Consider the following 56,649-nt stretch of genomic DNA (forward strand, 5'->3'; position numbering starts at 1 on the left):
AACCACTTGCGCTTTCGATCTCTCGTCAGCGGGAGGCGAATTCTACAGCGTTACACGCTGCTGTCAACACCTCTTTTTCAACTTCCTTTTGGCTTCGATGAACTGAAGCAACCTGCTGCCGAAAACTTCGTAACTCATTGTTTACCAAGGAGTTTTCCGTTTCGACTGCGCCGGAAGTGGGGCGAATTATAGACTTCCAGAATCTGCCGTCAACCCCTTATTTTGCTTTTCTATCAATTACTTAGAATCGATTAAAAAACACCCAGCCTTTCATATGCCAGCCCGCCAAAAACCCTCTATATAGAAGAAGCACCTCAAATGACGCCTGCCTCTTTCAAAGCAGCCACATTGGTCGCACTCAATCCCAGCACCTGCCGGAGCACCTGATCCGTATGCTCGCCTAATAGAGGAGGCGCACTGCGATACTCCACCGGTGTCTTGGACAATCGTATGGGGCTCCCCACCTGAGGCACCTTGCCTGCCAGCGGGTGAGGCAACTCTATAGCCAGCCCACGCGCCTGCACCTGAGGATCGGCAAACACCTGCGCCAAATCATTGATCGGCCCACAGGGCACACCGACCTGCTCAAGCTGGGCCACCCACTCGGCAGTGGTCTTGAAGACCGTTGCCTGGCGAATCAATGGAATAAGCACCGCCCGGTTGGCCACCCGTAACTTATTGGTGGAAAACCGCGAGTCATCAGCCCACTGCGGCTGCCCGGCGACTTGGGCAAACTTGCGAAACTGGCTGTCATTGCCCACGGTGAGGATGAAGTCGCCATCAGCCGTGGGGAAATCCTGATACGGCACGATATTCGGATGCGCATTACCCAACCGCTTGGGAGATACCCCAGTCGTCAGGTAATTCATCGCCTGATTGGCCAGGCAGGCAACCTGCACGTCCAGCAACGCCATATCGATGTGCTGGCCACCACCGTCATGGTCGCGGTGCGCCATAGCCGCCAGAATCGCCACCGTAGAGTAAAGCCCGGTCAGAATATCGGTGAGCGCCACACCCACCTTGACCGGACCTTCCCCCTCATCACCCTCGGGCCGCCCCGTCAGGCTCATCAACCCGCCCAATCCCTGGATCATGAAGTCGTAGCCCGCTCGCGCCGCATAAGGCCCCGTCTGGCCAAACCCGGTGATAGAGCAATAAATCAGCTCAGGGTTGAGCTCCTTGAGCGACTCATAGTCCAGGCCATATGCCGCCAAGCCGCCCACCTTGAAATTCTCGATCAAGATATCCGACTTCGCCGCCAGGTCCCGGACCAGCTTCTGCCCCTCCGGCCGGGTGAAGTCGATCGTCACCGACTCCTTATTACGATTGGCCGATAAGTAGTAGGACGCTTCGCTGGTGTTCTCACCATACGCATCCTTCAGGAAGGGCGGCCCCCAGGCGCGAGTATCGTCACCACTGCCGGGCCGCTCGACCTTGATCACCTCAGCGCCAAGGTCGGCAAGAATCTGCCCGGCCCAAGGCCCCGCCAGCACCCGTGACAAATCCAGTACCCGCAGATGCGATAGCGCGCCCATGGTCACACTCCTATTAATAGAACGCCTGGATACCGGTCTGGGCGCGCCCGAGGATGAGCGCATGAACGTCATGCGTGCCTTCGTAGGTATTCACCACTTCCAGGTTGACCAGGTGCCGGGCGATTCCGAACTCATCGGAGATGCCGTTGCCACCGAGCATGTCGCGAGCCATGCGGGCAATATCCAGGGACTTGCCGCAGGAATTGCGCTTCATGATCGAGGTGATCTCGACCGCCGCCGTGCCTTCATCTTTCATGCGCCCCAGACGCAAGCAACCTTGCAGGGCGAGGGTGATCTCGGTCTGCATATCGGCCAACTTTTTCTGGATAAGTTGGGTAGCCGCCAATGGGCGCCCGAACTGCTGGCGATCAAGGGTGTACTGGCGCGCGGTGTGCCAGCAGAACTCCGCCGCCCCCAAAGCGCCCCAAGAGATGCCGTAGCGCGCTGAGTTCAAGCAGGTGAACGGACCTTTCAAGCCGCGCACATCCGGGAAGATGTTCTCTTCGGGAACAAACACGTTATCCATGACGATTTCGCCGGTAATCGAAGCTCGCAGGCCGACCTTGCCGTGAATCGCCGGCGCACTCAGCCCCTTCCAACCTTTCTCCAGGACAAAACCACGAATGTCGCCGGCGTCGTCCTTGCCCCAGACCACAAACACATCGGCAATCGGGCTGTTGGTGATCCACATCTTGCTGCCGGTCAGGCTGTAGCCACCATCCACCTTGCGCGCACGGGTAATCATCGCGCCCGGGTCCGAACCGTGGTTGGGCTCGGTCAAGCCGAAGCAACCAATCCACTCACCCGAGGCCAACTTGGGCAAATACTTCTGTTTTTGCGCTTCAGTACCAAATTCATTGATGGGCACCATCACCAGGGAGGACTGCACGCTCATCATCGAACGGTAGCCGGAGTCGACGCGCTCCACTTCACGGGCAATCAAGCCGTAGCTGACGTAATTCAAGCCACTGCCGCCGTACTGCTCGGGAATCATCGCACCCAGCAGGCCGGTCTCGCCCATCTCACGAAAAATCGCGGGGTCGGTCTTTTCATGGCGGAAGGCTTCAAGCACACGTGGTGCCAGCTTGTCCTGGGCAAATTGCTCAGCACTGTCGCGCACCATGCGCTCTTCTTCGGTGAGCTGTTGATCCAGCAGCAGGGGATCGATCCAGTTGAAGCTTGCCTTACCGCCCATGAGTGAGCCCTCGCGAAGTAAATCAAAAGTCGTGCATGGAGCCTAGGCCGAGCAGGCGAGGAGGGCAAACGAGGTTTTTGCATAGGCTTGTGCTAATTTCTCACTCCGTAACGATTGAGAAGGGCAAAACTGCCTTTTATTTGTGAGGGTACGGTACATGCGCAGGAAAATCCCCAGCACCACAGCCCTCGTCAGTTTTGAAGCGGCTGCCCGCCACGAGAGCTTTACCAAGGCTGCGCACGAGCTTTCCATCACTCAGGGCGCGATATGCCGGCAGATCGCCGGCCTTGAGGAGTTTTTGAGTGTCGAACTGTTTCGTCGCTCACGACGTGGGGTAAAGCTCACGGAAGCGGGGCTTTCCTACAGTCGGCGGGTGGCCATGCAACTGGACGCCGTGGAGCGCGACACCCTGTCGGTGATGGGCCAGCAAGGCGCCAATGTAATCGAACTGGCGGTGGTGCCCACGTTCGGCACCCAGTGGCTGATCCCGCGCCTCAAGGACTTCCAGCAGCAACACCCTGAAGTCACAGTCAACCTGACTAACCGTACCCGTCCATTCCTGTTCGCCGACACGGACTTCGACGCCGCGATCTATTTCGGCGATGCCGACTGGTCCGGCACCGAATCCCACCGCCTGATGGGCGAAAACCCGGTCCCCGTATGCAGCCCACGCTTGCTGGAAAACCGCTCGTACTTCAGCGCAGAGGAGATCGCCGAACTGGCGCTGCTGCAGCAAACCACTCGCCCCTATGCCTGGCGCCAGTGGTTCAACGCCCAGCAGTTGAACATCCCTCGGGACATGACAGGCCCACGCTACGAGCTATTCTCCATGCTGTCCCAGGCAGCCATGCATGACATGGGGATTGCGCTGATCCCGCCTTTCCTTATTCAACGGGAGCTGAGCGAGAAACAATTGGTGATTGCCAACCCACAGGCGCTGACCAGCACCAAGGCTTATTACCTGATGATTCCGGAGAAAAAGGTAGAGTCTGCGTCATTACACGCCTTTCGAGACTGGCTGATTGACCAGGCGCAGCGCTACAGCCACCAGTTTTAAACGCTTTCGCACTTTGTTGACCTTGTAGTCAAATAATTATCAGCCCTACAGATATAAGTATATGTCGCCTTTTGACAGACTGTACCGATGGCATCTTAAACCGCCTGCAAGCCAATGACTGTCAGCTCTTCAGCGGTTATTCAGCACCCATGACCCACTATTCATGTTGGCGATTGCAAAAATCGACTTTTCCCGCCACAACCCTTTAAACACTTGTATTTAAAGAGGTTATTCCGGCACATTGCGACAATCAGTCACAGGGTGACTTGTAGTTAATTTTTCGTCACCCGTCATAATCCCTTGAAGGCCGTAAAGTTCGCCTGCAAAATGCCGCGCCCTGCTGTCATTTCAGCGGGGTCGTGCTGATCGGCCGCCCCAGTTGTGCCACTCGCGGTGCACTGGCCTTTTTACAAAAATCAAAAGCAAAAAGATCATGCAGGAGATTTGACGTGCACATTGGTGTTCCTCTCGAAACCCAGACCGGTGAAACGCGGGTTGCTGCAACCCCGGAAACCATCAAGAAGCTGATCGGCCAGGGCCATAAGGTCACTGTACAAAGCGGTGCAGGCATCAAAGCCAGTGTCGTGGACAGTGCCTATGAAACGGCAGGCGCAACCATTGGCAGTGCCAGCGACGCGTTTGGCGCCGAGCTGATTCTCAAGGTGGTCGCCCCCAGCGACAGCGAACTGACGCTGATTAAAAGCGGCACCGTGTTGGTGGGCATGCTCAATCCGTTCAGCAACGAAACCATCACCCGACTGGCCGAACATGGCATCACCGCCTTCGCCCTGGAGGCCGCCCCGCGTACCTCCCGTGCGCAGAGCCTGGATGTGCTGTCGTCCCAGGCCAACATTGCCGGCTACAAGGCCGTGTTGCTGGCGGCTCATCACTACCCGCGCTTCATGCCCATGCTGATGACCGCCGCCGGTACGGTAAAAGCCGCTCGCGTGCTGATCCTCGGCGCCGGCGTGGCTGGCCTGCAGGCTATCGCTACAGCGAAACGCCTGGGTGCCGTCATCGAAGCGTCCGACGTACGACCGGCCGTGAAGGAGCAGATCGAGTCCCTCGGCGCCAAGTTCGTCGACGTGCCCTACGAGACCGATGAAGAGCGCGAATGCGCTGTTGGCGTCGGCGGCTACGCACGCCCCATGCCCACCAGCTGGATGCAGCGCCAGGCCCTGGCCGTGCATGAGCGCGCCAAGCAAGCCGATATCGTCATCACCACCGCCCTGATTCCGGGTCGCAAGGCCCCGACTTTGCTGAGCGCCGAAACCGTCGCCCAGATGAAGCCAGGCTCTGTGGTGATCGACCTGGCCGCCGCCCAAGGTGGCAACTGCCCGCTGACCGTCGCCGACCAGGTGGTGGTGGAAAACGGCGTGACCATTTGCGGCCCGACCAACCTTGCCGGTGCCGTCGCTGCCGATGCGTCGGCCCTGTATGCGCGCAACCTGCTGGACTTCCTGAAGCTGGTCTTCACCAAGGAAGGGCAGTTTGAAATCAACCTCGAAGACGACATTGTCGCCGCGTGCCTGATGTGCCGCGACGGCCAAGTCATCCGCAAAAACGCCTAAGCAGGGATTCAGACGATGGAAGAGCTTATCTCCCCCGGTATCTACAACCTGATCATCTTCGTGCTGGCGATTTATGTCGGTTATCACGTGGTCTGGAACGTCACCCCCGCGCTGCACACGCCACTGATGGCGGTGACCAACGCAATCTCGGCGATCGTGATCGTTGGCGCCATGCTTGCGGCCGCGCTCACCGTCACGCCGCTGGGCAAGACCATGGGCACCCTGGCCGTGGCTCTGGCAGCGGTAAACGTGTTCGGCGGCTTCCTGGTTACCCGTAGGATGCTTGAGATGTTCAAGAAGAAAGCGCCCAAGGCTAAAGAAGAGGTGCAAAAGTAATGAGCATGAATCTGGTAACGACGCTCTACCTGATCGCGTCGATCTGTTTCATCCAGGCCCTCAAAGGCCTGTCGCACCCGACCACGTCACGCCGCGGCAACCTGTTCGGCATGCTCGGCATGGCGCTGGCGGTGCTCACCACCGTTGGCCTCATCTATAAGCTCGGTGCAGAGCTTGCCACTGCCGGCATCGGCTACGTGATTGTCGGCCTGCTGATCGGCGGCACCGCCGGCTCGATCATGGCCAAGCGCGTAGAAATGACCAAGATGCCTGAACTGGTCGCCTTCATGCACAGCATGATCGGCCTGGCCGCGGTGTTTATTGCCATTGCCGCAGTGGTCGAGCCTCAATCGCTGGGCATCGTCAAGCAACTGGGCGATGCGATTCCTGCGGGCAACCGTCTGGAACTGTTCCTCGGTGCTGCCATCGGTGCCATTACCTTTTCCGGTTCGGTCATCGCCTTCGGCAAGCTGTCGGGCAAGTACAAGTTCCGCCTGTTCCAGGGCGCACCGGTACAGTTCGGCGGCCAGCACAAGCTGAACCTGGTGCTGGGCCTGGCCACGCTGGGCCTGGGCCTGGTGTTCATGTTCACCGGCAACCTCAGCGCCTTCGCCGTGATGCTGGCCCTGGCCTTTGTGCTGGGTGTGCTGATCATCATCCCGATTGGCGGCGCCGACATGCCGGTAGTCGTGTCGATGCTCAACAGCTACTCCGGCTGGGCTGCGGCAGGTATCGGCTTCTCGCTGAACAACTCGATGCTGATCATCGCCGGCTCCCTGGTCGGTTCGAGCGGCGCGATCCTCTCGTACATCATGTGCAAGGCGATGAACCGCTCCTTCTTCAACGTACTGCTCGGCGGTTTCGGCAACGCGCCGGATGCGGCAGGGCCAGCGGGCTCGAAAGAAGCGCGCCCGGTGAAGTCCGGTTCAGCCGACGACGCCACCTTCCTGCTGACCAACGCCGACACCGTGATCATCGTCCCAGGCTATGGCCTGGCGGTAGCACGGGCGCAGCATGCACTTAAAGAGCTGACCGAGAAGCTGACCCATCGCGGTGTCACCGTGAAGTATGCGATCCACCCGGTCGCCGGTCGTATGCCTGGCCACATGAACGTACTGCTGGCCGAGGCCGAAGTGCCTTACGACCAGGTGTTCGAGATGGAAGACATCAACTCCGAGTTCGGCCAGGCCGACGTGGTGCTGGTGCTCGGCGCCAACGACGTGGTCAACCCGGCCGCCAAGAACGATCCGAAATCGCCGATCGCTGGCATGCCGATTCTCGAAGCCTTCAAGGCCAAGACGATCATCGTCAACAAGCGCTCGATGGCCAGCGGTTACGCCGGCCTGGATAACGAGTTGTTCTACCTGGACAAGACCATGATGGTCTTCGGCGATGCCAAGAAGGTCATCGAAGACATGGTCAAGGCCGTCGAATAAACACTGCTCCAGCGCAATACCCGAAACCCCGGCCTCCCGTAGGCTGGGGTTTTTTATTAACGGGAAAAACCCGACCAAAGGCTCTAAATCGCGACCTGGCATTCGACCATGGTAGCGGGACGAACGCCTTTGAAATCACTAGACTGCCCACCTTGCCTCCGTTGCCCGAGATAACAATCCATGTACCGTGATCGTATCCGCTTGCCTTCGCTGTTGAACAAGGTCATGAGCGCCGCTGATGCTGCCGCCCTGATCGAGGACGGCATGACCGTCGGCATGAGCGGCTTTACCCGCGCCGGTGAAGCCAAGGCTGTGCCCCACGCCCTGGCCGAACGTGCCAAGACCTCGCCCCTGAAAATCACCTTGATGACCGGCGCCAGCCTGGGCAACGACCTGGACAAGCAACTGACCGAAGCCGGCGTGTTGTCGCGCCGCATGCCATTCCAGGTCGATAGCACCCTGCGCAAGGCCATCAACGCCGGCGAAGTGATGTTTATCGACCAACACCTGTCGGAAACCGTCGAACAGCTGCGCAACAACCAGCTCAAGCTGCCGGACATTGCCGTGATCGAAGCGGTGGCCATCACCGAACAAGGCCATATCGTGCCGACCACGTCCGTGGGTAACTCGGCCAGCTTCGCGATTTTTGCCAAACAGGTGATCATCGAGATCAACCTGGCGCACAACCCGAACCTGGAAGGCCTGCACGACATCTATATCCCGACCTACCGCCCGACTCGCACACCGATCCCGCTGGTCAAGGTGGATGATCGCATCGGCAGCAGCGCGATCCCGATCCCGCCAGAGAAGATCGTCGCCATCGTCATCACCAACCAGGCTGATTCCGCCTCCACGGTGACGCCGCCTGACAGCGACACCCAGTGGATCGCCAATCACCTGATCAACTTCCTCAAGCAGGAAGTCGACGCCGGCCGCATGACCAACAAGCTCGGCCCGCTACAAGCCGGGATCGGCAACATTGCCAACGCGGTGATGTGCGGCCTGATCGAGTCGCCGTTCGAAGACCTGACCATGTACTCCGAAGTGCTGCAGGATTCGACCTTCGACCTGATCGATGCCGGCAAGCTGAGCTTTGCCTCCGGCAGCTCGATCACCTTGTCGCAGCGGCGCAATGCCGACGTGTTCGGTAACCTGGAGCACTACAAGGACAAGTTGGTGCTGCGCCCGCAGGAAATCTCCAACCACCCGGAAGTGGTGCGCCGCCTGGGCATCATCGGCATTAACACCGCGCTGGAGTTCGACATCTACGGCAACGTCAACTCCACTCACGTCTGCGGCACGCGGATGATGAACGGCATTGGCGGTTCGGGGGACTTCGCCCGTAACGCGCACCTGGCGATCTTCGTCACCAAGTCCATTGCCAAGGGCGGGGCGATTTCCAGCGTGGTGCCGATGGTCAGCCATGTCGACCATACCGAGCATGACGTCGACATCCTGGTGACCGAGATCGGCCTCGCCGACCTGCGCGGTCTGGCGCCACGGGAGCGCGCACGGGTGATCATCGACAATTGTGTGCACCCTGACTACCGCGAGGCGCTGAACAACTACTTCACCGCCGCCTGCGCCATCGGTGGACACACGCCACATATCCTGCGGGATGCCCTGAGCTGGCACATCAATCTGGAAGAAACCGGGCATATGCTCAAAGGCTGATTGATACAGATCCGGGCTGATGCAAATACAGTTTCATTCGCCCGGATCTGATTACCGCACTTTTGAAAAAAACTGTACTGCTGTACCGGTCATTTCCTACCGTAAAACCCTACATCTCTTCTCAAAAACACCTAAAACGCACCAATAAAGTGCCGACAGGTACAGTTGCCCCATTTCCGTACAGTACAGCCGCTATAAACAGTTAACTGGCCCCTCACAATACAGGTGAACTGTATCTAGAGAGTCTTGCGCCGGAGGAGGATCATTGGCATCAGTTAAACCACTACCTAATCCCGCCACAAGCGGAAGGATGTCATCATGGAACGTACACTCAGTTCCGAACTGTTCTTCGAAGATAAAGCTGTAAACACCCAGGCTTCCCTGCCTCTGCGCGTTATCGCCAACCTGATGTTGTGGCAGCGCCGCATCTCCAGCCGCCATCAACTGGCTCGTCTGGACTCGCGTTTGCTGGCCGATGCCGGGATCAGCGAAGCTCAACGCTACGAAGAGCTGAGCAAGCCGTTCTGGCGCTGATTTAGCGCCCGCTGGCCCCGACCTGTAGGGTCCACCGCCAGCACCCCGAATTGTTGTAGCAGAGCCCGCCCCGGGTAACCGGAGGCGGGTTTTGTTGTTTCTGGGCGACTGAAAAATCGGCTTGGCAGCCTTCCTTGTCACGCAAACCAGTACAGTTTAAAAAACATAACAGTTAATAGGTACAATCTAGACACTCCCAATTTGTACCGGTTAAATTGCCCTGCCGGGCAACGACTTCCCATCACGCACTACCCGAACAGATGGGCGCCAGCTACTATCGCGTCATCAGTCGTGCGTCACCTTCTTCGTTTCATACACAGGAGTCACCCTATGTCCCGTCTTCGTTTGTTGAGCGCTGCCGCTTTGCTTGCCGTCGCTGCCAACGCCAGCGCTACCAGCTTGATCGTGACCACCGACTCGATTGTCGGCGCGCTGAAAGCCACTTCCGACGCCACCTCCGATGCCACATCGTCCCTGCGCGACAACAAGGTCGTGCGCGCCGCCCGTGATGACGCCGCCAGCTTTGTCGCCAGCGAAGGCGCCATCCGTGGCGTGAAGCTGGAAAGCGCCCTGGCGCAGATCCGCCAGCAAGCCCCACAACTCAACACCGCCACCGACGCGCAACTGGCCCAGGCGATCCTGGCCATCTGACCTTGACTCACTGTAGGAGCGAGCTTGCTCGCGAAGAACCTGAGCGCGCAGCGTTTCAGCAGTAAACCCCGCGTTATCGTTCGCGATCTTCGCGAGCAAGCTCGCTCCTACAGTACTGCTCGCTGGCTCTCGCCCGGGCATTGCGCTAGCCTTGGCGCTCGTTTTCAGTTGTCGAGTCCCATGGTTTTTTCATACCGTTTGTTGATTGTTCCCACTGTGCTGGCCATGTGCGGGGCCAACTCGGCCCAGGCCTTTGATCTGTCCACCCAAGGCCTCGTAGCTAGCGCCTATGCCACCAGTAAAGTGACGTCGGCACCGTTCGACCAGAAACTGATACTGGCAGCCCAGGATGACGCTGCCGCGTTCATTGCCACAGATGGCCAATGGCGGGGCGCCCGGTTGGAGAGCGCACTGGATTACCTGCGTCGCGCCCAGCCAAAACTTAAGTCCAGTGACCTTGAACTGGCCCAGGCAATTCTCGTCCAATAACCATCTTTACCTTTTGGAGTCATTCCATGCGTCGCCCGTTGATCGCAGCTGCTCTCGGCCTGTTCTTGCTGGCAGATATCGCCCAGGCACAAACCCTGGTGGCTACCAGTAACATCATTGTTCGTGCCTTCGGCCGCACCATTGATTTCACTTCGGATACCACTACCTCCATCCGTGACTCCAAAGTCGTGCGCGAAGCCCACGATGACGCCGCCAGCTTTGTCGCCAGCAATGGCGATATCCGTGGCGCGCAACTGGAAGCCGCCTTCGATACCCTGCGCACCCGCGTGCCAGAAGCCCGCGACGCCAGCGACCAGGTCCTCGCCGAAGCCATCCTCGCATTGTGAGGCGCTTCACCGCCTGGCTCTTGGCTGCGACGGTACTGCTGGCTAGCAGCGCCGCCCAGGCCAGCCTGCAGCTACGGCTCAAGACCGACGGTTTGAGCCCCGCCCAACAGCAGGCCAGCCAGGCATTGCTGGATGAAGCCATGCAGGCACTGCCGCCGCGCTTCATCGAGCAACTGGATCGGCGCATCGACGTCGGCTGGACCGATGACATGCCCGCCAATGCCTATGGCCAGGCGTCGCTGGTGTCCGAACTGGACCTCAATCGCAAGCTGCTGGCCAGCCTCACTGACGGCACCGCCGCCGCCCAGCAGACCCAGCGCCCCCACGGCACCGTGCGCCGGGAATTGCTCGCCACCGTGCTGCATGAACTGACCCATATCTATGATCGCGCGCGCCTGTGGCCCAGGGACCAGCGCTCGTTGATCCAGCGCTGCAGCCGCCAGAACAACATCACCGGCCTGATTGGCCTGCCCGATCAATGCCGTGGCCAGAATGACCGGCGCTTCACCCTCAGCGACGACCCGCGCCTGCTCGACCTCGCCGGCTGGCCGCAATACGTCGGCCGCCGTGGCGAGCGCGAGCAACACAACCGGCAAGTGGCCCGCAGCCCGGACCTGTACGAAATCACCAACCCCAAGGAATTCGTCGCGGTCAACATGGAGTACTTCCTCCTCGACCCGAGCTACGCCTGCCGCCGGCCCGCACTGTATCGCTATTACCAGGAACACTTCGGCTGGGCACCGCCAGCCAAGGACGCCTGCTCCAACACCTTCGCCTTCCTCAACGCCGGTAACGATTTTGCCAAGACGCCCTTGGGCCAGGTCGATCCCGAACGCGTATACGCCATCGACTACCTGCTGGCCGAAGCCAACCAGAACCTGGTGAGCCGCTGGGGCCACAGCATGCTGCGCCTGGTGATCTGTGCCCCGGGCCGTCCCCGTGGCCCGGATTGCCGCCTGGACCTGGACCAGCACCTGGTGTTGTCCTACCGCGCATTCGTCGGTGACGTACAGCTGTCGAGTTGGGACGGCCTGGTGGGCAAGTACCCTTCACGCCTGTTTGTACTGCCCCTGGCCCAGGTGATCGACGAATACACCAAGACCGAACTGCGCGGCCTGGCCTCCGTACCGCTGATCCTCACACGCCAGGAGATCAACAACACGGTCGAACATGCCGCCGAAATGCACTGGAGCTACGACGGCAATTACTACTTCCTCTCCAACAACTGTGCAGTAGAAGGCCTGAAACTGCTGCGCAGCGGCAGTGCCAACCCACGGCTGACAGCCCTGGACAACATCACCCCCAACGGTTTGCTGGAAGTCCTCAAGGCCCGTGGGCTGGCCGACACCAGCGTGCTGGACGACCGCCGCGAGGCCTTGCGCCTGGGCTATCACTTCGACTCCTTCCGCGAGCGCTACCAGGCGATGTTCGAGGTGCTGAAAAAGCATCTGCCGATCCCGCAGACCCAGGTCGAAGACTGGCTGACCTTGAGCGCCGAGCAACGCAGGACGTGGTTCGACAAGGCCGACTTGCGCACCAGCGCTGCATTGCTGCTGCTGGAACAGGCCAGCTTTCGCAAACAACTAATGCTTGCCCAAGACGAGGTCAAGCAACGCTACCTCGGTGCCCGCGAGCTGAAGAACGGCGGCATGGCCAAGGCCGATGCCACCTTGCAGCAGATTCTCGCCAACAGTGGCTTCCTCAGCCGCCCGGCGGAGTTGCTCGGCAGCAGCGGTTATGGCTTGCCGCAACCCAAGGAATGGCAACGCCTGGAATCGGAAAGCGCCTTGCGCCAGAAACAGCTGCAATCGTTGACCGGCGACCTGGATAAAGAGGTGAGGGCGCTGCTGGAGCCCGCGCGGGCGGCGGAAATTGCAGCGTGCGAGGCCAATCTCAAGCAAGTTGGCGAACATCTGCGCGCGCTGCACAAGGCCGCTGGCGGGCTGCAACTGCCTTGAAACTGTAGGAGCGAGCTTGCTCGCGAAAAACCCGAGAACACCGCGTTTACCCCGCAAACGCGCCTTATCGTTCACGACCTTCGCGAGCAACCTCGCTCCTACAGTGAACCTCATCCACCTGAGACCTGTTTTCCCAGCGAAAGCTGGCTGAAAGCTTTCGCGATTAGTATCGCCCTCACTACCGGCAATAGACCGGTTGGCCAACCTGAGCGTTCTTATGCCCAGGGGCCCAATTAACAACAACAATGGTGATTCTGATGTCCGCTCGTACCCGCCTGTTTTTCCCGACTCCCCCCGTACGCCTCGCGCTTTTCGTTCTGCGCTGACCCCAACCCGGTTCGCCATTCCCTAGCCGCGCTACGCCTGGAGTATTCCTATGCTGACTTTCCTTGGCTTTGCCATGGTCATCACGTTCATGTTCCTGATCATGACCAAGCGCCTGTCGGCGCTGATCGCCCTGATCATCGTGCCTATCCTGTTCGCGCTGTTCGGTGGCTTCGCGCCGAAGATCGGCCCGATGATGCTCGAAGGCATCACCAAGCTGGCGCCCACCGGCGTGATGCTGATGTTCGCCATCCTCTACTTTGCCTTGATGATCGACTCCGGCCTGTTTGACCCGGCCGTGCGCAAGATCCTCAAGCTGGTCAAGGGTGACCCGCTGAAAGTCTCGGTCGGCACCGCCGTGCTGGCCTTGGTGGTGTCCCTGGACGGTGACGGTGCCACCACCTACATGATCTGCGTGGCCGCCATGCTGCCCTTGTACAGCCGCATTGGCATGAGCCCACGGATCATGGCCGGCCTGATCATCCTCGCCGGTGGCGTGATGAACATGACTCCCTGGGGCGGCCCGACCGCGCGTGCCGCCAGTGCGCTGCACGTCGACCCATCAGACATTTTCGTACCGATGATCCCGGCCATGGCTGCCGGCGTGGTGGCGATCCTGGTGATTGCCTATATGTACGGCCTGCGCGAACGTGCTCGGCTTGGCGTCATGCATCTGCAAGGCGATGAGATCGACCACAGCGAAATCAGCGTCTCGCAATTCCCGGATGCTCGTCGCCCGAAACTGATCTGGTTCAACGGCGCCCTGACCCTGGCCCTGATGTGCACCCTGATCGCCGGCCTGCTGCCGCTGCCCGTGCTGTTCATGGTGGCCTTCAGTATCGCGATGATCGTCAACTACCCGTGCCTGCAACAGCAGAAAGACCGCGTTGCCGCCCACGCCGGTAGCGTACTGGCGGTGGTTGGCCTGATCTTCGCTGCAGGTATTTTCACCGGTATTCTGTCGGGCACCGGCATGGTCGATGCCATGTCCAAGAGCCTGCTGGCGGTCATCCCTGAAGCCATGGGCCCCTACCTGGCGGTGATCACCGCGCTGGTGAGCATGCCGTTCACCTTCTTCATGTCCAACGATGCGTTCTACTACGGCGTATTGCCAGTACTGGCCGAAGCCGCCAGCCACTACGGCATCACCGCCGCAGAAATGGGCCGCGCCTCGATTGTTGGCCAGCCGGTCCACTTGCTCAGCCCGCTGGTGCCTTCGACTTACCTGCTGGTGGCCCTGGCCGGTATCGAATTCGGCGATCACCAGCGCTTCACCCTGAAGTGGGCAGTGCTGGTGTGCCTGTGCATAATGGTCGCCGCATTGCTGTTGGGCACATTTCCGCTGTTCAGCACTCTATAATCGTAACAACTCACTGCGCCGGCCCTCTTGCCGGCGCGGTCTAACACTCGCGCAAAGGAACACATATGGAATGGCTGACCAATCCGGAGATCTGGATTGCCTTCTTCACCCTGACGGCTCTTGAGATCGTCCTGGGCATCGATAACATCATCATGATTTCGATCTTGGTCAGCCGTATGCCCAAGCATATGCAAGCGCGCACCCGGATCTTCGGCCTGGCCCTGGCCATGATCACCCGGATCCTGTTGCTGCTGTCGATCACCTGGGTCATGCAACTGACCGCCGACCTGTTCGTGGTGTTCGGCCAGGGTATTTCCGGTCGCGACATGATCCTGTTCTTCGGCGGCCTGTTCCTGCTGTGGAAAAGCTCCCAGGAGATGTACCACGCCCTGGAAGGTGAAGACGAAACCCATGACGAGCCGAAAGGCAAGGGTGGCAAGTTCATCTACACCATCATCCAGATCGCGATCATCGACATCGTGTTCTCCCTGGACTCGGTGATTACCGCCGTGGGTATGGTTTCCCACGTACCGGTCATGGTTGCTGCGATTATCGTTGCGGTCCTGGTGATGATGCTGGCCGCAGGCACCATCAGCGAGTTCATCGACAAGCACCCATCGTTGAAAATGCTCGCGCTGTCGTTCCTGCTGATCGTGGGTACCGTGCTGATCGCCGAATCCTTCGACGTGCATGTGCCAAAAGGCTATGTGTACTTCGCCATGGCGTTCTCGCTGGCGGTAGAAGCGGTCAACATCAAGATGCGTAGCGCTATCGCGAAAAAGAAAAAGCAGCAGGATCCAGTGAAACTGCGCAAGGACATCCCGGGCCAGTAACCCGCGGGCTGCACCTGTAGGAGCGAGCGTGCTCGCGAAAAACGTCAACGGTAACGCGTGCTGCCTGATTTCACGCGCTGCCCTTGAGTTCTTCGCGAGCAAGCTCGCTCCTACAGTCGTTTCAGGCGCCTGCAAAAAGCTGATTTCATGACAGTTTTATTTCAAAGCCAAGTTTAGCTATGCGATGCTGGCGCTCAGCCCGTTCGCCAACTACAGCTTAAGTACACAACTCAAAACGGCACACGGCACTTTTTGCTCCGCTGGAGCACGACTCAACACAGGGGGCCGAGCATGCTGACCCTGCTCAATCTTCTTTCCGCCGTGACCCTGCTGATCTGGGGCACGCACATCGTCCGTACCGGCATCCTGCGGGTCTACGGTTCCAACCTGCGCCAGGTCATCGGGCAGAACATGGCCAGGCGCTGGCTGGCGTTCATTGCCGGGATCCTCGTCACCGCCATGGTGCAAAGCAGCAACGCCACGGCGATGCTGGTGACGTCGTTTGTCGGCCAGGGCCTGATGGGCCTGACGCCCGCCCTGGCGACCATGCTCGGCGCCGACGTCGGTACCGCCCTGATGGCACGGGTGCTGACCCTGGATCTTTCCTGGCTGTCGCCGCTGCTGATTTTTCTCGGGGTGATCTTCTTCCTTTCACGCAAACAAACACGCGCCGGGCAGATGGGCCGGGTCGGTATCGGCCTGGGCCTGATCATTCTCGCGCTGCAACTGATCGTCGAAGCGGCAGGGCCGATTACCCAAGCCCAGGGCGTCAAAGTCCTGTTCGCCTCGCTGACCGGCGACATCCTGCTCGATGCCTTGGTAGGTGCGCTGTTTGCGATGATTTCCTACTCCAGCCTGGCCGCCGTGCTGCTGACGGCAACCCTGGCCGGTGCTGGCGTGATTGGCTTGCATGTAGCCATCGGCCTGGTGATCGGTGCCAATATCGGCAGCGGCGTACTGGCATTCCTCAGCACCAGCATGCAAAACGCCGCCGGTCGCCAAGTGGCCCTCGGCAGCCTGCTGTACAAGCTGATTGGCCTGCTGCTGATCATTCCCGTCCTGGACCCGCTGGTGCAGTGGATGGACACCCTGGACTACAGCGCCCAGGGCATGGTGATTACCTTTCACCTGCTCTACAACGTCACCCGCTGCCTGATCCTGCTGCCCACCATCGGCCCCATGGCCCGCCTGTGTGCCTGGCTGCTGCCGGAACGTCCGGAGGCCAACGGCCTGGCCAAACCCCGCCATCTCGACCCGACGGCGCTGACCACCCCGAGCCTGGCCCTGGCCAACGCCGCGCGGGAAACCCTGCGCCTGGGGGACTTGATCGACAACATGCTGACCGCGATGCTCGAAGTGTTGCGCGGCAAACAAACGGCCATCACCCAGGAAATGCGCAGCCTCAGCGATGATGTCGAAGCGCTTTACAGTGCGATCAAGCTCTACCTGGCGCAAATGCCCCGGGAAGACCTCAGCGAGCACGACAGCCGGCGCTGGGCCGAGATCATCGAACTGTCGATCAACCTCAAGCTGGCCGGCGACTTGATCGAGCGCATGCTGCGCAAGGTCCAGCAACAGAAAACCTCGCAGCGCCGCTCGTTTTCCGAAGTCGGGCTCGAAGAGCTGGCCGGCCTGCACAGTCAGTTGATCGCCAACCTGCGCCTGGGTCTGTCGGTGTTCCTCAGTGCCGACCCGGAAAGTGCCCGGCAATTGTTGCGCGAGAAGCGCCGCTTCCGCGCCCAGGAACGGCGCCTGGCCCACGCTCACGTCAGCCGCCTGCAACGCAAGATCGTGCAAAGCATCGAGACCAGCTCCCTGCATCTGGAACTGATTGCCGATATGAAACGACTGAACTCGTTGTTTTGCAGCAGTGCTTATGTAGTGTTGGAAACCTCCGAGACCGGTGCGTTGGCGGTGGACAATATTGCCGACATTACCCATTCGCCTTGAACGATCCGCACGCCCCGGGAGTCAGTTAAAAACATCGCCTGACCAATGTGGGAGCGAGCTTGCTCGCGATAGCATCACTGCGGTGTAACTGATACACCGAGGTGCCCGCATCGCGGGCAAGCCCGCTCCCACAAAAAGCCAGCTTCAACCGTTATTACCCGCCAGGAACCCCGTTATGCGTCGCCTGCTATTCGCCTGCCTGCTCATAGGCTCGGCCCACGCCTTTGCCTTTGATCGCTTGCAAGTCGAAGGCTACCTGTTGCCCAACGGCCTGCAATTGCTGCTCAAGCCGGGCACCGAGCGCGGGCACGTGGCGATCCGCCTGGTCGTCGGCGTTGGCCTGGACGACTTCAGTTGCGAGGACAAGGAGCTGCCACACCTGTTGGAGCACCTGCTGTTCAGCGGGATCGACGGCGGCGGCGAAGGCGAGCTGGAAGAACAGATGCAGGCCCTGGGCGGCGAGTGGAACGCCTACACCAGCAATGCCGATACCACCTTCGTCATCGAGGCCCCGGCGCGCAACCAGCGCAAGGTGCTGGACCTGTTGCTGGCCATCCTGACCCGCACCCAACTGAGCGATGCCGCCATCAACGCCGCCAAACAGGTGGTGGAGCGCGAGGATGGTGGCCACTACTCGCACCTGCAACGCCTGCTGGATCGCCAGGACCTGGGCCATAACGCCAGTCATCAACTGGCGGTGGAACTGGGCCTCAAGTGCGCCGAGCGAGCCGAGGTCAACCCACTGACCCGCGCCCAACTGGAAAAAGTGCGCCAGGACTGGTACGCCCCCAACAACATGACGCTGATCATCGTCGGCGACCTCGACAAACTGCTGCCCGCCTATCTGGAGCGCACCTACGGCCAACTCGACCCGGTAGACCCCAGCGAGCATCGCCCATTACCGCAAGTCCAGGGCACGGCGGCGACCCACCGCGACCTGATCCGCGGCTGGGTCGGCAATGGCGCCAAGCTGCACCTGCTGTTCCCCGAACCGGTACTGGACGAGCAGCACGATGCCACCTACGACCTGCTCAAGGACTATCTGGATTGGGCGCTGTATCGCCAACTACGGCTCCAGCATGGTTTGTCCTACGGCCCGTGGAGCGAACGCGAAGTGCTGGGCGGCGTCGGTTTCATGAGCCTGAACGCCGACCTTGAGCGCGACAACCTGGCGCAAGCCGAGCAGGTGCTGGCCTCGCTCAAGGCGCGATTGCTTGAAGAGGGGCTCGACCCCGCCACCTTCGCTCGCCTGAAACAGGCCGCCATCGACCGCCAGGCCTGGGCAGTACAAGGCAACAGCGCCCTGGCCGACTATTACTGGGGCGCAGCGGGTGACTTCAGCGACGGCCACTTCAGCGATCCGGCCAAACGCATCAAGACCGTCAGCCTGGAGCAAACCAACCAGGCCATGCGCCAGTTGCTCAACCAGCCCGGCTACTGGCGCATCGAAAAACCGCTACTCGGTTATGACGCCTTGAGCTGGATCGCGGCGGGCCTGTTGGGGTTGATCGCGCTTGTGGCAGTTGGCGTGCGCCGTTATCGCAAAGCAATTGCGTAATCACACGCCACTCAGAGAGCTAAGACGTTATTCTGTCTGGGATTTTCTCCTACAAAGACTGTGAACCGCCGAATGCCATATCTGACCCATTTCATACAGCGCCTCCTCGAACTGATGAAGCGCTATCCAGGGGTGATTGCACTCGGCGGTTTTATCTCCGGCGTGGCCAGTTTTATTCTGGTGGACCGCCAGCAAGGCATGGCCAGTTGGATCGCGGTCATCATGCTGGTGAGCTGGCTGTGGCTGATGCTGGAAAACAGCTTCACCCAGTTGTTCAGCAAGGTGTTCAAGCGCGAAATCCCCGAACCGCTGCTGCGTTACGCCACGCAGATGATCCACCAGGAAAGCCTGTTCTTTGTCCTGCCGTTCTTTTTTGTCACCACCACCTGGAACAGCAGCCAGTCGATCTTCACCGGCTTGCTGGGCGCCGCCGCACTGGTGTCGATTACCGACCCGTTGTACTACAAATGGCTGGCGCCCAAACGCTGGCTGTTCCTGGCACTGCACACCCTGACCCTGTTTGCCGCCTTGCTCACCGCACTGCCGATTATCCTGCACCTGACCACCGCCCAGAGTTACAAGCTGGCGCTGGGCGTGGCGATGCTCTTGTCGATCCCAAGCCTGGCGGTCAGCCTGCCACTGCGCAGCCTCAAGGGTTGGCTGATGCTGCTGGGCGTCACAGCGGTGATTGGCTGCGCGGGCTGGTTCCTGCGCAGTTGGGTGCCGCCGGCAACCTTGTGGATGACCGAAGTGGCGATCAGCACCCAATTGCAGGACCGCACTCCAGGCGACGACCTCAAGGAGGTCAGCGCCAGCCAACTGCGCAGCAGTGGCCTGTATGCCTACACCGCGATCAACGCGCCGCGTGGGCTGGACGAGCGCATCTATCATGTGTGGCAGTTCAACGGCAAAGAGGTCGACCGCATCGCCCTGGATATCCATGGCGGACGCAAGGAAGGCTATCGGGCCTGGACGCACAAGCAGAACTTCCCGGCGAATGCCGTAGGCCGCTGGCAAGTGCGGGTGCTGACCGAAGATGGCCAGGTAATCGGCGTGTTGCGCTTTAAAGTCACCGACAGCGCACAAACGGACACCCCAAAGTAGGACGGATCGTGCTATTACATAGCAATTGTGGAATAGCCAAACAAGCTCGGAGCTTATGACCAGTAGCACAACGGCAGGCAATGCCCACCTGGACGCGTCCACCCAACCGCCCCAACTGCGGGTCAGCGGGGACTGGACGCTGGCCCACTACAGCGCCCTGAAACAGCTGTCGGCGAGCCTCGGCGGCCAGTACGACGCCAGCACCCACGTCGACCTCAACGGCCTGGGTGCGCTGGACACCGCCGGGGCATCGTTGCTGGTCGAGTTACTGGGGCCCGAGCGCCTCGAACACTCTGCCGAGCACCCCGACTGCAACCTGTCTGCCGCCGACCGTGCGCTGCTCAAGACCGTCTATTGCTCCCTGAACGACTTCTGCGTGCCGGTCAAAGAACCGCAAGTGAGCGTCGGCATCCAACTGCTGTCGCGTATCGGCTGTGCCGTCGACACCGTCTGGAAGGACGCGATGACGCTGCTCGGCTTTATCGGCCTGATCCTCGCAACCTTTGCCCGCGGCGTGTTCCGGCCCAAGCGCTGGCGCTTGACGCCCATGGTCGCGCACATCGAACAGACCGGGCTCGACGCCGCGCCCATCGTTGCCTTGCTGACCTTCCTGGTGGGCGCCGTCGTGGCATTCCTCGGCGCCACGGTACTGGAAAGTTTCGGCGCGAGTATTTTTACCGTGGACCTGGTGGCGTTTTCCTTCCTGCGTGAGTTCGGTGTCCTGCTCACGGCGATCCTGATGGCCGGCCGCACTGCCAGCGCCTTCACCGCGCAAATCGGCTCGATGAAGGCCAACGAAGAAATCGACGCGATCCGCACCATGGGCCTCGACCCCATGGAGTTGCTGGTCCTGCCGCGTGTCCTCGCGCTGCTGGTGGCGCTGCCGATGCTGACCTTCCTTGCCATGATCTCGGGGATTATCGGCGGTGGCGTGGTGTGCGCCGTGGCCCTGGATATCTCGCCGGCGATGTTCCTGTCGCTGCTGCAATCGGACATTGGCGTCCAGCATTTGCTGGTGGGCCTGGTCAAGGCACCATTCTTCGCGTTCCTGATCGCCGCCATTGGCTGCCTGGAAGGCTTCAAGGTCAGCGGCAGCGCCGAATCGGTCGGCGCCCACACCACCTCTGCAGTGGTGCAATCAATTTTCGTGGTGATCGTGCTCGACGCGGTGGCCGCACTGTTCTTCATGGAGATGGGCTGGTGAGCCGTTTACCGCGAGCGCCCGCCGAGGCGGTGATTGAGGTCCGTGGCCTGTGCAACCGCTTTGGCCCGCAGAGCGTGCATGAAAACCTCGACCTGGACTTGTACAAGGGCGAGATCCTCGCCGTGGTCGGCGGCTCGGGCAGTGGCAAGTCGGTGCTGCTGCGCAGCATCATCGGCCTGCGCCAGCCCAGTGAAGGCCAGGTGCGGGTATTTGGGCAGAACCTGCCCAGCCTGTCGGAGCATGAACGCTCCCTGGTGGAACGGCGTTTCGGCGTGCTGTTCCAGAAGGGCGCGCTGTTTTCCTCGCTGACGGTCACGGAAAACGTCGCCCTGCCGCTGATTGAGCACGCCGGCCTGAGCCGCGCCGACGCCGAGCACCTGGCAGCGGTGAAACTGGCCCTGGCCGGGTTGCCCTTGTCGGCGGCCGACAAGTACCCATCTTCGCTGTCGGGCGGGATGATCAAGCGGGCGGCCCTGGCGCGGGCGCTGGCCCTGGACCCGGACATTCTGTTTCTCGATGAACCGACCGCTGGCCTCGACCCCATCGGCGCGGCGGCATTCGACCAGTTGATCCTGACCCTGCGCGATGCCTTGGGCCTGAGCGTGCTGCTGATCACCCACGACCTCGACACGCTCTACACCATCACCGACCGCGTAGCGGTGCTGGCACAGAAAAAGGTGCTGGTGGCAGATGCCATTGATGTCGTCTCGCAAACGAACGACGCCTGGATTCACGAATACTTTCATGGCCCTAGGGGCCGTGCGGCACTGGATGCCGCTCAACAGCTCAACGAGGTATGACATGGAAACCCGAGCCCATCATGTGATGATCGGTCTGTTCAGCGTGATAGTCGTGGTCGGCGCCATGCTGTTCGGCCTGTGGCTGGCCAAGTCCAGCGTCGACAGCGCGTTCCAGGATTACGAAGTGATCTTCAACGAAGCGGTCAGCGGCCTGTCCCAGGGCAGCGCGGTGCAATACAGCGGGATCAAGGTGGGAGACGTCACCAGCCTACGCCTGGACCCGAAAGACCCGCGCCGCGTGCTAGCCCGCATCCGCCTGGCCGGCCAGACGCCAATCAAGGAAGACACCCAGGCCAAGCTGGCGCTGACCGGCATCACCGGCACCTCGATCATCCAACTCAGCGGCGGCACCCCGCAAAGCCCCGAACTCAAGGGCAAGAATGGCAACCTGCCGCAGATCACCGCCTCGCCATCGCCCATTGCCCGACTGCTCAATAACAGCAATGACCTGATGACCAGCATCAACCTGCTGCTGCACAACGCCAACCGCCTGTTCTCGCCGGACAACGTCGAGCGCCTGAGCAACACCCTGGCACACCTGGAACAGACCACCGGGGCCATCGCCGAGCAACGTGGCGATATCAAGGTGGTGATGCAGCAACTGACTCAAGTCAGCAAACAGGCTGGCGCCACCCTGGAACAGACCACCGCGCTGATGCGCAACGCCAACGGCCTGCTCAACGACCAGGGCAAGCAGATGTTCGGCAGCGCCGAAGGGGCCATGCGCTCCCTGGAACAGAGCACTGCGACCATCAACAGCTTGTTGAACGACAACAAGGACTCCCTGAACAGTGGCATGCAGGGTCTCAATGGACTGGCTCCGGCCGTGCGTGAACTGCGCGATACCCTCGGATCGTTGCGTGCCATCTCCCGCCGCCTGGAGGCCAACCCCAGCGGGTATCTGCTGGGCAGCGACAAGAACAAGGAGTTCACGCCATGAAGCGTGCTTACCAAATAATCGCCCCAATAGCCCTGGTCCTGGTCAGCGCTTGCTCGATCCTGCCCAAGGCCGACCCGTCCAACGTCTACCGACTGCCTGCGGCCCAGGCGACTACGCCGGGCAGCCCGGTGGCCTGGTCGTTGCGACTGACCAAGCCGCAAGCCAGTGAGTTCCTCGACAGCCCGCGCATTGCCGTGGTGCCCCAGGGCGACTTGATCAGCAGCTATGCCCTGTCGCGCTGGAGCGATCCGGCGCCGGTGCTGTTGCGCAATCGCCTGCTGGATGGTTTCCAGCGCGATGGCCGGGTGGCACTGCTGAGCACCGATGACAGCAACCTGCAGGCGGACTTCGAGCTGGGGGGACAGTTACAGGCCTTCCAGAGCGAATACCGGGGCAGCGCGGTGGAGGTGGTGATTCGGTTGGATGCGCGACTGGTACGCGGCAGCGACCAGCGGATCGTGGCGGCCAAGCGCTTTGAAGTGCGCCAGCCGGTCAGTGATACCCAGGTGCCGGCGGTGGTGGCCGGGTTTGGTGTGGCCGGGGACCAGTTGAACAAGCAGGTAGTGGATTGGGTGGTGGCGCAGGGCAATACAGCACCTAAACGCTGAGGGCCTCATCGCAGGCAAGCCAGCTCCCACATTTTGATTTGTGAACACAGTCAAATGTGGCAGCTGGCTTGCCTGCGATAGCGGTCTAAAGCTTAGCCAAAGAACCAGTAGCAGACCGCAATCGCCGCCACCACACCCGCAAACTCCGCCAACAACGCACACCCCACCGCATGCCGCGCGCGCTGGATGCCCACCGAGCCAAAGTACACCGCCAGCACATAGAACGTGGTCTCGGTGCTGCCCTGGATCGTCGCCGCCACCAGGGCCGCGAAGCTGTCCACACCCTGGGTCTGCATGGTCTCGATCAGCATCGCCCGCGCCGCGCTGCCGGAGAATGGCTTGACCATCGCCGTGGGCAAGGCGTCGACAAAACGCGTGTCCATGCCGGTCCAGGCCACCAGATGGCGAATCCCTTCCAGGCCAAACTCCAGTGCGCCGGACGCGCGCAGCACGCCGACCGCACACAACATCGCCACCAGATACGGCAGCAGGTTCTTGGCGACGTCAAAACCCTCTTTGGCGCCTTCGACAAACGCCTCGTAGACCTTGACCTTGCGCAACGCGCCAATCAGCAGGAACAGCATGATCAGGCCAAACAACGTGAGGTTGCCCAGGATCGAGGACAGTCCCGCCAGGGCCGTGGCCGACAGGGTCGCGAGCAAGGCCATGAAGCCGCCCAGCACCAACGCCCCGGGAATCAGGTACGCCAGCACCACCGGGTCCCACAGGCGCAGGCGCTGCATCAGCGCCACCGACAGCAGGCCCACCAGGGTCGAGGCGCTGGTGGCCAGCAGGATTGGCAGGAACACCAGCGTCGGGTCCGGCGCGCCTTGCTGGGCGCGATACATGAAGATCGTCACCGGCAACAGGGTCAGGGAGGACGCGTTGAGCACCAGGAACAGGATCTGCGCGTTGGTCGCGGTGTTGGGGATGGGGTTGAGCTCTTGCAGCGCCTTCATGGCCTTGAGGCCGATGGGCGTGGCCGCGTTGTCCAGGCCCAGGCCGTTGGCGGCAAAGTTGAGGGTGATCAAGCCGATGGCCGGGTGACCGGCCGGGACTTCCGGCATCAGCCGCAGGAACAGCGGGCCAAGGGCCTTGGCCAGCCATTCGACAATCCCGGCCTTCTCGGCAATGCGCAGGAAGCCCAGCCACAGGGTCAAGGTGCCGAACAGCAACACCATCACTTCCACCGACAGCTTGGCCATGGCAAAGATACTCTCCACCATCGCCGCAAAGATCCCGGCGTTCCCCCCCACCAGCCATTGCGCCAGCGCCGATACCATTGCCACGACAAAGAAACCAAGCCACAGGCCATTGAGCATCAGTCACACCCCTTTAAATATGTGGCGAATGATAGCGGGGCTGGCAGAAACGACAAACCCCGGATTTACCGGGGTTTGTTCACTTCAGCCGCGATCAGCCCTGGCTGGTCTCGCCCACTGGCTGCACAGTCTTGGTCCGCCAGTGCGGCAGGGAGTTCCAGTAGCGCTCGCCCTTGGCATCGTCGTACATGCCTTCCCAGCGCGCGATGACCAACACGGCCAGGGCGTTGCCGATCACGTTCAGCGCAGTACGCGCCATGTCCATGATGCGGTCGACACCGGCGATGAACGCCAGGCCTTCCAGCGGGATGCCCACGCTGCCCAGGGTCGCCAACAGCACCACGAAGGACACGCCCGGCACGCCGGCAATACCTTTGGAGGTGACCATCAGGGTCAGTACCAGCATCAGTTGCTGGCCGACCGACAGGTCGATGCCATACAGCTGGGCGATAAAGATCGCCGCGATGCTCTGGTACAGGGTCGAGCCGTCGAGGTTGAACGAGTAACCGGTCGGCACCACGAAGCTGCAGATGGCTTTCGGCGCGCCGTAGGCTTCCATCTTCTCGATCACGCGCGGCAGCACGGTTTCGGAGCTGGCGGTGGAGTAGGCCAGTACCAGCTCATCCTTGAAGATGCGCATCAGCTTGATCACCGAGAAGCCGAACAGGCGGGCGATCAGGCCAAGAATCACGAAGGCGAAGAACAGGATGGCAACGTAAACCAGGATCACCAACTTGGCCAAAGGCAGCAAGGAGGCGAAGCCGAAGTTGGCCACGGTCACGGCGATCAGGGCGAATACACCGATAGGGGCGTACTTCATGATCATGTGGGTGACTTTGAACATGCTCTCGGACACGCCCTGGAACATGGTCACCAGGGGTTCGCGCAAGTCTGGCTTGAGGCTCGACAAGCCCAGGCCGAACAACACGGAGAAGAAGATGATCGGCAGCATCTCGCCACGGGCCACGGCGGCAAAGATGTTCGACGGGATCAGGTTGAGAATGGTCTCGATGAACGCATGCTCATGCTGCACCTCGGCGGCAGTCGCCTGGTACTTGGAGATATCCACGGTACCCAGGGTGCTCATGTCGATGCCGGCACCTGGATGGAACAGGTTGGCCAGCAGCAGACCGACCACAATCGCAATGGTAGTGACCACTTCGAAGTAAACGATGGTCTTTACGCCGATCCGACCGAGCTTTTTCGCATCCCCTACACCGGCGATTCCGACAATCAGCGACGAAATCACGATCGGGATCACGATCATCTTGATCAGGCGGATAAAGATATCGCCCGCCGGTTGCAACACGTTGCTGATCCACCAGGCTTTTTCGGCACTGAAGTGGTTGAGTACAGCACCGATTGCAATCCCTAGCACCAGACCGATGAGGATCTGCCAGGCGAGGCTTAGTTTTGCCTTCTTCATGTCATTACCCTTGTTTCAAGTGGACTCAGGCAGATGCGCCAGCTGGAACGCCCGGAAGCGAAAAAGTGTGAGCATCAGCCCCCGTAGAAGGTCACCGCAGATGGCCGATATGGCTTACTGGCAAGCGAAAAAAGGCGCAACTATTCCGATGCGGGGGGGCATAGTCTAATGCCGTAAACGCCTACCCTATGCCGAATCGGCATGGGTTTTTTTAAATAAAACTGTCTGTTTGGTCAGTTCGAATGCGACATTTTGTCAGGCATACATGCCGTGAACCTGCCATTTCAGGCTCGCTCAGGGATTTTCGATTTTTTTGCCAGGCGGGAAAAACTCTTGAAAATTCCTACGCATACCATCGAAAAACACGTCTGGCCGAGGGCAAACTTTCTCGATAGATGGTCGTGCTGTAACACCGCGAAATGGTTGTGATGAAGCAGAAAGGAAATTTACAGCTATATGCGGCATAAGTGCCGTGTGATGACTCACAAGCCCGTCGCAAGTCCCTCAGGCCATAACGGCCTGCGGACTTGCGTCGCAGCTTTTCTCCTGACCCGGCCCTTGCGCAGGTACTCCCTGTACCCGTAGGTCGCGCCGATCCCTTGATCAGAGCAACCCGGCCCCCTGGTCATGCATCGCCGTCAGGCGGCGGTGCAAACAGAAACAGACACTTGGCCTGTTCCCCTGTTGGGCAGGCCCACAGAAGGGCCTAGTACCAATTCGGATCTTTCTTGAGTTGCTCCATCAGCAACTTCTGCATGCCTTCATCGGGCTTGCCGATGAAACGATAGTCCGCATGCCGTGTTGGCGACTTGTCCGCCGGAAGCCCGGCAGGGACTTCGACCAACATCGCGTAGGCATCTTCCTTATCCATGCTGAACGCAACGATCAAACGTTTATTCAGGCAGGTATCGGCCGTTTCACACAGCGGCCCTACCAAATACCCGTCACCGTCTTCCGTCACGGCATTCATTTGCTCAGACGTGCCCGACAGGTTGATCACCCACTCAGGCAGGCGCTCTTCCTTCTTGACCACACCCTGCCAGGTTTCGCGGTACTGCGGATCGGCATTGAGCAGTTCATTGGCCCGCGCCTGACCGTCATTGGCGGCCATGACCAAGCCACTACCGCCCAACAGCAGGGCGGCAGCCAGGGTTTTGAGAGACAAGTTGACCATGTTCAGCCTCGACCACGACGGCCAAAGAAGAAGGAAGCGATGAACATCACCAGGAAGACGACAAAGAGAATCTTGGCGATACCCGTGGCGGTGCCCGCGATACCACCGAAGCCCAGGACTGCAGCGACAATGGCAATGATCAGAAATGTGATTGCCCAACTCAACATGGTGATTCTCCTTTTATATCTATAAAGAGGACTGCTGTGTCGCCACCCTGTCGCACCCAATGGGCGGCAGGTTCATGCCTAGAACACCCAGCGTTCCTGGACAGGCTCGTCATACAGGGCGATGTCCTGTTCAACCGCCATCATGCGCGGGGCTGTCACGTCGGCGGTGCTGCTGCCAACCGAACGAAAATGAGTCTGTGTAATGGATGTGCGCTCGAACTGCGGGGCGGACTGCGGGCTCTGCTGCCAATGCTGCAGCTGCTGACCACCGATCAAGGTCACCATCAAGGCGAGGCTGGCAAACAGCCCCTGCTGAAGGCGCAGTGGCGATACACGCAATGGCTTGAGGCTTTGGCGAGTCATCCTGAATCTCTCCCGCATGCTGTCTTGTTCGTTGATCACGCTTGTAGGAGAGGTAGTGCAGAGTGCATGCCAGTTTTTACGGCGAATAAAAATCAATAAAATCAGCTAGTTATAATAGCTCCTGGTTTCTTCCTAACAGCATCCTGCACGATGCGCCTATCCTCACCGTGCGAAATGCACGATGGTCAGTGGTCGGATCAAGGGATCAAAAGGGCCGGCAGGACTGCCGAAGCATCAAGAAGGGTCAAAAACGCGCTGCCCGTGGCTATAAGTAGGAAGGGTCTCAGATAGCTGCGCGATAAGGCTTTGAATCAATCAGAATAAACCATGCAACTTGCCCGATTATTCTGGGACTAAACAAGATCACTCATTCGTATGTTAAGGAGCGCGGGACAGATGGAATCAGCCAAGGAGCTTCAAGGCCGCATTCTTTTAGTGGACGACGAGTCCGCAATCCTTCGCACCTTCCGCTACTGCCTGGAAGATGAAGGCTATACCGTAGCCACTGCCAACAGCGCGGCCCAGGCCGATGCCCTGTTGCAACGCCAGGTGTTCGACCTGTGCTTTTTGGACCTGCGCCTGGGCGAAGACAACGGCCTGGATGTGCTGGCACAAATGCGTATCCAGGCCCCCTGGATGCGCGTGGTGATTGTCACCGCGCACTCGGCCGTCGATACGGCAGTGGATGCGATCCAGGCTGGCGCGGCCGATTACCTGGTCAAGCCCTGCAGCCCGGACCAATTGCGCCTGGCCACCGCCAAGCAGCTGGAAGTGCGCCAGTTGTCAGCACGCCTGGAAGCGCTGGAAGGTGAAGTACGCCAGCCCAAGGATGGCCTCGACTCCCATAGCCCCTCGATGATGGTGGTGCTGGAGACCGCCCGCCAAGTGGCCGGCACCGATGCCAATATCCTGATTCTGGGCGAGTCCGGCACCGGTAAAGGTGAACTGGCCCGGGCGATTCATGGCTGGAGTAAAAGGGCGAAGAAATCCTGCGTCACCATCAACTGCCCGTCCTTGACCGCAGAGCTGATGGAAAGCGAGCTGTTCGGCCATAGTCGCGGCGCCTTTACCGGCGCCAGCGAAAGCACCCTCGGCCGGGTCAACCAGGCGGACGGCGGCACCCTGTTTCTAGACGAGATCGGCGATTTCCCCCTGACATTGCAACCCAAGTTGTTGCGCTTTATCCAGGACAAGGAATATGAACGGGTCGGCGACCCGGTCACCCGCCGCGCCGATGTACGCATCCTGGCGGCGACCAACCTGAACTTGGAAGACATGGTGCGCGACGGCCGTTTTCGCGAAGACTTGCTGTATCGCTTGAACGTCATCACCTTGCACCTGCCGCCCCTGCGCGAACGCAGCGAGGATATCCTCGCCCTCGCTGACCGTTTCCTGGCGCGCTTCGTCAAAGAGTACGCGCGGCCAGCCCGCGGCTTCAGCGATGAGGCCCGTGAAGCACTGCTCAACTACCGCTGGCCGGGCAATATCCGTGAACTGCGCAACGTCGTGGAACGCGCCAGCATCATCTGTGCCCAGGAGAAGGTCGAAATCAGCCATTTGGGGATGGCCGAGCAACCGACCAACAACTCACCGCGTATCGGCGCGGCGTTGAGCCTGGACGAACTGGAAAAAGCCCATATCGGCGCCGTGCTGGCCACCAGTGACACCCTGGACCAGGCGGCCAAGACCCTGGGCATCGATGCCTCGACGCTGTATCGCAAACGCAAGCAATACAACCTGTGAGCTGCACCTTATGAAGCTGGCGATGAAACTGCGCACGCGGCTATTCCTGAGCATTTCTGCGCTGATCACCGTGGCCCTGCTTGGGCTGCTGCTGGGGCTGGTGAGTGTCATGCAAATGGCTAAGGCTCAGGAATCCCTGATCCGCAGCAACTTCATTACCCTGGATCTGGGGCTCAAGCTACGCCAGACCCTGGGCGACCAGTTGATCTTGATGCTCAACGACCGGCCGGACCCGGCCGCCCTGAATACGTCGCGCCAACAGTATTTCAAGTTGTTGGACGAAGGCATCGCCCATGAAATGAGTGTCGCCAGGGTCGCAGGCTTCACTCAGGCCAAGGCCGACTACCTGACGTTTTTGGACGCGTTCGAGGAAAATGAAAATACGCCGCCTTCCCTGCGCAATAACCAAAAACTGACCACCAGTTTCAATGTATTGCGCAACGGGCTGATCAGCGAACACAAAAACGCGCTGGAAAACATCAACGAGACCGAACGCCTGTCGCGCGAACGCGCGCTGTGGATTGCCGGGCTGCTGGGGTTGGTGGGCCTGGCGGTGCTGATCATCGGTTTCATCACCGCCCACGGCATCGCCCGGCGCTTTGGCGGGCCGATCGAAGCCCTGGCCAAGGCGGCCGATAAAATCGGCCAGGGCAATTTTGATGTCACCTTGCCGATTTCTTCGGCAGCCGAAATGAACCAGTTGACCAAACGTTTTGGCATCATGGCTGAAGCGTTGCGCCAGCATCAGGCCACGAATGTCGACGAATTGCTCGCCGGCCAGCAGCGCTTGCAGGCAGTGCTCGACAGTATCGACGACGGCCTGCTGATGATCGACCGCCAAGGCCGCCTGGAACACCTCAACCCTGTCGCCCAGCGCCAATTAGGCTGGGACGAAAGCCGCCTGGGCGAGGGCCTGGGCGAAGCGCTGCAACGCCCGGAACTGGATGAGCAACTGCATCTGGTGCTGCGCGGCGGCAACCTGGAACGCGCACCCGACGACCTTGAAGTGGAGGTCGAGGGCGAATCACGCTTGCTGACCTACAGCATGACGCCCGTCAGCCACCACGAGGGGCATATCCTCGGCGCGGTGATGGTGTTGCATGACGTGACCGAGCAACGGGCCTTCGAGCGAGTGCGCAGTGAATTCGTGTTGCGTGCCTCCCACGAACTGCGTACGCCAGTCACGGGCATGCATATGGCATTCGGCCTGTTCCAGGAACGGGCGAAATTCCCCCCTGAGTCCCGCGAAGCCGACCTGTTGAATACGGTCAACGAAGAAATGCAGCGCTTGATGCAACTGATCAATGACTTGCTGAACTTTTCCCGCTACCAGAACGGCCTGCAAAAACTCACTCTGGCGCCTTGCGACATCAACGAGCTGCTTGAACAGGCCCGCACGCGCTTTGCCGAGCTGGCGAATGCACAAAACATCGAGCTGGTGGTAGAAGCGCAGGCGCAACTGCCCAGGCTGCATGCCGACCAGGCGCAATTGGAGCGGGTGCTCGACAATCTACTCGGCAATGCTCTGCGCCACACCAGTGACGGCGGGCAGATTCGCCTGCAAGCGCGTCGCCATGGCGAACGGCTGATCATCAGTGTCGAGGACAACGGCGAAGGCATCGCCTACGGCCAGCAGGGCAGGATTTTCGAACCTTTTGTCCAGGTAGGCCGCAAGAAAGGTGGCGCCGGCCTGGGGCTGGCGCTGTGCAAGGAGATCGTGCAGCTGCACGGCGGCCGCATGGGGGTCTATTCCCGGCCAGGGCAGGGCACGCAGTTCTATATGGCGTTGCCGCTGTAACTATCAGTCAGGCACGCCACTCAAGGGCAGCAAAGATCAAAGGTGGGAGCTGTCGAGCCCCGGCGAGGCTGCGATGACGGCGCGACTGTCACTACTGATGTTGCCTGACACATCGCTATCGCAGCCTCGCCGGGGCTCGACAGCTCCCACATGCATTGCTCGCCGCTCTTAAATACCTTAGCGGTGGTTCAATACCCTCAGGATCGCTGCGCTTTGCGCATCCGGTGTGCCATCAAACAACACCGGCCGGAAGCGCATCTGGAAGGCCGCCAGCACACGCCGCGTTGCCACATCCAGCTCGCCGGTCTGCGGCGTTGAGTAACCCAAGCGTGCCAACTCTTCCTGGAACCAGGTGATGCTCGGTAGCTGTGCAGCGTACTGCGCCTGATACCGCGCGACCGCCTGAGCCTCGGGCCAGATCCCCAGGCCTTCATCCGCCAGGCGCTTCCACGGGAACAGCGGGCCCGGATCAAGTTTGCGACCGGGGGCGATATCGCTATGACCGATAATGAACTTCGGGTTGATCCGGTTGCGCTGGCTGATGTCCTTGAGCAAGGTCACCAGGGACTGGACTTGCGCTTCGGAGTACGGATACCAGACACGCCCGGTGGGTGTATCACGGTAGCCCGGGTTGACGATCTCGATGCCGATGGAGCTGGAGTTGAGCCAGGTACGCCCCATCCACTCACTTTCTCCGGCATGCCAGGAGCGCTTGTCTTCATCCACCAGCTTATAGATGGTCGCGCGTGCATCATCGCCAATCAGGTAGTGGCTGCTGACCTGGCCTTTGGTCAATAGCGCCAGCGAACCTTCAAGGCTGGTAGCGGTGTAGTGCAGGACGACGAACTGGATACGATTATCGAAGTTCACCGACGGGTGGCTGGTATTCAGCCGCGGGCCACTTGCACAGCCAGCGAGTGTGAGGAACAGAAGAGCAGCAACGAGAAATTTCATGGCAACAGACGGTACGCTAAAGACGATAATGCAACAGTGTAACGTATCGTTTGCCGATCAGCGGCCGGCTTACAAAATGGAACAACTTTTCAGGCCGCCTGCACCTGATTGCGCCCCGCCGCCTTGGCCCGGTACAAGGCTTCGTCCGCGCGCTTGAGGGCCAGGTCGCTACGCTCGCCGGGCTGAAACTGCGCCATGCCAATGGACATGGTGATGGTCACCCGTTCGCCCTTGAAGTGAAACGGACACGCCTCAATGGCCGCCCGCAGGCGCTCGCCGAGCTCCAGCGCATCGCCCAACGCCGAATCCGGCATCAGCAGGACAAACTCCTCACCGCCAAACCGCGCGATGAAATCTGTCGCTCGCAAGCGCTTGCTCAACACATTGGCGATGATCTTCAGCACCTTGTCGCCCGCCAGATGGCCGTAGCCGTCGTTGATGCGCTTGAAGTGATCCAGGTCCAGCATCGCCAGTGACAGGTTGTTGCCCTGTTGATGCCACGCATTGACCTCGTATTCCAGGCGTTCACTCCAGGCCGCACGATTGGGCAGGCCGGTGAGCGGGTCGATCAGCGCTTTCTGGCGCTGGACCTCAAGGTGATCACGATAGCCCTGGGCCTCCTGCTCCATGCTCGCCACCCGTTCGGCCAACCCCTGCAACCGCTCGGCCACTTCATGCTCGCGCTGGTCACGTTGCTTTTGATGCTCGTCCATGGCGCCCAGCAGCCCCTCAAGATGGCTTTCCAGCACTTGCTTGAGGTCATCAAGATCGGCCGCTTCCTGGACACTGCTTTGCAAGCCATCCATCTGCTCACGGATTTGCGTATCCATCTCGCGCGCGGCGCTGCGGCTGTCGGCGTGCCCGTCGCTGGCCGCCTGCAAATTGCTCTGGAAGGCTTCCAGCCGCTCGTTTAGGCGCTTTAAGTAGGCTTCAAACTCATGCTGGCCACTGTCGGTGATGGCCAGCATCAATACCGCCAGGTCATCGAGGATCGGCAGCAACTCGTACCAGTTCAGCCCGTGGGCCAGGCGTTCGCGCATGGCTTGCGCCTGGGGCCGGTGATGCTCGGGTAGGTCGAGGTCGCCCAGCAGGCCGAGCAGAGTGTCTTCGATATGTTTGGCTACGGAGCTGTAGGACGGCTCAGGCGAGTCGGGCAAGGCGTACAGCGCCTCGGGATCGACTTCAGCCAGCTCGTCATCCAGCACCGGCGGCAACGACAGACTGCCGATCGCCGTAGGTTGCGGCGGAGCCTGGGGGGCAACTACCGCCGCAGCGGCCGCACCTTCAGGTGGCGGCGTAACACTCACCTCCACAGGCCGAGACGGTTCCGGGGCCTGGGCCGCGACAGCAGGCATTTCGACCGGCGATAAGCGGGGAGCGTAAACCTGAGGCAGCGGTACCACACGCTCATCGACATCGACGACCCGGGGCGCAATGGCAATAGACGCAGGTGCCGCCTCAAGCACTGCCGGCTGCGAGGCCTGGGCTGGTGGCGCAAAGGCTCGCAGGGCCTGGGCCAGCTCGGGAGCATCCTCAACCACCTGGGCAACCGGACTTGCGGCAACCGCCGGGGTTGGCCGCGAGGGCGGAGAAACGCGGGGTTCAACCGTCGCGACTTCTGCATCCGACTCCTTGCCGCCAAACAGACGCTGCAACAGACCTGGGCGAGCAGGCTCATCATCGGACTCAAGATTGCTCAGGGCCTGCCCTTGAAGGCTGCTCAACTCACTGAGCAGCAGGGGAATCTCCCGTGCCTGGCCGACGCGGCTGTCCAACTGCTTGGCAAAGCTCTTCAACGGGCGGCTGACTTCCCGGGGCAACGGCAGCGCCTGCAATTGCGCGACCAGCGCGGTCAGCGCGGTACTGATTTGATCAACCCGTGTCTCACGGCGCTGCTCGGAGTCCAGCACGGCCTTTTCCAGGCGCGGCAACAACGCAGCGAGCGCAGCGTCCATCTCATCGGTGCGCACCACATCGCGCATCTCTTTCATGCACTGGTCGACGGCCCGGTCCGTGCCCTCGGCCGCCAGCGTGCTGCGCACCAGCCCACGGCGCAGCAAGTCGAGGCGCGCAGCCCAACGGCGTTCGAGCTTTTCTTGTTGCTCGATGCTTAACAGGTATTTTTCTTTCCAGCGCTGGGCGTCGTCGCTCATGCAAGGGGTCCGCGAAGGCCGGGGCTCAGCGCGGGTAATGCATCAGCCGTGAGCGAACCCGGCAGACGAATCTCTACCGCGACCGGCAGGTGATCGGAAATGGGTTGCGCCAGCACCTGCACGCGTTCCAGCGTCAGGGTCGGGCTTAACAAAATGTGATCTAGGCAGCGCTGCGGGCGCCAACTGGGGAAAGTGGCTTCGACCTGCGGCGCCAGCAGCCCCAAATCGCGCAATGGAGAATTTTGCAGCAGGTCGCTGGCATGGGTGTTCATGTCCCCCATCAGCACCTGATGCTTGTATCCGCCAATCAGCTCACGGATGTAGGCCAGTTGCAGGGTCCGGGTACGTGCGCCCAGCGCCAGGTGCATCATGACCACTACCAGCGCCTCGGGGCCCTCGCCGAAACGCACAAGGATCGCCCCGCGCCCTTTCGGGCCCGGCAGGGGATGGTCTTCGATCACCCAGGGCTTGAGACGGCTGAGCACCCCATTGCTGTGCTGGCCCAGTCGCCCGAGGTTGCGATTGAGTTGCTGGTACCAGTAGGGAAAAGCACCCAGCTGAGCCAGATGCTCGACCTGATTGACGTAGCCCGAACGCAGGCTGCCACCATCGGCTTCCTGCAGGGCCACCAGGTCGAAGTCACCCAGCAGGTCGCCAATCTTTTGCAGATTGCCGGCCCGACCATTGTGGGGCAGCAAATGCTGCCAGCCACGGGTCAGGTAATGACGGTATTTCTCGGTACTGATGCCAACCTGGATATTGAAGCTCAGCAAGCGCAGCCGGCTGTCCGCCGGCAGGCCGGTGGACGCGAGGTGATGTTCGTTGACCTGCGGATCATGCCGGCCAACAACGCGTTCGGTACCCCAGCGACGCATGGCGAGCCCCTTACTTGGCTGCGCGCTCTTTGGCGATCAACTGGTCGGCAACGTTCAGGGTCGCTTCAGGACCGCCGGTGGAGCCCAGGTCAAAGCGGTATTTGCCGTTGACGATCAGGGTTGGAACGCCTTGCACGCCATATTTTTGCGCGAGTTCCTTGGCCTGCTTGATTTGGCCCTGGATGGCAAAGGAGTTGAAAGTGGCGAGGAACTTGTCCTTGTCCACGCCTTGGGTGGCGAGGAAATCGGCCATTTCGTCAGGCTTGGTCAGGCGCTTGCCTTGTTTCTGGATCGCTTCGAACACTGCGTTGTGGACCTTATGCTCCACGCCCATGGCTTCCAGGGTCAGGAACATCTGGCCGTGGGCATCCCAAGGACCGCCGAACATGGCAGGGATACGCTTGAAGTTCACATCCGACGGCAGCTTCTCGGCCCAAGGATTGATGGTTGGCTCAAAGGAATAGCAATGCGGGCAGCCATACCAGAACAGCTCTACGACTTCGATCTTGCCTGGCACGGAAACCGGCACAGGATTGGCCAATTCAACATAGGTCTTACCCGCTTCAAGCGGCACGTCGGCGGCTTGTGCGGTCATGCCGAACAGGCTGGCAGTGACGAGAGCGGCGCTGAGGATCAGATTACGCATGCTTTACTCCTGGACAAATAAAGTCGCCTCGCGCGACCTTTTTTATGACAGGTCTACACGGGCATGAGTTCGTTAGTGTAACGGTAGCGGCCACAAAAAAGGGCGGCCTGAGCCACCCTTTTTATGCTTGCATCGACGGATTAATCGAGCGTTAACGTTGCGCGGGCAACGTCAGGTCATCCGCGCCTTACTTATGCAGGCCCTGGATGTAGCTGGACACCGCCGCAATGTCTTCGTCGCTCAGCTTACGGGCGATGGTACGCATGGTCATGGCATCGCCATCGTTGGCACGACCGGCCTCTTCCTTGCGGAAATCAGTCAGTTGCTTGGCGATGTACTGGGCGTGCTGGCCACCCAGGTGCGGGAAACCGGCAGCCGCGTTACCCGAACCATCCGGGGAATGGCAACCGGTACAGGCTGGCAGGCCTTTTTCGAGGTTGCCGCCACGGAACAGTGCTTCACCACGGGCAACGATTTTTGGATCCGCCGCACCGACACTGCCGGCCTGGCTGGCGTAATACGCCGCGATATCCGCCAGGTCCTGATCACTGAGATTGGTCAGCAAGCCGGTCATTTCCAGAACCGTGCGCTTGCCGTCCTTGATGTCGTGCATCTGCTTGGTCAGGTAACGTTCACCCTGGCCCGCCAGTTTTGGAAAGTTGGGCGCCGGGCTGTTGCCATCCGGTCCATGGCAGGCACCACATACGGCGGCCTTTGTCTGGCCAGCAGTAGCGTCACCTGCAGCATGGGCAACACCAGTGATGCCCAAGGTCAACAGCAGACTCACGATCAATTTGTTCATCAGCTAATCCAATTACGGCTAAAGGTTATAGAGTTATGGACCGGGTCTACTCGCTCATCAAAAGAATGATGGCCTGGTAATCCTCGGCACGGCATTCCATGCACAAACCACGCGGCGGCATCGCCTTGAAACCCTCGGTCACGTGCTGCACCAGCGTCTCCATGCCTTGCGCCAGTCTCGGCGCCCAGGCTGCCTGGTCACCCCGCTTGGGGGCCGTTGGCAACTGTCCGGCATGGCAAGCCGCACAAACGCGGTTGTACACAGCTTCCGGATCCTGTGTAGCCTGAGCACTGTAAAGTGGTATCAGGACACCGACAGCTAGCAGCCACCTGGTCATACGTCGACCTTTTCAGGGTTTGGAAGCGTTTTGCGTTCTAATGCGCAATAAAGGTCTATCGCTCCCGTGAACTTCATCCTTCGCTGGGACAAAGCACACACAAAATCTGCGGCATTATATACTGGCGCTACTGAAACGGGAACGACACTACTTGCCGCACCCATTCCCGGCACCGCCCACATCGGAAATCCCATGCAACTCAAGAACCCCATCCTCGGTCTGTGCCAACAGTCCACCTTCATGCTCAGCGCCGCCAAAGTCGACCAATGCCCCGACGACGAAGGCTTTGAAGTGGCCTTCGCCGGGCGCTCCAACGCCGGCAAATCCAGCGCGCTCAACACCCTGACCCATGCCAGCCTGGCTCGCACCTCGAAAACCCCGGGCCGCACACAGCTCCTCAACTTCTTCAAGCTAGACGATGATCGGCGTCTGGTCGACCTGCCGGGCTACGGTTACGCAAAAGTACCTATCCCATTGAAGCTGCACTGGCAGCGTCACCTGGAAGCCTACCTGGGTGGTCGCGAGAGTTTGAAAGGGTTGATCCTGATGATGGACATCCGTCATCCAATGACCGATTTCGACCTGCTGATGCTCGATTGGGCCGTCGCCAGCGGCATGCCGATGCACATTTTGCTGACCAAGGCCGACAAGCTGACCTACGGCGCCGCCAAGAACACGTTGCTCAAAGTGCAGGCCGAAATCCGCAAAGGTTGGGGTGACGCGATCACGATCCAGCTGTTCTCGGCGCCCAAGCGCATGGGCCTGGAAGACGCCTATACCGTGCTGGCAGGCTGGATGGAGCTGGCGGACAAAGGTGCAGAAATCGCTGAGTGACACTTTGTTGCGGGCAAAAAAAATCCCGAACTTCGTATGGGGAGGGGAAGTTCGGGATCTAAGTACTCCGGACCGCTAGGGCGGGGTCCAGATATCTGCCAACACTTAACACAACATAGGAGCATTGAAGGGCTTCACCACCCATTCAGTAACTCTGAGTGACGTTTCATGGGTTAAGTTCCGGCGCCACGGAAAAACTATTGGAAATAACCTTCAGCCGTTTCCGATCTATAGGCATTGCTGCGACCTCATGCCGCAGCAATGCCAGATGATCAGTGCGCTTCGTCCCAGTTATCACCCACCCCGACCTCAACCAACAGCGGCACATCCAGCTTCGCAGCACTGCTCATGTGCTCACGAATCTTCTCGCTGACCTCAGCCACCAGATCTTCACGGACCTCGACCACCAATTCATCGTGCACCTGCAGGATGACCTTGGCATCCAGCCCCGACTCCGTCAGCCAGTTGTCGACCTTGACCATCGCCTTCTTGATGATATCGGCGGCAGTGCCCTGCATCGGCGCGTTGATCGCGGTACGTTCTGCGCCTGCGCGCTCCTGCGGCTTGTTGGAGTGGATGTCCGGCAGGTACAGGCGGCGCCCGAACAGGGTTTCTACATAGCCCTGGTCGGAAGCCTGGGCGCGGGTGCGCTCCATGTACTCGCGCACCCCCGGGTAGCGGGCGAAGTACACATCGATATAGGCCTTGGCCGTCTTGGTATCGACGCCGATATCCTTGCCCAGCTTCTGCGCACCCATGCCGTAGATCAGGCCGAAGTTGATCGCCTTGGCGCTGCGGCGCTGGTCGGACGTGACCTCACCCAACTCGACCTTGAACACTTCGGCCGCCGTAGCCGTGTGCACATCCAGGTTGTCGCGGAACGCGTTCAGCAAGCCCTCGTCCTTGGACAAGTGCGCCATGATCCGCAGTTCGATCTGCGAATAGTCCGCCGCCAGTAGCTTGTAGCCCTTGGGCGCGACGAATGCCTGGCGGATCCGCCGGCCTTCGGCGGTGCGCACCGGGATGTTCTGCAAGTTCGGGTCACTGGACGACAAACGCCCGGTGGCCGCCACGGCCTGGTGGTAAGAGGTGTGGATGCGCCCGGTACGTGGGTTGATCTGCTCAGGCAAGCGGTCGGTGTAGGTGCTTTTGAGCTTGCTCATGCTGCGGTACTGCATCAGTACCTTAGGCAGCGGGAAGTCATCTTCAGCCAACTTGGCCAATACTTCCTCGGCGGTCGAGGCCTGCCCCTTACCGGTTTTCTTCAACACCGGCAGCCCGAGTTTTTCGTAGAGGATCGCCCCCAACTGCTTGGGTGAACCGAGGTTGAACTCCTCGCCGGCGATCTCGTATGCCTGGCGCTCCAGTTCCATCATCTTGTTGCCCAGCTCGATGCTTTGCACGCCCAGCAGCGCGGCATCCACCAGGGCACCCTGGCGCTCGATACGCGCCAGCACCGGCACCAACGGCATCTCGATATCCGTCAGTACACTGGCCAGGCTCGGCAGCGCCGCAAGTTGTGCGTGCAATGCCAAGTGCAGGCGCAGGGTCACATCGGCATCTTCGGCAGCGTAGGGGCCTGCCTGCTCCAGGGGAATCTGGTCAAAGGTCAGTTGCTTGGCGCCTTTGCCGGCAATGTCCTGGAAGCTGACGGTGTCATGCTCCAGGTACTTCTTGGCCAGGCTATCCATGTCGTGGCGGGTCGCGGTGGAGTTCAGCACGTAGGATTCGAGCATGGTGTCGAAGGCGATGCCACGTACGGTGATGCCCCGCGCCGGGTCGCCGCCGATGGCGCAATTGGCCAGGATATTCATGTCGAACTTGGCGTGCTGGCCCACCTTGAGCTTTTGCGGGTCTTCCAGCAGCGGCTTCAAGGCCAGCAGTACCGTATCGCGGTCCAGTTGCTCGGGTACGCCGATGTAGGAGTGGGTCAGCGGGATGTAGGCCGCTTCATTGGCCTGCACGGCGAACGAAACCCCTACCAGTTGCGCCTGCTGGGCATCGACGCCAGTGGTTTCGGTATCGAAGGCAAACAGCTTCGCGTCATTGAGCTTTTTCAGCCAGACGTCAAAGCGGGCCTGGTCGAGGACGGTTTCGTACTGCGCCTCGACCGGGGCCTGCGTCTCTGCGGCCTCAGGCTCAGCCGAGGACTGCACCGGCGCGGCGTCGGCAGCGGCTTTGAGTTCGACCCGCTTGGCATCGCGCTGAATCTCATCGATCCAGCTCTTGAATTCCAGCAGGGTGTACAGCTCCAGCAGCTTCTCGCGATCCGGCTCGATCAGGTGCAAGTCTTCCAGGCCGACATCCAGTGGCACGTCGACCTTGATGGTCGCCAACTGGTAGGACAGGAACGCCATCTCTTTATGCTCTTCGAGCTTGGCCGGCAGGGTCTTGGCCCCACGGATCGGCAAGGTCGGGACAATATCGAGCTGCTCGTAAAGCTCTTTCAGGCCGCCGTTCACACCGACCAACAGGCCCGATGCGGTCTTAGGACCAATCCCTGGAACCCCCGGGATGTTATCGGAGGAATCGCCCATCAGCGCCAGATAATCGATGATCTGCTCGGGAGCGACGCCGAATTTCTCCTTAACGCCGTCGATGTCCATCGCACTACCGGTCATGGTGTTGACCAAGGTAATGTGCCCGTCGACCAGTTGCGCCATGTCCTTGTCGCCGGTAGAAATCACCACCGGGCGGTCAGCGGCTGCGCTGCTGCGGGCCAGGGTGCCGATCACGTCATCCGCTTCAACGCCTTCGACGCACAGCAGCGGGAAGCCCAGGGCAATCACGCTCTGGTGCAGCGGCTCGATCTGCACGCGCATGTCATCGGGCATGCTCGGGCGATTGGCCTTGTATTCGGCGTACATGTCATCGCGAAATGTCCCGCCCTTGGCGTCGAACACCACTGCGAACGGGCTGCCCGGGTACTGCTTGCGCAGGCTTTTGAGCATGTTCAACACGCCCTTGACCGCACCGGTGGGCAGGCCTTTGGACGTGGTCAGCGGCGGCAGCGCGTGGAAGGCGCGGTACAGATATGAAGAACCGTCCACCAGGACGAGGGGGGCTTGGCTCATGAGCAGGATCAACCTTTTCGGCGGGTCAGGCGCTAGAATAGCCGGACCAATGACAACAAAGGGACAAGGTTATCATGCGTACATTCAATCGCCTGCTGTTGACCGGCTTGATTGCACTCGCTCCGATGGCTGCCATGGCGGCAGACGACGCTCCCTCGGGGGATCCGGAAGTCACCATTCGCACGGAAGGCGACAAGACCATCCAGGAATACCGTCAAAATGGCTTCCTGTATGCAATCAAGGTAACCCCGAAAGGCGCGCCCCCGTATTTCCTGGTGCGCGCAGACGGAACCGATGCGAACTTCATCCGCTCGGACCAGCCGGATATGCTGATCCCGTCATGGAAGATCTTCGAATGGAAATGATTTCTTAATTTTAATCGGCGCCGCGGCCCGCGGCGCCCGTACTGGCAGTTTTAACCATGTCTGTGTTCACCCCCCTGGCTCGGCCCGAGCTGGAAACCTTTCTCGCCCCTTATGGGCTCGGCCGCCTGCTCGATTTCCAGGGGATTGCCGCGGGTAGCGAAAACACCAACTTTTTTATCAGCCTGGAAAAGGGCGAATTTGTCCTGACCCTGGTTGAACGCGGCCCCGTGGACGAAATGCCGTTCTTCATCCAATTGCTGGACGTGCTCCACGACGCCGACCTGCCCGTGCCTTACGCCCTGCGCACCACCGACGGCGTGGCCCTGCGTGAATTGGCGGGCAAGCCGGCGCTGCTGCAACCGCGCCTGGCGGGCAAGCACATCCAGGACGCCAACGCCCAGCATTGCGTGCAGGTGGGTGAACTGCTCGCTCACCTGCACCTGGCCACCCAGGGCGACAAGGTGCTGGAACGCAAGACCGATCGAGGGCTGGACTGGATGCTCGACGAAGGCGCGCAACTGATCTCGCACCTCGACGCAGCGCAACAGAACCTGTTGCAAGCGGCCCTGGATGAAATCCAGCAGCACAAGGCACACATCCTCACGCTGCCCCGCGCCAACATCCACGCCGACCTGTTTCGTGACAACGCGATGTTCGAAGGTACTCACCTGACCGGGTTGATCGACTTCTACAACGCCTGTTCCGGACCGATGCTGTACGACGTGGCGATTGCCCTGAATGACTGGTGCTCGGACGCTGACGGCGTGATTGATGGCCACCGCGCCCGCGCGCTGCTGGGGGCGTATGCAGCACTGCGACCGTTCAGCGCCAGGGAAGCCGAGCTGTGGCCGACGATGTTGCGGGTCGCGTGTGTACGGTTCTGGCTGTCACGCCTGATTGCGGCAGAGTCGTTTGCCGGGCAGGACGTGTTGATTCACGATCCACGGGAGCTCCAGCAGCGGTTGGAGCAGCGCCAGCAGGTTGCGATCCAGCTGCCACTCGCCCTCTAAATGTGGGAGCGGGCTTGCTCGCGATGGCATTGTGTCAGTCACCCGCTACTTGGCTGACACACCGCATTCGCGAGCAAGCCCGCTCCCACATGGGTTTTGCGGTGTGCCTACAGTGATTCCAGGCACCCTGCCAAATCATTGCCCAGCTTCTCCAGCAACTGTTCATAGCCTTGAGCGGTGGCCGGGGTGTAGCCGCCCAACGCATCCAACTCCGCCAGCTTCACCGGCAGGCCCGCCACCAGGGTCTCGGCCAGGCGTGGGCGCAATGGCGGCTCGCTGAACACACAGGTCTTGCCTACTTCTTGCAGGCGCGTGCGCATCGCCGCCACATGCTGGGCGCCGGGTTGCACTTCGGCAGCCACGCTGAATACACCGGTGTGCTTGAGGCCATAGGTGTCTTCAAAGTAATCGAAGGCTTCGTGGAACACGAAGTAAGGCTTGCCGGCGATCCCCGCCAGGCGCGCCTTGAGACGCACATCCAAGGCATCCAGGCGGCCGTCGAAGGCTTGCAGGTTGCTCTGGTAGCGCGCTGCGTTGGCCGGATCGGCCGCGCTCAAGTCCGCCGCCATTTTCGCCGCAATCACCCGCGCATTGACCGGCGACAACCACAAGTGAGCATCCAGGCTGCCCGGGCGATGATCGTGATCATGCTCGTCGGCTTCTTCGGCGTGGGAGTGGTTATCTTCGGCGAAATGCCGCAATTTCAGACCCGCCAGCTCCTGCACCGCAACGGTCGGCAAGCGGCGGCCCTTGAGCACGCGTGGCAGAAAGCCTTCCATGTCGGGGCCGATCCAATACAGCAGTTCCACCGATTGCACACGCCGTACGTCGGAAGGGCGCAGCGCATAGTTATGCGGCGACGCTCCCGGCGGCAGCAAAACCTCTGGAACCGCCACGCCGTCCTGCACTGCGGCGGCAATCAACTGCAATGGCTTGATGCTGGTCAGCACCCGAACCTCAGCCTGAGCAGCACCGATGACGAACAAACTGGTGACAAATACGACAAAAACGGGAAAAAGTCGGGACACGATGAGCACTCAAGGCGGCAGGAACGGGTAACATAATAACGTCTCTCACAAAAATCTGTCGCCGCTCATGCCTAAAACACCGCTTGCCAGCCGTCCCCACGACCACTCTCACTGCGTACACACCGCACTGTCAGAGGCCGACGCCCTGTGCGCACGCCAAGGCCTGCGCCTGACGGCCCTGCGCCGGCGGGTGCTGGAACTGGTGTGGCAGAGCCACAAACCGCTGGGCGCCTACGACATTCTCGGCGTGCTCAGCGAGCAGGACGGCCGCCGCGCCGCGCCGCCGACGGTGTACCGTGCGCTGGACTTCCTGCTGGAAAACGGCCTGGTGCACCGCATCGCCTCGTTGAACGCCTTTGTCGGCTGCAATCACCCGGAGCATGCGCACCAGGGCCAGTTCCTGATCTGCCGCGAATGCCACGCCGCCATCGAACTTGAACAAAAAAGCATCAGCGACGCGATTATCAAGAGCGCCAGCGATGTGGGCTTTCGGGTCGAAGGGCAGACCGTCGAAGTGGTGGGTATCTGCTCGGGCTGCCAGGGGGCTTGATGAGCACTGCGCTAATCCGCCTGGAACAGGTCGGGGTCTCGTTCGCCGGCCAGAACGTGCTGGACAACATTCACCTGAGCGTCGAGCCAGGGCAGATCGTGACCCTGATCGGCCCCAACGGCGCCGGCAAGACCACGCTAGTGCGTGCGGTATTGGGCCTGCTCAAGCCCGACAGCGGCAGTGTCTGGCGCAAGCCCAGGCTGCGCATCGGCTACATGCCACAAAAATTGCACGTCGACCCGACTTTACCGTTGTCGGTGCTGCGCTTCCTGCGCCTGGTGCCTGGCGTGGATCGCGCCCGGGCCCTGGCCGCGCTCAAGGAAGTCGGCGCCGAACAGGTGATCGACAGCCCGGTGCAAAGCATCTCCGGCGGTGAAATGCAGCGCGTCCTGCTGGCGCGCGCCCTGTTGCGCGAACCTGAGCTGCTGGTACTCGACGAACCCGTGCAGGGCGTCGACGTCGCCGGCCAGGCCGAGCTGTACAGCCTGATCACCCGCCTGCGCGACCGCCATGGCTGCGGCGTGCTGATGGTGTCCCACGATCTGCACCTGGTGATGAGCACCACTGACCAGGTGGTATGCCTCAATCGCCACGTCTGCTGCTCCGGCCACCCGGAACAGGTCAGCGGCGACCCGGCCTTCGTCGAGCTGTTCGGCAAGAACGCCCAGAGCCTGGCGATTTATCACCACCATCACGACCATGCCCATGACCTGCATGGCGCCGTGGTTGCCGATCCGACTGCCCCTCATACCCACGTCCACGGAGATAGCTGCAAGCATGGCTGATTTTCTGCTCTACGCCCTGCTCGCAGGCTTGGCCTTGGCGCTGGTGGCGGGCCCGCTGGGCTCGTTCGTGGTCTGGCGGCGCATGGCCTACTTTGGCGATACCTTGTCCCACGCGGCCCTGCTCGGCGTGGCCCTGGGCTTTTTGCTGGACGTCAGCCCGACCATCGCAGTGACCGTCGGCTGCCTGCTGCTCGCCGTGCTGCTGGTGACCCTGCAACAGCGCCAGCCCCTGGCGTCGGACACCCTGCTGGGGATCCTCGCGCCCAGCACGCTGTCCCTGGGCCTGGTAGTCCTGAGCTTTATGCACGAAGTGCGTATCGACCTGATGGCCTATCTGTTCGGCGACCTGCTGGCGATCAGCCCCACGGACCTGGCCTGGATTCTCGGCGGCAGCGCTGCTGTATTGATCCTGTTGGTGGCCCTGTGGCGCCCGCTGCTGGCAATTACCGTCCACGAACAACTGGCCACCGTCGAAGGCTTGCCTGTGCCAGCACTGCGCATGACCCTGATGTTGCTGATTGCCGTGGTGATTGCTGTCGCAATGAAGATTGTCGGCGTATTGTTGATCACGTCGCTATTGATCATCCCCGCCGCCGCCGCCCAGCGTCATGCACGCTCGCCGGAACAGATGGCGGTCGGCGCCAGTCTGCTGGGGATGCTTGCCGTGTGTGGCGGCCTGGCGCTGTCCTGGTTCAAGGACACCCCGGCCGGGCCGTCGATTGTGGTCACGGCCGCCGCACTGTTTCTGCTGAGTTTTGTCCTGCCCCGTCGAGGGGTGTAGACTTGCTCGCTTTTTGCGCAATTAGAGAGTCGCAGGAATGAAGCCGTTCACCTCCCGTTATCTGCTCCTTGCCGCATTTTCCCTGCTGCTGGGCGCCTGCCAAAGCACCCCGCCCGTCGCCCCTGAGGTTCCGGATGCGCGCGCTGCGGCCATTGCACAACTGGAACAAAACCTGGCCAGCAGCGAGCTGGCCACCGCCGAGGACCAACTGGCTGCGTTGCAGGCCCAGTCGCCCGACGACCCGGCCCTGGAGCCTTATCAACGTCAGTTGGCCGAAGCCTATTTGCAGCGCAGCCAGATCGTCCTGCAAAAAGGTGATGTCAACGCCGCCGCCACCGCCCTGAGCCGCGCCCGCGCCTTGATGCCCAAGGCGCCAGCGCTGACGGGTGGGGTCAACAGCGCCATCGCCCACGCACGCAAGGCCGAGCTGGATAAAGCCGAAGCCGCCCTCAAGGCCGCCGAAGCCAAGCCACCGGCCAAGGTGATCGACCCCACTGCCGAGAGCACCACGGTTGCGCTGAACCTCACGGATATTCAGGAGTTGCGCCATCAACTGGATGCCATCGCCACCGATGTGGTGAATTACCAGTGTGATGTGAGCATCCAGGTGCCGCGCACCGAGGATTACCCGTGGCTGAACACGCTGCTGACCAAGCGGGTGAAACGCCTCGACTCAGGCTACGACCTGAAGATCCACCGGCAGATCCTCAAGCATATTCCGGCCCAGGTTGTGCTGATTCCGCGCAAGGCGGACTGACGCCAACCCCTGTAGGAGCGAGCTTGCTCGCGAAAAACCAATAGCCACCGCAGGCTAACTGACAGCTCTGCGCTATCGTTGGCGGTCTTCGCGAGCAAGCTGGCTCCTACAAGATCAGGCCGGAACCGCCTTGGCCCGAGGCTCGCGCCCCCAAACCCGATGCTGGGCAATTGCCACAAAAAACGCCTTCAACGCCTTGGCATCCCCGCCAACAATCAACCCCGCATCCGCTTCCAGCTTCAACACGCCCAGCAACTGCTTCGCTTCACCGGCCAACGCAATCGCCTTCAAATGCTTGTACGCCTCCAGCAGGTAATGCAACGCCACGCCATCACCGCTCAACGTCTGGATCGACTTCGCCCCACCCGGCACAAACACTGCGTCGAACGCGACCGACGGCAAGCCTTCCATCGAAGCATCCACCGCCAGGCTCTTACCGTCTGCGGTGGTCACCGGCGCCGAGGTCGGCCCCAGCAATTTGGCATGGGCACCTTGCGCGGCCAGCGCCTTTTTCAGTGCAGCAATCGCGACACCATCAACACCGTTGGCCGCCAGGATCGCCACCTTGCGCGTCTTGATATCCCCCGACAGCAGGTTGGCCTGGCTCAAGGCCGGCGAGCGCTCTGGCGCAGTCTTGCGCACCGGCACGGTGCCTTTTTTCGGCGCTGGCAGGCCCAGGTTCTGCGCCACGCGCTTGGCCAGTCCCAGATCGATATTGGCCAGGATCTCATTCACCTGGCGCGCCCGGATAAACTCACGCTCGACCTTGCCCAGTTCAAAGCTGTAGGCCGCGATGATGTGCTCCTGCTCGTGCTGGCTCATGCTGTTGAAGAACAGGCGCGCCTGGGAAAAGTGATCGCCGAAAGACTCACTGCGCTGGCGAATCTTGTGCGCGTCGATGCGCTCCGGGTAGGACTCGAAACCGCCGTCTTGCGCTGCCGGCGGGGTTTCTTTCGGCCAGCCGCCATCGATCGAGTTCGGCTCGTAGGACGCACGCCCCTTGTCGATGGTGGAGCGGTGCATCGCATCACGCTGGCCGTTATGAAACGGCGCTACTGGCCTATTGATCGGCAACTCATGAAAGTTCGGGCCACCTAGACGACTGATCTGCGTATCGGTGTAGGAGAACAGCCGACCTTGCAACAGCGGATCATTGGAGAAGTCGATACCCGGCACGATATGACCAGGGCAGAAAGCCACCTGCTCGGTCTCGGCAAAATAGTTGTCCGGGTTGCGATTGAGCACCATCTTGCCCAGCGGCATGATCGGCACCAGCTCTTCGGGGATCAGCTTGGTCGGGTCAAGAATATCGAAATCGAACTTATGCTCGTTTTCTTCAGGAATGACCTGCACCCCCAGCTCCCACTCGGGATAGTCACCGCCCTCGATGGACTCCCACAAGTCACGTCGGTGGAAGTCAGTGTCCTTGCCTGCGAGTTTTTGCGCCTCATCCCACACCAGCGAGCAGGTGCCCACCGTAGGACGCCAATGGAACTTGACGAAGTTGGACTGGCCTTCGGCATTGATCAGGCGAAAGGTGTGCACGCCAAACCCCTGCATACTGCGCAGGCTTTTCGGGATCGCCCGGTCGGACATGGCCCAGATCACCATATGCGCCGATTCCGGTACCAGCGACACAAAGTCCCAGAACGTATCGTGAGCCGAACCGCCCGTGGGCATTTCGTTATGGGGCTCGGGTTTTACCGCATGGACAAAGTCCGGGAACTTGATGGCGTCCTGGATAAAGAACACCGGCATGTTGTTGCCGACCAGATCGAAGTTGCCTTCCTCTGTGTAGAACTTCACCGCAAAGCCGCGCACATCGCGCACGGTATCGCCCGAACCGCGCGGCCCTTGCACCGTGGAAAAGCGTACGAATACCGGCGTTTTATGCCCAGGGTCGCGTAGGAAACCGGCCTTGGTCAGCGCCGAATGGTTCTCGTAGGATTGAAAGTAACCATGAGCCCCCACACCGCGGGCGTGCACGATGCGCTCCGGAATACGCTCGTGGTCAAAGTGCGTGATCTTTTCACGCATGATGAAATCTTCCAGCAGCGAAGGCCCGCGAGCGCCGGCCTTCAGGCTGTTCTGGTTATCGGAGATTTTCACCCCCTGATTGGTGCGCAGCGCCTGGCCAGTGGCGTCGGAACGGAATTTTTCCAGGCTTTGCAGCTTGGCATTGGTGTTGCCACGGTCCAGGGTATCGGTGCCGGCAAGCTCGCTCTTGGCCGCCCTTGCGGGTTTCTTGGTACTCATCAGACAAAACTCCTCGTTTGCGTAGGCCAGAGCGGTCCCTGGCTCGTTTGAGCAAAACCCCAGGCACGGCACCTGGGAAATCGAGTTGCCTAAGTAGTGACTGACACGGTTTTTGACCGTTCCTTTTTTATGACCTTTGATCGCGTTATTGCCAAATCACTGGTTGAATACGAAATAAATGCTAAGAAACACTAGATGGACAGGCTAAAATGCGCGCCCGGCTAACCGCTGATCCCTTTTCAATGCGCCCCACAAGGTTCGCTACGTGATCGAGTTTCATAACGTCCATAAAACCTACCGGGTCGCCGGCAAGGATATCCCCGCACTGCACCCCACCAGCCTGCGCGTCGAGAACGGCCAGGTGTTCGGCCTGATTGGCCACTCTGGTGCGGGAAAAAGTACTCTGCTGCGCCTGATAAACCGTCTGGAAGAACCTTCGGGCGGCCAGATCAAGGTCGACGGCGAAGAAGTCACCGCCCTGGATGCCAACGGCCTGCGCCGTTTCCGGCAACAGGTCGGGATGATCTTCCAGCACTTCAACCTGCTGGCCTCCAAGACCGTCGCCGACAACGTCGCGCTGCCGCTGACCCTGGCGGGCGAGTTGTCGCGCCGCGAGATCGATGCACGCGTGGCCGAACTACTGGACCGTGTCGGCCTGGCCGACCACGCCAAGAAGTACCCGGCGCAGTTGTCCGGCGGCCAGAAGCAGCGCGTCGGCATCGCCCGCGCCCTGGCCACCAAGCCCAAGATCCTGCTGTGCGACGAGGCCACCAGCGCCCTTGACCCGCAGACCACCGCCTCAGTCCTGCAACTGCTGGCCGAGATCAACCGCGAGCTGAACCTGACGATCGTGTTGATCACCCATGAAATGGACGTGATCCGCCGTGTCTGTGACCAGGTCGCGGTGATGGATGCCGGTGTGATCGTCGAGCAAGGCCCGGTTGCCCAGGTGTTCCTGCACCCCACGCACGCGACCACCAAACGGTTCGTGCAGGAAGCCGAGCAAGTCGATGAAGGCGAGCAGCGTGATGTCTTCGCCCATGTACCTGGGCGCATCGTACGCCTGACGTTCCAGGGCGAAGCGACCTACGCGCCACTGCTGGGTACCGTAGCCCGCGAAACGGGCGTGGACTACAGCATCCTTGCCGGTCGCATCGACCACATAAAAGATACCCCTTACGGGCAACTGACCCTGGCCATCACCGGCGGTGACATGGAAGCGGCATTCGCACGCTTTACCGCAGCCGATGTGCACATGGAGGTCCTGCGTTAATGGACGTGTTACTGCATTATTTCGACAACGTCGACTGGGCTGATATCTGGGTGGCCACCAGCGACACCATGCTGATGCTCAGCACCTCGTTGTTTTTCACCGTACTGGTGGGCCTGCCGCTGGGCATCCTGCTGTTTCTGTTCAGCCCACGGCAGTTGCTGGAGCAGAAAACCACCTATGCCGCCCTGGCCTTCGTGGTCAACGCCATCCGCTCCCTGCCGTTTATCATCCTGCTGATTGTGATGATCCCGACGACGGTGTTCCTCACGGGCACTTCGCTGGGTGTCGCCGGCGCCATTCCACCGCTGGTGGTAGGCGCTTCGACGTTCTTCGCCCGGCTGGTGGAAACCGCCCTGCGCGAGGTCGATCGCGGCATCATCGAGGCGACCCAGGCCATGGGCGCGACCACCCGGCAGATCATCACCAAGGCGCTGCTGCCCGAGGCAAAGCCCGGCATCATTGCAGCAATCACCGTGACCGCCATTGCCCTGGTGGGCTACACCGCCATGGCGGGTGTGGTGGGTGCCGGTGGCCTAGGCGACCTGGCGATCCGTTATGGGTACCAGCGTTTCCAGGATGACGTGATGGTCGTCACCGTGGTGATGTTGATTGTACTGGTGCAGATTCTGCAAACCATCGGCGATAAGCTGGTGACACACTACTCTCGAAAATAACGGCCATTGCCGGCCCCCGCCGGCAGATGCCCGAACAAGGAGCTTGTTGGATGAAAAAACTACTGGTTGCTTTCGCCGCGGTTGCCGCGTTTTCCGCCCATGCCGCCGAGACCCTGACGGTCGCCGCCACACCGGTGCCGCATGCCGAGATCCTTGAATTCGTGAAGCCGGCCCTGGCCGCGCAAGGCGTGGACCTGAAGGTCAAAGTGTTCACCGACTACGTGCAGCCGAACGTACAAGTGGCCGAGAAGCGCCTGGACGCCAACTTCTTCCAGCACCAGCCGTACCTGGATGAGTTCAACAAGGCCAAGGGCACTCACCTTGTGAGTGTGGCCGGCGTGCACCTGGAACCCCTGGGCGCGTACTCCAGCAAGTACAAGACCCTGGCCGAGCTGCCGAACGGTGCCAACGTGGTCATCCCCAACGACGCCACCAACGGCGGCCGCGCGCTGTTGCTGCTGGCCAGCAAGGGCCTGATCACCTTGAAGAACCCGACCGATATCCTGTCGACCATCAAGGACATCACCGGCAACGAAAAAGGCCTGAAATTCCGCGAACTGGAAGCCGCCACCCTGCCGCGCGTGCTGACCCAGGTCGACCTGGCGCTGATCAACACCAACTACGCCCTGGAAGCCAAGCTGGATCCCTCCAAGGATGCCCTGGCGATCGAAGGCAGCGACTCGCCTTACGTCAACATCCTGGTGACCCGTGAGGACAACAAGGATTCGGACGCGGTGCAAAAGCTGGTCAAAGCCCTGCACACCCCAGAAGTGAAGAAATTCATCAACGAGAAGTACAAAGGCGCGATTCTGCCGGCGTTCTGATCGAGCACTATCTCCAAAACACTGGAGATCGAATGTGGGAGCTGGCTTGCCTGCGATAGCGGTGGATCAGCGACCAAAAGGCTGGCTGACCTGACGCTATCGCAGGCAAGCCAGCTCCCACAGTTGATCTGTGTTGTCGGCTGGATTTGCTCCAAAACTAGTTGCGCTGCAACAACCCCGGCAACTGCGCCACCAGCTTCTGGTTGTTCAACGGCGCGCGGATAAACCCACGCTGGGTGCCATCCGGGCCGATCAGCGCCAGGTTGCCGCTATGGTCGACCGTATAGTTCGGCTTGCTGGTATCGGCTGGAATGAACGGAATGCTCACCGCATTCGACACCTTCTGCACATCCTCCACATTCGCGCCGGTCAGGCCTGCAAATTGCGGATCGAAGTAGCCCAGGTATTGCTTGAGCTGCGTCGGGGTATCGCGATGCGGATCAACGCTGACCAGGATCACCTGCAGCTTATCCACCACGTCCTTGGGCAGCTCGCTCTTGATCTGGCGCAGTTGGGCGAGGGTGGTCGGGCAGATGTCCGGGCAGAAGGTATAACCGAAGAACAGCACACTCCACTTTCCCTTCAACTCATTGACCAGCACTGGCTGGCCGTCCTGGTTGGTCATGGTCACGGGCGGCAGTTGGCGGCTTTGCGGCAACAGGATAATGCCTGCGTCGATCAGCGCCGTCGGGTCGCCCTGGTCCTTGCCGGACAGTACTTTGTTGACGGTCAGGCCCATGATCAACGCCACCAGGGCCACCAGGATAAAGACAGTTTTTTGAGTTCGAGTCATAGGTTCAACAATAAGTAGTGGTCTACGAGCAGGGCGATAAATAGCAGGAACAGGTACCAGATAGAGTACTTGAAGGTATTGATCGCCGCGTGCGGCCGACTGCCACGGTACAGCACCCAGGCCCATTGCAGAAAGCGCGCGCCCAGAACCAGTGCGCAACCGAGGTACAACAGCCCGCTCATATGGATCACATAGGGCATCAGGCTCACTGCCAGCAACGCGCAGGTGTAGAGCAGGATATGCACTTTGGTGTAGTGCTCACCGTGGGTCACCGGCAGCATCGGGATATCGGCCTTGGCGTATTCCTCCTTGCGATGAATGGCCAGGGCCCAGAAGTGCGGCGGGGTCCAGGCGAAGATGATCAGTACCAGCAACAGTGGCTCGGCGCTGACATGGCCGGTGACCGCCACCCACCCGAGCAAAGGCGGCGCGGCGCCAGCCAGGCCGCCGATCACGATGTTCTGCGGTGTCGCGCGCTTGAGAAAGCCGGTATAGATCACCGCGTAGCCCAGCAACGAAGCCAGCGTCAGCCAGGCCGCCAATGGGTTGGTAAACGCCAGCAGCAACGCCAGCCCGGCCACGGCCAGCGCCAGGGCAAAGGTCAGCGCGGCGGCCGGCGAAACCCGCCCCTCGGCCAGGGGCCGCTTATGGGTGCGCGCCATGACCGCGTCAATCCGTCGATCCACCACATGGTTGACCGCTGCCGCGCCACCGGCACACAGGGCAATCCCCAGGTTGCCAAAGATCAGCACCGTCCACGGCACACCGGCGCGGGTGGCGAGAAACATGCCCACCAGCGAGGTGATGAGCATCAACACCACCACCTTGGGCTTGGTCAGCTCCAAATAGTCACGCCAGATCGCCTGGCTGTGACGCTCGCCAATCAAGGTCGCCATGGCATCTCTCCTTTAAGGGTGGTCAGGCCCGAAACGTGTTTACGCGGGCTGAAGCGCCAACCGAACGGCACTTGATGGCGGACCCGGACCAGGCTGGTACGGGCGTGGTAATTGACCAAAACCAGGGTTAGCAACAACGCAGCACCGCCGGCGTTATGGGCGACTGCCACCGGCAGCGGCAAATGAAAGTACACATTGCTCAGGCCCAGGCCGATCTGTACCGCGAGCGCCACCAGCAGCAACCCGGCAAGGCGCGTCATGCCCACCGCCTTGAGCTGCCAGGCCAGCCCCAGCAGCACCACGGTGACCGCCAGCGCGCCCATGCGATGGGTCAGGTGAATCGCCGTGCGTGCGTCGCTGTCCAGTTGCCCGCCCAGATAGTTGGGGCCGATATGCTGGGTCAGGTGAAAGCCATTGGCAAAGTCCGCCGCCGGCCACCACTCCCCATGACAGGTCGGCAAGTCGATACAGGCCACCGCCGCATAGTTGGAGCTGACCCAACCACCCAGGGCCACCTGCCCGATCACCAATACCAAGCCAGCCGTGGCCCAGTACTGCAAGCGCCTGGGTACGATCAGCGCCGGCAACACCCCGGACAAACGCAGGGTCAGCAAGAACAGCAGGCTCAACGTCGCAAACCCACCCAGCAAATGCCCGGTGACCACCTGCGGCCAGAGCTTGAGTGTCACTGTCCACATGCCAAAGGCCGCCTGGGCGAAGACCACCGCCAGCAGGAACAGCGGCAGCTTCAAGGGCTGCCCCGGATGCCGGCGATGGGTCCAGGCGCGGGTGGCCAGCAACGCGATCAGCAGCCCCAGGGTGCCCGCCGCATAGCGGTGGATCATCTCGTTCCAGCCTTTGTCGGCCTCCACCGGCGTGTCCGGGAAATGCAACTCGGCATGGGCCAACTGGGCTTCGCTTTTAGGCACGCTGATAAAGCCGTAGCAGCCCGGCCAATCCGGACAACCGAGGCCGGCATGAGTCAGGCGAGTGTAGGCGCCAAGCAGCACGACAATCAGCGCCAGCAACGTGGCAAACAACGCGAGGCGAAATCCAGGTTTGGCCATGACGATGCCCTTATCCGATATTCGACAGTTTCAGCAGGTGGCGCAGGTCGTTGAGCAAGTCCTTGCCCTTGACCCGTGCGTCATAGCGCAGCACCAGGTTGCCGTGGGGGTCGACGATCCACAGCTGGGCATCGCCGGGCGCGGCAGCGTTTTGCTTGAAGGTCGGCAGGTCCAGGGGGAAACGCTGCAACTGCGGGTATTCGGCTTTCAGCTTGGTCTCGTATTCGGCGCTGACGGGCTGCGCGCTGGCCAAGGCATGACTGGCGCGGGACGCATCACGGCCCAGGCCGATCTGCAGTTGGCGCGCGAGGTAGACCAATTGCTGGCAATCGGCAGTGCAGGCCGCAGGCGCCGTCACCAACAGCTGCCAGCGGTCCTCGTCAGCCTGCACACCGATATCGGCACGGGTCTGGCCATTGCCGATCATCTCGCCGTGATCACTGCGATTGTCCGGCACCCAGAACTGCCACTTGTACATCAGGGTCGCCAGCACCATCGGGCCGATCACCATCATCAGGATCAGGATCAGTTGCCAGCGCCCCTTACGCCGGTTGGGCGCTGCTGGCGTATCAGACATGTTGAGTGGATTCATGGCCGCTCCCATGGTGCTTCTCCCTTGCGTTGTGCCATCCGAGGTAGAGGTAAAGACCCAGCAGCGCCAGCGCCATGGCGAACCACTGCACGGCATACCCCACGTGTTTTTCCGGCCCCATGGCCACTACCGGCCACTGGGTTTCATAGGTCGCGGGGCCGGTTTCGGCCCGCAGTTCAAAGGCAAACCCGCTACGGTCCAACTCAGCCCAAAGCGCCTGTGGATGTAGCGCCGTCAACAAGCGCGGCCATTGCGCGGCTGCCGGGTCGGCATGCAACTGGAACGTCTCGCCTGGCGCGACATACACCCAGGCGTTGATGTTCAAAGGCTGGTCGGGCGTGGTGAAGGCCGGCGGCGTGCGTCGATCCGGCCACGCCAGCCAGCCTCGATTGAGCAACAGCCACTGGCCGCTGGCCTGGTCATGAAAGGGTTGCAGCAACTCGACGCCGGCCTTGCCGTCACGCATGCGGTTATCCAGTAATACGCTGTGCCTGGCGTCGAGCTGCCCGCGCAACTGCACCCGGCGAAAGGCCGGATCAGCCACCGCATCCAACTGTTCAACACTGATAGGCGGTGCCGCCCGGCGCTCGGCGTAACTCTGGAGCAGCACCTGTTTTTCCTGGCCACGGGACAGTTGCCAGAAACCGAGAAACACCATCAACGGCAGCAGCACGAGCACCACCAGCGTCGGCGCAATCCCGGGGCGAAAGCGTTTCATGGCGTTGCCGCGAAGATCGATGCAGCGCTGGCTATACTGAATCTCATTGCCCGCCCCTCAAAAAAAGAGCCCTGGAGCCTGACCATGCTCAAAGCCGCTATTGCCCTGATGCTGATCGCTACCGTTGTGAGCCTGTTCAGTGGCTTGTTCTTTCTGGTCAAGGACGAAGGCCACTCCAATCGTCTTGTCATTGCCTTGACCGTGCGCGTGGTGCTGGCCGTGATTACCCTGGTGCTGATCACCTGGGGGTTCTTCAGCGGCCAGCTGGTGTCCCACGCGCCCTGGTAAACCCGCTACAGCACGTAGACAAAGAAAAACAAACCGATCCACACCACATCCACAAAGTGCCAATACCAACTGGCCGCCTCAAAGCCGAACTGGTGCTCGGCATTGAAATGCCCCTTGAGGATGCGCATCAGCATCACGAACAAAATAATCGTGCCGATGGTTACGTGGGCACCGTGGAACCCGGTCAACATGAAGAAGGTCGCGCCATACACCCCGGAGCCCAGGGTCAGGCCGAGCTCTTTATAGGCGTGGATATATTCCTCGGCCTGGAACCCGAGGAACGCCACCCCCAGCAACACGGTGAGCGCCAACCAGATTTTCAGCGCGCCGCGATGGCCCTTGCGCAAGGCGTGGTGGGCGATGGTGATGGTCACGCTGGAGCTCACCAGCAAGATGGTGTTGACCAGCGGCAAGCCCCACGGGCTGATGGTGCCTTCAGGCGCCGGGAACAGCTTGGGGTCCGGGTTGTTGAGCAACGGCCAGGCGAACTCGAAATTCGGCCACAGCATGTGCGCAATGCCCTTGGAGCCTTCACCGGCCAACCACGGCGCCGACAGATGCCGCACATAGAACAGCGCGCCGAAGAACGCGATAAAAAACATCACCTCGGAAAAGATGAACCAGGTCATGCCCCAGCGGAACGAGCGGTCCATCTGCGCGCTGTAGAGGCCGGCACGGCTTTCCTTGATCACTGCGCCAAACCAGCCAAACATCATGTAGGCCAGCAGCAGGCTGCCGACGAAAAAGATCAGCGGCCCGTGGGATTCCGGGCGCGCAGCCTTGAGGTCGTTGAACCACAATCCCAGGCCATACACGGTGATCAGCAGCCCAAACGTGGCAATTATTGGCCACTTGCTTTG

54 protein-coding genes (1 of these 54 only partly in view) are annotated in these 56,649 nt (G+C 60.7%); 32 read left to right on the forward strand and 22 right to left on the reverse strand.

Annotation, left to right across the window (positions count from 1 at the left end; translation table 11 throughout):
- Window positions 1-314: 314 nt before the first annotated feature.
- Window positions 315-1,535 carry a CaiB/BaiF CoA transferase family protein gene (locus tag FJD34_RS24365; protein WP_032862682.1) on the reverse strand — a complete coding sequence of 407 codons (1,221 nt, stop codon included), beginning with the start codon at window positions 1,533-1,535 and terminating at the stop codon, window positions 315-317.
- Between the two features lie 13 nt (window positions 1,536-1,548).
- Window positions 1,549-2,730: an acyl-CoA dehydrogenase gene (locus tag FJD34_RS24370; protein ID WP_029290432.1), complete on the reverse strand. Its 1,182-nt coding sequence runs from the start codon at window positions 2,728-2,730 to the stop codon at window positions 1,549-1,551.
- Window positions 2,731-2,887: 157 nt separating this feature from the next.
- Between FJD34_RS24370 and FJD34_RS24375 the strand changes: the two genes are divergently transcribed.
- The 19 genes from FJD34_RS24375 to FJD34_RS24465 all read left to right on the forward strand — a co-directional run bounded on the left by FJD34_RS24375 (window position 2,888) and on the right by FJD34_RS24465 (window position 23,464).
- Entirely contained in the window at window positions 2,888-3,787 is a 900-nt protein-coding gene (locus FJD34_RS24375) for a LysR family transcriptional regulator (RefSeq protein WP_032862681.1), read from the forward strand.
- A 449-nt stretch (window positions 3,788-4,236) separates the two neighbouring features.
- Window positions 4,237-5,358 (forward strand): Re/Si-specific NAD(P)(+) transhydrogenase subunit alpha, encoded by a 1,122-nt coding sequence (locus tag FJD34_RS24380; RefSeq protein ID WP_032862680.1) that lies wholly within the window; start codon window positions 4,237-4,239, stop codon window positions 5,356-5,358.
- A gap of 15 nt (window positions 5,359-5,373) precedes the next feature.
- On the forward strand, window positions 5,374-5,694 hold the full coding sequence (locus FJD34_RS24385) for an NAD(P) transhydrogenase subunit alpha part 2 (RefSeq protein ID WP_003233786.1): 321 nt from the start codon (window positions 5,374-5,376) through the stop codon (window positions 5,692-5,694).
- Window positions 5,694-7,130: an NAD(P)(+) transhydrogenase (Re/Si-specific) subunit beta gene (locus FJD34_RS24390; protein WP_032862679.1), complete on the forward strand. Its 1,437-nt coding sequence runs from the start codon at window positions 5,694-5,696 to the stop codon at window positions 7,128-7,130. The genes FJD34_RS24385 and FJD34_RS24390 overlap by 1 nt, the downstream gene beginning before the upstream one ends.
- A gap of 180 nt (window positions 7,131-7,310) precedes the next feature.
- Window positions 7,311-8,804 (forward strand): acetyl-CoA hydrolase/transferase family protein, encoded by a 1,494-nt coding sequence (locus tag FJD34_RS24395; RefSeq protein ID WP_032862678.1) that lies wholly within the window; start codon window positions 7,311-7,313, stop codon window positions 8,802-8,804.
- A 318-nt stretch (window positions 8,805-9,122) separates the two neighbouring features.
- Window positions 9,123-9,338, forward strand: coding sequence for a DUF1127 domain-containing protein (locus FJD34_RS24400; RefSeq protein ID WP_007911656.1), 216 nt, complete (start codon window positions 9,123-9,125; stop codon window positions 9,336-9,338).
- Between the two features lie 330 nt (window positions 9,339-9,668).
- Window positions 9,669-9,989, forward strand: a complete 321-nt coding sequence (locus tag FJD34_RS24405) for a DUF2388 domain-containing protein (RefSeq protein WP_032862677.1) — start codon at window positions 9,669-9,671, stop codon at window positions 9,987-9,989.
- Between the two features lie 180 nt (window positions 9,990-10,169).
- Window positions 10,170-10,478: a DUF2388 domain-containing protein gene (locus FJD34_RS24410; RefSeq protein WP_032862676.1), complete on the forward strand. Its 309-nt coding sequence runs from the start codon at window positions 10,170-10,172 to the stop codon at window positions 10,476-10,478.
- Between the two features lie 26 nt (window positions 10,479-10,504).
- The gene (locus tag FJD34_RS24415; protein WP_032862675.1) at window positions 10,505-10,825 is read left to right on the forward strand and encodes a DUF2388 domain-containing protein; all 321 of its coding nucleotides are present in this window, start codon (window positions 10,505-10,507) and stop codon (window positions 10,823-10,825) included.
- Entirely contained in the window at window positions 10,822-12,783 is a 1,962-nt protein-coding gene (locus FJD34_RS24420) for a DUF7844 domain-containing protein (protein WP_090292614.1), read from the forward strand. The genes FJD34_RS24415 and FJD34_RS24420 overlap by 4 nt, the downstream gene beginning before the upstream one ends.
- A gap of 376 nt (window positions 12,784-13,159) precedes the next feature.
- Window positions 13,160-14,467: a CitMHS family transporter gene (locus FJD34_RS24425; RefSeq protein ID WP_032862673.1), complete on the forward strand. Its 1,308-nt coding sequence runs from the start codon at window positions 13,160-13,162 to the stop codon at window positions 14,465-14,467.
- A gap of 65 nt (window positions 14,468-14,532) precedes the next feature.
- Complete coding sequence (locus FJD34_RS24430; protein WP_032862672.1) at window positions 14,533-15,300, forward strand: TerC family protein; 768 nt, start codon at window positions 14,533-14,535, stop codon at window positions 15,298-15,300.
- 291 nt (window positions 15,301-15,591) lie between these two features.
- Entirely contained in the window at window positions 15,592-17,250 is a 1,659-nt protein-coding gene (locus tag FJD34_RS24435) for a Na/Pi cotransporter family protein (protein WP_032862671.1), read from the forward strand.
- Window positions 17,251-17,425: 175 nt separating this feature from the next.
- Complete coding sequence (locus FJD34_RS24440) at window positions 17,426-18,808, forward strand: M16 family metallopeptidase (RefSeq protein WP_065942445.1); 1,383 nt, start codon at window positions 17,426-17,428, stop codon at window positions 18,806-18,808.
- Between the two features lie 72 nt (window positions 18,809-18,880).
- The gene (locus FJD34_RS24445) at window positions 18,881-19,912 is read left to right on the forward strand and encodes a DUF5924 family protein (RefSeq protein WP_032862669.1); all 1,032 of its coding nucleotides are present in this window, start codon (window positions 18,881-18,883) and stop codon (window positions 19,910-19,912) included.
- A 55-nt stretch (window positions 19,913-19,967) separates the two neighbouring features.
- Window positions 19,968-21,116, forward strand: coding sequence for an ABC transporter permease (locus tag FJD34_RS24450; RefSeq protein WP_032862668.1), 1,149 nt, complete (start codon window positions 19,968-19,970; stop codon window positions 21,114-21,116).
- Window positions 21,113-21,916, forward strand: coding sequence for an ABC transporter ATP-binding protein (locus FJD34_RS24455; RefSeq protein WP_032862667.1), 804 nt, complete (start codon window positions 21,113-21,115; stop codon window positions 21,914-21,916). The genes FJD34_RS24450 and FJD34_RS24455 overlap by 4 nt, the downstream gene beginning before the upstream one ends.
- 1 nt (window position 21,917) lies before the next feature.
- A complete protein-coding gene (locus FJD34_RS24460; RefSeq protein ID WP_032862666.1) occupies window positions 21,918-22,856 on the forward strand; it encodes an MlaD family protein in 939 nt (312 codons plus the stop codon).
- Window positions 22,853-23,464 carry an ABC-type transport auxiliary lipoprotein family protein gene (locus FJD34_RS24465; RefSeq protein ID WP_032862664.1) on the forward strand — a complete coding sequence of 204 codons (612 nt, stop codon included), beginning with the start codon at window positions 22,853-22,855 and terminating at the stop codon, window positions 23,462-23,464. The genes FJD34_RS24460 and FJD34_RS24465 overlap by 4 nt, the downstream gene beginning before the upstream one ends.
- A 92-nt stretch (window positions 23,465-23,556) precedes the next feature.
- Here the strand turns inward: FJD34_RS24465 and FJD34_RS24470 are convergent, their stop codons facing one another.
- The 5 genes from FJD34_RS24470 to FJD34_RS24490 all read right to left on the reverse strand — a co-directional run bounded on the left by FJD34_RS24470 (window position 23,557) and on the right by FJD34_RS24490 (window position 27,916).
- A complete protein-coding gene (locus FJD34_RS24470) occupies window positions 23,557-24,786 on the reverse strand; it encodes a nucleoside recognition domain-containing protein (protein ID WP_032862662.1) in 1,230 nt (409 codons plus the stop codon).
- 94 nt (window positions 24,787-24,880) lie between these two features.
- Complete coding sequence (gene gltP / locus FJD34_RS24475) at window positions 24,881-26,212, reverse strand: glutamate/aspartate:proton symporter GltP (RefSeq protein ID WP_032862661.1); 1,332 nt, start codon at window positions 26,210-26,212, stop codon at window positions 24,881-24,883.
- 706 nt (window positions 26,213-26,918) lie between these two features.
- Entirely contained in the window at window positions 26,919-27,386 is a 468-nt protein-coding gene (locus FJD34_RS24480; RefSeq protein ID WP_032862660.1) for an inhibitor of vertebrate lysozyme family protein, read from the reverse strand.
- Window positions 27,387-27,388: 2 nt separating this feature from the next.
- Window positions 27,389-27,553, reverse strand: a complete 165-nt coding sequence (locus tag FJD34_RS24485) for a DUF1328 domain-containing protein (RefSeq protein WP_003170804.1) — start codon at window positions 27,551-27,553, stop codon at window positions 27,389-27,391.
- Window positions 27,554-27,631: 78 nt separating this feature from the next.
- On the reverse strand, window positions 27,632-27,916 hold the full coding sequence (locus tag FJD34_RS24490; RefSeq protein ID WP_065942449.1) for a hypothetical protein: 285 nt from the start codon (window positions 27,914-27,916) through the stop codon (window positions 27,632-27,634).
- A 396-nt stretch (window positions 27,917-28,312) separates the two neighbouring features.
- On the opposite strand from FJD34_RS24490, the gene algB reads away from it, so the two are divergent.
- Both algB and FJD34_RS24500 read left to right on the forward strand, forming a co-directional pair.
- Window positions 28,313-29,659, forward strand: a complete 1,347-nt coding sequence (algB, locus tag FJD34_RS24495) for a sigma-54-dependent response regulator transcription factor AlgB (RefSeq protein ID WP_032862658.1) — start codon at window positions 28,313-28,315, stop codon at window positions 29,657-29,659.
- 10 nt (window positions 29,660-29,669) lie between these two features.
- On the forward strand, window positions 29,670-31,457 hold the full coding sequence (locus tag FJD34_RS24500; protein WP_032862657.1) for a KinB sensor domain-containing domain: 1,788 nt from the start codon (window positions 29,670-29,672) through the stop codon (window positions 31,455-31,457).
- A gap of 177 nt (window positions 31,458-31,634) precedes the next feature.
- On the opposite strand, the gene FJD34_RS24505 is transcribed toward FJD34_RS24500, so the two are convergent.
- From FJD34_RS24505 to FJD34_RS24530, 6 genes are all read right to left on the reverse strand, one after another.
- The gene (locus FJD34_RS24505; protein ID WP_090292612.1) at window positions 31,635-32,411 is read right to left on the reverse strand and encodes an N-acetylmuramoyl-L-alanine amidase; all 777 of its coding nucleotides are present in this window, start codon (window positions 32,409-32,411) and stop codon (window positions 31,635-31,637) included.
- Between the two features lie 89 nt (window positions 32,412-32,500).
- Window positions 32,501-34,564 carry a GGDEF domain-containing protein gene (locus FJD34_RS24510; RefSeq protein WP_090292610.1) on the reverse strand — a complete coding sequence of 688 codons (2,064 nt, stop codon included), beginning with the start codon at window positions 34,562-34,564 and terminating at the stop codon, window positions 32,501-32,503.
- Window positions 34,561-35,439 (reverse strand): endonuclease/exonuclease/phosphatase family protein, encoded by an 879-nt coding sequence (locus tag FJD34_RS24515; RefSeq protein WP_032862654.1) that lies wholly within the window; start codon window positions 35,437-35,439, stop codon window positions 34,561-34,563. Before FJD34_RS24515 ends, FJD34_RS24510 begins: the two co-directional genes overlap by 4 nt.
- A 10-nt stretch (window positions 35,440-35,449) precedes the next feature.
- The gene (gene dsbA, locus FJD34_RS24520; RefSeq protein WP_032862653.1) at window positions 35,450-36,085 is read right to left on the reverse strand and encodes a thiol:disulfide interchange protein DsbA; all 636 of its coding nucleotides are present in this window, start codon (window positions 36,083-36,085) and stop codon (window positions 35,450-35,452) included.
- 187 nt (window positions 36,086-36,272) lie between these two features.
- Window positions 36,273-36,887, reverse strand: a complete 615-nt coding sequence (locus FJD34_RS24525; protein ID WP_032862652.1) for a c-type cytochrome — start codon at window positions 36,885-36,887, stop codon at window positions 36,273-36,275.
- A 46-nt stretch (window positions 36,888-36,933) separates the two neighbouring features.
- Window positions 36,934-37,224: a c-type cytochrome gene (locus tag FJD34_RS24530; protein ID WP_032862651.1), complete on the reverse strand. Its 291-nt coding sequence runs from the start codon at window positions 37,222-37,224 to the stop codon at window positions 36,934-36,936.
- Between the two features lie 192 nt (window positions 37,225-37,416).
- On the opposite strand from FJD34_RS24530, the gene yihA reads away from it, so the two are divergent.
- The gene (yihA, locus tag FJD34_RS24535) at window positions 37,417-38,058 is read left to right on the forward strand and encodes a ribosome biogenesis GTP-binding protein YihA/YsxC (protein ID WP_032862650.1); all 642 of its coding nucleotides are present in this window, start codon (window positions 37,417-37,419) and stop codon (window positions 38,056-38,058) included.
- 272 nt (window positions 38,059-38,330) lie between these two features.
- Here yihA and polA read toward each other — a convergent pair whose 3' ends face one another.
- Window positions 38,331-41,132 carry a DNA polymerase I gene (gene polA / locus FJD34_RS24540; protein WP_090292609.1) on the reverse strand — a complete coding sequence of 934 codons (2,802 nt, stop codon included), beginning with the start codon at window positions 41,130-41,132 and terminating at the stop codon, window positions 38,331-38,333.
- Between the two features lie 74 nt (window positions 41,133-41,206).
- On the opposite strand from polA, the gene FJD34_RS24545 reads away from it, so the two are divergent.
- Together FJD34_RS24545 and FJD34_RS24550 are read left to right on the forward strand one after the other, a co-directional pair.
- Window positions 41,207-41,497, forward strand: coding sequence for a DUF2782 domain-containing protein (locus FJD34_RS24545; RefSeq protein ID WP_017528747.1), 291 nt, complete (start codon window positions 41,207-41,209; stop codon window positions 41,495-41,497).
- Between the two features lie 56 nt (window positions 41,498-41,553).
- Window positions 41,554-42,507 (forward strand): homoserine kinase, encoded by a 954-nt coding sequence (locus FJD34_RS24550; RefSeq protein ID WP_065942453.1) that lies wholly within the window; start codon window positions 41,554-41,556, stop codon window positions 42,505-42,507.
- Between the two features lie 107 nt (window positions 42,508-42,614).
- On the opposite strand, the gene FJD34_RS24555 is transcribed toward FJD34_RS24550, so the two are convergent.
- Complete coding sequence (locus tag FJD34_RS24555) at window positions 42,615-43,544, reverse strand: zinc ABC transporter substrate-binding protein ZnuA (RefSeq protein ID WP_065942454.1); 930 nt, start codon at window positions 43,542-43,544, stop codon at window positions 42,615-42,617.
- Between the two features lie 58 nt (window positions 43,545-43,602).
- On the opposite strand from FJD34_RS24555, the gene zur reads away from it, so the two are divergent.
- The 4 genes from zur to FJD34_RS24575 are packed head-to-tail and all read left to right on the forward strand — an operon-like array spanning window position 43,603 to window position 46,408.
- On the forward strand, window positions 43,603-44,085 hold the full coding sequence (zur, locus tag FJD34_RS24560; RefSeq protein WP_032862646.1) for a zinc uptake transcriptional repressor Zur: 483 nt from the start codon (window positions 43,603-43,605) through the stop codon (window positions 44,083-44,085).
- On the forward strand, window positions 44,085-44,870 hold the full coding sequence (gene znuC / locus FJD34_RS24565) for a zinc ABC transporter ATP-binding protein ZnuC (protein ID WP_065942455.1): 786 nt from the start codon (window positions 44,085-44,087) through the stop codon (window positions 44,868-44,870). Before zur ends, znuC begins: the two co-directional genes overlap by 1 nt.
- Window positions 44,863-45,651: a zinc ABC transporter permease subunit ZnuB gene (gene znuB, locus FJD34_RS24570; RefSeq protein WP_029290341.1), complete on the forward strand. Its 789-nt coding sequence runs from the start codon at window positions 44,863-44,865 to the stop codon at window positions 45,649-45,651. The genes znuC and znuB overlap by 8 nt, the downstream gene beginning before the upstream one ends.
- A gap of 37 nt (window positions 45,652-45,688) precedes the next feature.
- Entirely contained in the window at window positions 45,689-46,408 is a 720-nt protein-coding gene (locus FJD34_RS24575) for a PA5502 family lipoprotein (protein ID WP_032862643.1), read from the forward strand.
- A 114-nt stretch (window positions 46,409-46,522) separates the two neighbouring features.
- Here the strand turns inward: FJD34_RS24575 and katE are convergent, their stop codons facing one another.
- Entirely contained in the window at window positions 46,523-48,736 is a 2,214-nt protein-coding gene (katE, locus tag FJD34_RS24580; protein ID WP_223232748.1) for a catalase HPII, read from the reverse strand.
- A gap of 193 nt (window positions 48,737-48,929) precedes the next feature.
- On the opposite strand from katE, the gene FJD34_RS24585 reads away from it, so the two are divergent.
- From FJD34_RS24585 to FJD34_RS24595, 3 genes are read left to right on the forward strand one after another with little or no spacing between them, the layout of a single operon-like run.
- Window positions 48,930-49,937 carry a methionine ABC transporter ATP-binding protein gene (locus tag FJD34_RS24585; RefSeq protein ID WP_032862641.1) on the forward strand — a complete coding sequence of 336 codons (1,008 nt, stop codon included), beginning with the start codon at window positions 48,930-48,932 and terminating at the stop codon, window positions 49,935-49,937.
- Window positions 49,937-50,611, forward strand: coding sequence for a methionine ABC transporter permease (locus FJD34_RS24590; RefSeq protein WP_029290333.1), 675 nt, complete (start codon window positions 49,937-49,939; stop codon window positions 50,609-50,611). Before FJD34_RS24585 ends, FJD34_RS24590 begins: the two co-directional genes overlap by 1 nt.
- A 50-nt stretch (window positions 50,612-50,661) precedes the next feature.
- Window positions 50,662-51,435 carry a MetQ/NlpA family ABC transporter substrate-binding protein gene (locus FJD34_RS24595; protein WP_032862640.1) on the forward strand — a complete coding sequence of 258 codons (774 nt, stop codon included), beginning with the start codon at window positions 50,662-50,664 and terminating at the stop codon, window positions 51,433-51,435.
- A gap of 157 nt (window positions 51,436-51,592) precedes the next feature.
- Here the strand turns inward: FJD34_RS24595 and FJD34_RS24600 are convergent, their stop codons facing one another.
- Genes FJD34_RS24600 through FJD34_RS24620 form a run of 5 tightly spaced genes read right to left on the reverse strand, consistent with a single transcriptional unit; the run spans window position 51,593 to window position 55,501 of the window.
- Window positions 51,593-52,228: an SCO family protein gene (locus tag FJD34_RS24600; RefSeq protein WP_065942457.1), complete on the reverse strand. Its 636-nt coding sequence runs from the start codon at window positions 52,226-52,228 to the stop codon at window positions 51,593-51,595.
- On the reverse strand, window positions 52,225-53,124 hold the full coding sequence (gene cyoE / locus FJD34_RS24605) for a heme o synthase (protein ID WP_032862638.1): 900 nt from the start codon (window positions 53,122-53,124) through the stop codon (window positions 52,225-52,227). Before cyoE ends, FJD34_RS24600 begins: the two co-directional genes overlap by 4 nt.
- Window positions 53,112-54,191 carry a COX15/CtaA family protein gene (locus FJD34_RS24610; RefSeq protein ID WP_032862637.1) on the reverse strand — a complete coding sequence of 360 codons (1,080 nt, stop codon included), beginning with the start codon at window positions 54,189-54,191 and terminating at the stop codon, window positions 53,112-53,114. The genes cyoE and FJD34_RS24610 overlap by 13 nt, the downstream gene beginning before the upstream one ends.
- A gap of 10 nt (window positions 54,192-54,201) precedes the next feature.
- Window positions 54,202-54,795 carry a hypothetical protein gene (locus FJD34_RS24615; protein WP_065942458.1) on the reverse strand — a complete coding sequence of 198 codons (594 nt, stop codon included), beginning with the start codon at window positions 54,793-54,795 and terminating at the stop codon, window positions 54,202-54,204.
- Window positions 54,761-55,501, reverse strand: coding sequence for an SURF1 family protein (locus FJD34_RS24620; protein ID WP_090292607.1), 741 nt, complete (start codon window positions 55,499-55,501; stop codon window positions 54,761-54,763). Before FJD34_RS24620 ends, FJD34_RS24615 begins: the two co-directional genes overlap by 35 nt.
- Before the next feature lie 84 nt (window positions 55,502-55,585).
- On the opposite strand from FJD34_RS24620, the gene FJD34_RS24625 reads away from it, so the two are divergent.
- Window positions 55,586-55,789 (forward strand): twin transmembrane helix small protein, encoded by a 204-nt coding sequence (locus FJD34_RS24625; protein ID WP_090292605.1) that lies wholly within the window; start codon window positions 55,586-55,588, stop codon window positions 55,787-55,789.
- Between the two features lie 5 nt (window positions 55,790-55,794).
- Here FJD34_RS24625 and FJD34_RS24630 read toward each other — a convergent pair whose 3' ends face one another.
- Window positions 55,795-56,649, reverse strand: the 3' portion of a protein-coding gene (locus FJD34_RS24630) for a cytochrome c oxidase subunit 3 (RefSeq protein ID WP_032862634.1). Its footprint extends 33 nt past the window's final position; the window shows 855 of its 888 coding nt (coding positions 34-888); its start codon lies off the right edge, out of view — the gene reads right to left on this strand; the stop codon is at window positions 55,795-55,797.

It is taken from the genome of Pseudomonas brenneri, from assembly GCF_007858285.1.
GTDB lineage: Bacteria > Pseudomonadota > Gammaproteobacteria > Pseudomonadales > Pseudomonadaceae > Aquipseudomonas > Aquipseudomonas brenneri.

What these genes read in the sequence shown, in the direction of transcription:
- FJD34_RS24365 (WP_032862682.1), bottom strand. Translation starts at nt 1,535, where the DNA reads ATGGGCGCGCTATCGCATCTGCGGGTACTGGATTTGTCACGGGTGCTG.
- FJD34_RS24370 (WP_029290432.1), bottom strand. Translation starts at nt 2,730, where the DNA reads ATGGGCGGTAAGGCAAGCTTCAACTGGATCGATCCCCTGCTGCTGGAT.
- FJD34_RS24375 (WP_032862681.1), top strand. Translation starts at nt 2,888, where the DNA reads ATGCGCAGGAAAATCCCCAGCACCACAGCCCTCGTCAGTTTTGAAGCG.
- FJD34_RS24385 (WP_003233786.1), top strand. Translation starts at nt 5,374, where the DNA reads ATGGAAGAGCTTATCTCCCCCGGTATCTACAACCTGATCATCTTCGTG.
- FJD34_RS24390 (WP_032862679.1), top strand. Translation starts at nt 5,694, where the DNA reads ATGAGCATGAATCTGGTAACGACGCTCTACCTGATCGCGTCGATCTGT.
- FJD34_RS24395 (WP_032862678.1), top strand. Translation starts at nt 7,311, where the DNA reads ATGTACCGTGATCGTATCCGCTTGCCTTCGCTGTTGAACAAGGTCATG.
- FJD34_RS24400 (WP_007911656.1), top strand. Translation starts at nt 9,123, where the DNA reads ATGGAACGTACACTCAGTTCCGAACTGTTCTTCGAAGATAAAGCTGTA.
- FJD34_RS24405 (WP_032862677.1), top strand. Translation starts at nt 9,669, where the DNA reads ATGTCCCGTCTTCGTTTGTTGAGCGCTGCCGCTTTGCTTGCCGTCGCT.
- FJD34_RS24410 (WP_032862676.1), top strand. Translation starts at nt 10,170, where the DNA reads ATGGTTTTTTCATACCGTTTGTTGATTGTTCCCACTGTGCTGGCCATG.
- FJD34_RS24415 (WP_032862675.1), top strand. Translation starts at nt 10,505, where the DNA reads ATGCGTCGCCCGTTGATCGCAGCTGCTCTCGGCCTGTTCTTGCTGGCA.
- FJD34_RS24425 (WP_032862673.1), top strand. Translation starts at nt 13,160, where the DNA reads ATGCTGACTTTCCTTGGCTTTGCCATGGTCATCACGTTCATGTTCCTG.
- FJD34_RS24430 (WP_032862672.1), top strand. Translation starts at nt 14,533, where the DNA reads ATGGAATGGCTGACCAATCCGGAGATCTGGATTGCCTTCTTCACCCTG.
- FJD34_RS24435 (WP_032862671.1), top strand. Translation starts at nt 15,592, where the DNA reads ATGCTGACCCTGCTCAATCTTCTTTCCGCCGTGACCCTGCTGATCTGG.
- FJD34_RS24440 (WP_065942445.1), top strand. Translation starts at nt 17,426, where the DNA reads ATGCGTCGCCTGCTATTCGCCTGCCTGCTCATAGGCTCGGCCCACGCC.
- FJD34_RS24445 (WP_032862669.1), top strand. Translation starts at nt 18,881, where the DNA reads ATGCCATATCTGACCCATTTCATACAGCGCCTCCTCGAACTGATGAAG.
- FJD34_RS24450 (WP_032862668.1), top strand. Translation starts at nt 19,968, where the DNA reads ATGACCAGTAGCACAACGGCAGGCAATGCCCACCTGGACGCGTCCACC.
- FJD34_RS24460 (WP_032862666.1), top strand. Translation starts at nt 21,918, where the DNA reads ATGGAAACCCGAGCCCATCATGTGATGATCGGTCTGTTCAGCGTGATA.
- FJD34_RS24465 (WP_032862664.1), top strand. Translation starts at nt 22,853, where the DNA reads ATGAAGCGTGCTTACCAAATAATCGCCCCAATAGCCCTGGTCCTGGTC.
- FJD34_RS24470 (WP_032862662.1), bottom strand. Translation starts at nt 24,786, where the DNA reads ATGCTCAATGGCCTGTGGCTTGGTTTCTTTGTCGTGGCAATGGTATCG.
- gltP (WP_032862661.1), bottom strand. Translation starts at nt 26,212, where the DNA reads ATGAAGAAGGCAAAACTAAGCCTCGCCTGGCAGATCCTCATCGGTCTG.
- FJD34_RS24480 (WP_032862660.1), bottom strand. Translation starts at nt 27,386, where the DNA reads ATGGTCAACTTGTCTCTCAAAACCCTGGCTGCCGCCCTGCTGTTGGGC.
- FJD34_RS24485 (WP_003170804.1), bottom strand. Translation starts at nt 27,553, where the DNA reads ATGTTGAGTTGGGCAATCACATTTCTGATCATTGCCATTGTCGCTGCA.
- FJD34_RS24490 (WP_065942449.1), bottom strand. Translation starts at nt 27,916, where the DNA reads ATGACTCGCCAAAGCCTCAAGCCATTGCGTGTATCGCCACTGCGCCTT.
- algB (WP_032862658.1), top strand. Translation starts at nt 28,313, where the DNA reads ATGGAATCAGCCAAGGAGCTTCAAGGCCGCATTCTTTTAGTGGACGAC.
- FJD34_RS24500 (WP_032862657.1), top strand. Translation starts at nt 29,670, where the DNA reads ATGAAGCTGGCGATGAAACTGCGCACGCGGCTATTCCTGAGCATTTCT.
- FJD34_RS24505 (WP_090292612.1), bottom strand. Translation starts at nt 32,411, where the DNA reads ATGAAATTTCTCGTTGCTGCTCTTCTGTTCCTCACACTCGCTGGCTGT.
- FJD34_RS24510 (WP_090292610.1), bottom strand. Translation starts at nt 34,564, where the DNA reads ATGAGCGACGACGCCCAGCGCTGGAAAGAAAAATACCTGTTAAGCATC.
- FJD34_RS24515 (WP_032862654.1), bottom strand. Translation starts at nt 35,439, where the DNA reads ATGCGTCGCTGGGGTACCGAACGCGTTGTTGGCCGGCATGATCCGCAG.
- dsbA (WP_032862653.1), bottom strand. Translation starts at nt 36,085, where the DNA reads ATGCGTAATCTGATCCTCAGCGCCGCTCTCGTCACTGCCAGCCTGTTC.
- FJD34_RS24525 (WP_032862652.1), bottom strand. Translation starts at nt 36,887, where the DNA reads ATGAACAAATTGATCGTGAGTCTGCTGTTGACCTTGGGCATCACTGGT.
- FJD34_RS24530 (WP_032862651.1), bottom strand. Translation starts at nt 37,224, where the DNA reads ATGACCAGGTGGCTGCTAGCTGTCGGTGTCCTGATACCACTTTACAGT.
- yihA (WP_032862650.1), top strand. Translation starts at nt 37,417, where the DNA reads ATGCAACTCAAGAACCCCATCCTCGGTCTGTGCCAACAGTCCACCTTC.
- polA (WP_090292609.1), bottom strand. Translation starts at nt 41,132, where the DNA reads ATGAGCCAAGCCCCCCTCGTCCTGGTGGACGGTTCTTCATATCTGTAC.
- FJD34_RS24545 (WP_017528747.1), top strand. Translation starts at nt 41,207, where the DNA reads ATGCGTACATTCAATCGCCTGCTGTTGACCGGCTTGATTGCACTCGCT.
- FJD34_RS24550 (WP_065942453.1), top strand. Translation starts at nt 41,554, where the DNA reads ATGTCTGTGTTCACCCCCCTGGCTCGGCCCGAGCTGGAAACCTTTCTC.
- zur (WP_032862646.1), top strand. Translation starts at nt 43,603, where the DNA reads ATGCCTAAAACACCGCTTGCCAGCCGTCCCCACGACCACTCTCACTGC.
- znuC (WP_065942455.1), top strand. Translation starts at nt 44,085, where the DNA reads ATGAGCACTGCGCTAATCCGCCTGGAACAGGTCGGGGTCTCGTTCGCC.
- znuB (WP_029290341.1), top strand. Translation starts at nt 44,863, where the DNA reads ATGGCTGATTTTCTGCTCTACGCCCTGCTCGCAGGCTTGGCCTTGGCG.
- FJD34_RS24575 (WP_032862643.1), top strand. Translation starts at nt 45,689, where the DNA reads ATGAAGCCGTTCACCTCCCGTTATCTGCTCCTTGCCGCATTTTCCCTG.
- FJD34_RS24590 (WP_029290333.1), top strand. Translation starts at nt 49,937, where the DNA reads ATGGACGTGTTACTGCATTATTTCGACAACGTCGACTGGGCTGATATC.
- FJD34_RS24595 (WP_032862640.1), top strand. Translation starts at nt 50,662, where the DNA reads ATGAAAAAACTACTGGTTGCTTTCGCCGCGGTTGCCGCGTTTTCCGCC.
- FJD34_RS24600 (WP_065942457.1), bottom strand. Translation starts at nt 52,228, where the DNA reads ATGACTCGAACTCAAAAAACTGTCTTTATCCTGGTGGCCCTGGTGGCG.
- cyoE (WP_032862638.1), bottom strand. Translation starts at nt 53,124, where the DNA reads ATGGCGACCTTGATTGGCGAGCGTCACAGCCAGGCGATCTGGCGTGAC.
- FJD34_RS24610 (WP_032862637.1), bottom strand. Translation starts at nt 54,191, where the DNA reads ATGGCCAAACCTGGATTTCGCCTCGCGTTGTTTGCCACGTTGCTGGCG.
- FJD34_RS24615 (WP_065942458.1), bottom strand. Translation starts at nt 54,795, where the DNA reads ATGGGAGCGGCCATGAATCCACTCAACATGTCTGATACGCCAGCAGCG.
- FJD34_RS24620 (WP_090292607.1), bottom strand. Translation starts at nt 55,501, where the DNA reads ATGAAACGCTTTCGCCCCGGGATTGCGCCGACGCTGGTGGTGCTCGTG.
- FJD34_RS24625 (WP_090292605.1), top strand. Translation starts at nt 55,586, where the DNA reads ATGCTCAAAGCCGCTATTGCCCTGATGCTGATCGCTACCGTTGTGAGC.